At 51.3% G+C, this 56229-nt stretch carries 62 protein-coding genes, 1 tRNA gene and 2 pseudogenes; 36 read left to right on the top strand and 29 right to left on the bottom strand.

Annotation, left to right across the window (positions count from 1 at the left end):
* The coding region (locus tag O71_RS00640; protein WP_007652231.1) for a DUF5916 domain-containing protein at positions 1 to 2024 on the top strand (2024 nt) is incomplete at its 5' end.
* 78 nt (positions 2025 to 2102) lie between these two features.
* Here O71_RS00640 and O71_RS00645 read toward each other — a convergent pair.
* The 7 genes and pseudogenes from O71_RS00645 to O71_RS00670 form a co-directional block, all read right to left on the bottom strand.
* On the bottom strand, positions 2103 to 2726 hold the full coding sequence (locus O71_RS00645) for a hypothetical protein (RefSeq protein ID WP_007652234.1): 624 nt from the start codon (positions 2724 to 2726) through the stop codon (positions 2103 to 2105).
* A 167-nt stretch (positions 2727 to 2893) separates the two neighbouring features.
* Positions 2894 to 5008 carry a GEVED domain-containing protein gene (locus O71_RS21235; protein ID WP_051017659.1) on the bottom strand — a complete coding sequence of 705 codons (2115 nt, stop codon included), beginning with the start codon at positions 5006 to 5008 and terminating at the stop codon, positions 2894 to 2896.
* Positions 5002 to 6654, bottom strand: a complete 1653-nt coding sequence (locus tag O71_RS21240) for a S8 family serine peptidase (RefSeq protein WP_081490409.1) — start codon at positions 6652 to 6654, stop codon at positions 5002 to 5004. Before O71_RS21240 ends, O71_RS21235 begins: the two co-directional genes overlap by 7 nt.
* A gap of 201 nt (positions 6655 to 6855) precedes the next feature.
* Positions 6856 to 7829, bottom strand: a pseudogene (gene hemB / locus O71_RS00655) (porphobilinogen synthase).
* A 76-nt stretch (positions 7830 to 7905) separates the two neighbouring features.
* Positions 7906 to 8163 (bottom strand): DUF2007 domain-containing protein, encoded by a 258-nt coding sequence (locus O71_RS00660; RefSeq protein ID WP_007652236.1) that lies wholly within the window; start codon positions 8161 to 8163, stop codon positions 7906 to 7908.
* A gap of 123 nt (positions 8164 to 8286) precedes the next feature.
* A complete protein-coding gene (gene rocD / locus O71_RS00665) occupies positions 8287 to 9528 on the bottom strand; it encodes an ornithine--oxo-acid transaminase (RefSeq protein WP_007652238.1) in 1242 nt (413 codons plus the stop codon).
* 148 nt (positions 9529 to 9676) lie between these two features.
* A complete protein-coding gene (locus O71_RS00670) occupies positions 9677 to 9979 on the bottom strand; it encodes a hypothetical protein (RefSeq protein ID WP_007652241.1) in 303 nt (100 codons plus the stop codon).
* A 143-nt stretch (positions 9980 to 10122) separates the two neighbouring features.
* On the opposite strand from O71_RS00670, the gene O71_RS22965 reads away from it, so the two are divergent.
* The 9 genes and pseudogenes from O71_RS22965 to O71_RS00710 all read left to right on the top strand — a co-directional run bounded on the left by O71_RS22965 (position 10123) and on the right by O71_RS00710 (position 16478).
* Positions 10123 to 10296, top strand: coding sequence for a DUF5522 domain-containing protein (locus tag O71_RS22965; protein WP_155800406.1), 174 nt, complete (start codon positions 10123 to 10125; stop codon positions 10294 to 10296).
* Positions 10297 to 10429: 133 nt separating this feature from the next.
* Positions 10430 to 10669 (top strand): 50S ribosomal protein L28, encoded by a 240-nt coding sequence (gene rpmB, locus O71_RS00680; RefSeq protein ID WP_007652245.1) that lies wholly within the window; start codon positions 10430 to 10432, stop codon positions 10667 to 10669.
* Positions 10669 to 12284, top strand: a pseudogene (locus O71_RS00685) (aminopeptidase P N-terminal domain-containing protein). The gene rpmB and the pseudogene O71_RS00685 overlap by 1 nt, the downstream one beginning before the upstream one ends.
* Positions 12285 to 12417: 133 nt before the next feature.
* Positions 12418 to 12606, top strand: coding sequence for a 50S ribosomal protein L33 (gene rpmG, locus O71_RS00690; RefSeq protein WP_007652246.1), 189 nt, complete (start codon positions 12418 to 12420; stop codon positions 12604 to 12606).
* Positions 12607 to 12608: 2 nt separating this feature from the next.
* Positions 12609 to 12761, top strand: a complete 153-nt coding sequence (locus tag O71_RS22375; RefSeq protein WP_007652248.1) for a DUF4295 domain-containing protein — start codon at positions 12609 to 12611, stop codon at positions 12759 to 12761.
* 114 nt (positions 12762 to 12875) lie between these two features.
* Entirely contained in the window at positions 12876 to 13835 is a 960-nt protein-coding gene (gene ftsY, locus O71_RS00695) for a signal recognition particle-docking protein FtsY (RefSeq protein ID WP_007652251.1), read from the top strand.
* A gap of 18 nt (positions 13836 to 13853) precedes the next feature.
* On the top strand, positions 13854 to 14369 hold the full coding sequence (locus tag O71_RS00700; RefSeq protein ID WP_007652253.1) for a hypothetical protein: 516 nt from the start codon (positions 13854 to 13856) through the stop codon (positions 14367 to 14369).
* Between the two features lie 204 nt (positions 14370 to 14573).
* Complete coding sequence (gene rimO, locus O71_RS00705) at positions 14574 to 15896, top strand: 30S ribosomal protein S12 methylthiotransferase RimO (RefSeq protein WP_007652255.1); 1323 nt, start codon at positions 14574 to 14576, stop codon at positions 15894 to 15896.
* A gap of 186 nt (positions 15897 to 16082) precedes the next feature.
* Positions 16083 to 16478, top strand: a complete 396-nt coding sequence (locus O71_RS00710) for a hypothetical protein (RefSeq protein WP_007652257.1) — start codon at positions 16083 to 16085, stop codon at positions 16476 to 16478.
* A gap of 1 nt (position 16479) precedes the next feature.
* On the opposite strand, the gene O71_RS00715 is transcribed toward O71_RS00710, so the two are convergent.
* Positions 16480 to 16860 carry a PH domain-containing protein gene (locus O71_RS00715; protein ID WP_040573377.1) on the bottom strand — a complete coding sequence of 127 codons (381 nt, stop codon included), beginning with the start codon at positions 16858 to 16860 and terminating at the stop codon, positions 16480 to 16482.
* A gap of 252 nt (positions 16861 to 17112) precedes the next feature.
* Between O71_RS00715 and bshC (O71_RS26200) the strand changes: the two genes are divergently transcribed.
* Genes bshC (O71_RS26200) through O71_RS00725 form a run of 3 tightly spaced genes read left to right on the top strand, consistent with a single transcriptional unit; the run spans position 17113 to position 19279 of the window.
* Positions 17113 to 17460 carry a bacillithiol biosynthesis BshC gene (bshC, locus tag O71_RS26200; protein WP_255345322.1) on the top strand — a complete coding sequence of 116 codons (348 nt, stop codon included), beginning with the start codon at positions 17113 to 17115 and terminating at the stop codon, positions 17458 to 17460.
* Complete coding sequence (gene bshC / locus O71_RS00720) at positions 17364 to 18689, top strand: bacillithiol biosynthesis cysteine-adding enzyme BshC (RefSeq protein ID WP_255345323.1); 1326 nt, start codon at positions 17364 to 17366, stop codon at positions 18687 to 18689. Before bshC (O71_RS26200) ends, bshC (O71_RS00720) begins: the two co-directional genes overlap by 97 nt.
* Positions 18689 to 19279, top strand: coding sequence for a 5-formyltetrahydrofolate cyclo-ligase (locus O71_RS00725; RefSeq protein ID WP_007652268.1), 591 nt, complete (start codon positions 18689 to 18691; stop codon positions 19277 to 19279). Before bshC (O71_RS00720) ends, O71_RS00725 begins: the two co-directional genes overlap by 1 nt.
* Before the next feature lie 122 nt (positions 19280 to 19401).
* Here O71_RS00725 and O71_RS00730 read toward each other — a convergent pair whose 3' ends face one another.
* The 3 genes from O71_RS00730 to mnmD all read right to left on the bottom strand — a co-directional run bounded on the left by O71_RS00730 (position 19402) and on the right by mnmD (position 21251).
* Positions 19402 to 19707 (bottom strand): hypothetical protein, encoded by a 306-nt coding sequence (locus tag O71_RS00730; RefSeq protein WP_007652269.1) that lies wholly within the window; start codon positions 19705 to 19707, stop codon positions 19402 to 19404.
* 271 nt (positions 19708 to 19978) lie between these two features.
* Positions 19979 to 20518, bottom strand: coding sequence for a glutathione peroxidase (locus O71_RS00735; RefSeq protein WP_007652270.1), 540 nt, complete (start codon positions 20516 to 20518; stop codon positions 19979 to 19981).
* A 55-nt stretch (positions 20519 to 20573) separates the two neighbouring features.
* A complete protein-coding gene (gene mnmD, locus O71_RS00740) occupies positions 20574 to 21251 on the bottom strand; it encodes a tRNA (5-methylaminomethyl-2-thiouridine)(34)-methyltransferase MnmD (protein ID WP_007652271.1) in 678 nt (225 codons plus the stop codon).
* Between the two features lie 314 nt (positions 21252 to 21565).
* On the opposite strand from mnmD, the gene O71_RS00745 reads away from it, so the two are divergent.
* Entirely contained in the window at positions 21566 to 21946 is a 381-nt protein-coding gene (locus tag O71_RS00745; protein ID WP_007652272.1) for a thioesterase family protein, read from the top strand.
* Between the two features lie 68 nt (positions 21947 to 22014).
* Positions 22015 to 23091 carry a 23S rRNA (adenine(2503)-C(2))-methyltransferase RlmN gene (gene rlmN, locus O71_RS00750; RefSeq protein ID WP_007652273.1) on the top strand — a complete coding sequence of 359 codons (1077 nt, stop codon included), beginning with the start codon at positions 22015 to 22017 and terminating at the stop codon, positions 23089 to 23091.
* A gap of 74 nt (positions 23092 to 23165) precedes the next feature.
* On the opposite strand, the gene O71_RS00755 is transcribed toward rlmN, so the two are convergent.
* The 5 genes from O71_RS00755 to O71_RS00775 all read right to left on the bottom strand — a co-directional run bounded on the left by O71_RS00755 (position 23166) and on the right by O71_RS00775 (position 28188).
* On the bottom strand, positions 23166 to 24155 hold the full coding sequence (locus tag O71_RS00755; RefSeq protein WP_040573380.1) for a YihY/virulence factor BrkB family protein: 990 nt from the start codon (positions 24153 to 24155) through the stop codon (positions 23166 to 23168).
* A gap of 62 nt (positions 24156 to 24217) precedes the next feature.
* Complete coding sequence (locus O71_RS00760; RefSeq protein ID WP_237717645.1) at positions 24218 to 25582, bottom strand: DUF4403 family protein; 1365 nt, start codon at positions 25580 to 25582, stop codon at positions 24218 to 24220.
* A 163-nt stretch (positions 25583 to 25745) separates the two neighbouring features.
* Complete coding sequence (locus O71_RS00765; protein WP_007652276.1) at positions 25746 to 26087, bottom strand: thioredoxin domain-containing protein; 342 nt, start codon at positions 26085 to 26087, stop codon at positions 25746 to 25748.
* 164 nt (positions 26088 to 26251) lie between these two features.
* The gene (locus O71_RS00770) at positions 26252 to 26857 is read right to left on the bottom strand and encodes a BT1926 family outer membrane beta-barrel protein (protein ID WP_007652277.1); all 606 of its coding nucleotides are present in this window, start codon (positions 26855 to 26857) and stop codon (positions 26252 to 26254) included.
* A gap of 353 nt (positions 26858 to 27210) precedes the next feature.
* Complete coding sequence (locus O71_RS00775) at positions 27211 to 28188, bottom strand: NAD-dependent epimerase/dehydratase family protein (protein WP_007652278.1); 978 nt, start codon at positions 28186 to 28188, stop codon at positions 27211 to 27213.
* 418 nt (positions 28189 to 28606) lie between these two features.
* Between O71_RS00775 and O71_RS00780 the strand changes: the two genes are divergently transcribed.
* The 5 genes from O71_RS00780 (at position 28607) to O71_RS00800 (ending at position 31882) form a co-directional block, all read left to right on the top strand.
* Positions 28607 to 28987, top strand: coding sequence for a hypothetical protein (locus O71_RS00780; protein WP_007652279.1), 381 nt, complete (start codon positions 28607 to 28609; stop codon positions 28985 to 28987).
* A gap of 86 nt (positions 28988 to 29073) precedes the next feature.
* Positions 29074 to 29979: a hypothetical protein gene (locus O71_RS21245; RefSeq protein WP_007652286.1), complete on the top strand. Its 906-nt coding sequence runs from the start codon at positions 29074 to 29076 to the stop codon at positions 29977 to 29979.
* 64 nt (positions 29980 to 30043) lie between these two features.
* Positions 30044 to 31240, top strand: a complete 1197-nt coding sequence (kbl, locus tag O71_RS00790) for a glycine C-acetyltransferase (RefSeq protein WP_007652288.1) — start codon at positions 30044 to 30046, stop codon at positions 31238 to 31240.
* A gap of 101 nt (positions 31241 to 31341) precedes the next feature.
* Positions 31342 to 31632, top strand: coding sequence for a hypothetical protein (locus tag O71_RS00795; RefSeq protein WP_007652290.1), 291 nt, complete (start codon positions 31342 to 31344; stop codon positions 31630 to 31632).
* A 31-nt stretch (positions 31633 to 31663) separates the two neighbouring features.
* Positions 31664 to 31882, top strand: coding sequence for a PLDc N-terminal domain-containing protein (locus O71_RS00800; protein WP_007652292.1), 219 nt, complete (start codon positions 31664 to 31666; stop codon positions 31880 to 31882).
* Positions 31883 to 31955: 73 nt separating this feature from the next.
* Here O71_RS00800 and O71_RS00805 read toward each other — a convergent pair whose 3' ends face one another.
* From O71_RS00805 to folP, 3 genes are all read right to left on the bottom strand, one after another.
* Complete coding sequence (locus O71_RS00805) at positions 31956 to 32300, bottom strand: hypothetical protein (protein ID WP_007652294.1); 345 nt, start codon at positions 32298 to 32300, stop codon at positions 31956 to 31958.
* Positions 32301 to 32593: 293 nt separating this feature from the next.
* Entirely contained in the window at positions 32594 to 33442 is an 849-nt protein-coding gene (gene cdaA, locus O71_RS00810) for a diadenylate cyclase CdaA (protein WP_007652295.1), read from the bottom strand.
* Positions 33439 to 34296, bottom strand: coding sequence for a dihydropteroate synthase (gene folP, locus O71_RS00815; RefSeq protein ID WP_007652300.1), 858 nt, complete (start codon positions 34294 to 34296; stop codon positions 33439 to 33441). Before folP ends, cdaA begins: the two co-directional genes overlap by 4 nt.
* 42 nt (positions 34297 to 34338) lie before the next feature.
* Here folP and O71_RS00820 point away from each other — a divergent pair, with 42 nt between their 5' ends.
* From O71_RS00820 to O71_RS00835, 4 genes are all read left to right on the top strand, one after another.
* Positions 34339 to 34893: a DUF1599 domain-containing protein gene (locus O71_RS00820; RefSeq protein ID WP_007652301.1), complete on the top strand. Its 555-nt coding sequence runs from the start codon at positions 34339 to 34341 to the stop codon at positions 34891 to 34893.
* A gap of 227 nt (positions 34894 to 35120) precedes the next feature.
* Positions 35121 to 36212: a BT_3928 family protein gene (locus O71_RS00825; protein ID WP_007652302.1), complete on the top strand. Its 1092-nt coding sequence runs from the start codon at positions 35121 to 35123 to the stop codon at positions 36210 to 36212.
* Between the two features lie 18 nt (positions 36213 to 36230).
* The gene (locus O71_RS00830) at positions 36231 to 36746 is read left to right on the top strand and encodes a shikimate kinase (protein WP_007652303.1); all 516 of its coding nucleotides are present in this window, start codon (positions 36231 to 36233) and stop codon (positions 36744 to 36746) included.
* Between the two features lie 107 nt (positions 36747 to 36853).
* Positions 36854 to 37468 (top strand): sterol desaturase family protein, encoded by a 615-nt coding sequence (locus tag O71_RS00835; protein WP_007652304.1) that lies wholly within the window; start codon positions 36854 to 36856, stop codon positions 37466 to 37468.
* 63 nt (positions 37469 to 37531) lie between these two features.
* Here O71_RS00835 and O71_RS24190 read toward each other — a convergent pair whose 3' ends face one another.
* A complete protein-coding gene (locus tag O71_RS24190; protein ID WP_007652305.1) occupies positions 37532 to 37702 on the bottom strand; it encodes a hypothetical protein in 171 nt (56 codons plus the stop codon).
* A 277-nt stretch (positions 37703 to 37979) separates the two neighbouring features.
* On the opposite strand from O71_RS24190, the gene O71_RS26205 reads away from it, so the two are divergent.
* Together O71_RS26205 and O71_RS26210 are read left to right on the top strand one after the other, a co-directional pair.
* Positions 37980 to 38588, top strand: coding sequence for an AI-2E family transporter (locus tag O71_RS26205; RefSeq protein WP_255345325.1), 609 nt, complete (start codon positions 37980 to 37982; stop codon positions 38586 to 38588).
* Positions 38551 to 38964, top strand: coding sequence for an AI-2E family transporter (locus tag O71_RS26210; RefSeq protein WP_192811617.1), 414 nt, complete (start codon positions 38551 to 38553; stop codon positions 38962 to 38964). Before O71_RS26205 ends, O71_RS26210 begins: the two co-directional genes overlap by 38 nt.
* A 44-nt stretch (positions 38965 to 39008) precedes the next feature.
* Here the strand turns inward: O71_RS26210 and O71_RS00845 are convergent.
* From O71_RS00845 to pheS, 4 genes are all read right to left on the bottom strand, one after another.
* Positions 39009 to 39082, bottom strand: a tRNA-Asn gene (locus tag O71_RS00845).
* 136 nt (positions 39083 to 39218) lie between these two features.
* Positions 39219 to 39671 carry a hypothetical protein gene (locus O71_RS00850; protein ID WP_237717647.1) on the bottom strand — a complete coding sequence of 151 codons (453 nt, stop codon included), beginning with the start codon at positions 39669 to 39671 and terminating at the stop codon, positions 39219 to 39221.
* Positions 39631 to 40488 carry a 3-hydroxyacyl-CoA dehydrogenase NAD-binding domain-containing protein gene (locus O71_RS00855; protein WP_007652307.1) on the bottom strand — a complete coding sequence of 286 codons (858 nt, stop codon included), beginning with the start codon at positions 40486 to 40488 and terminating at the stop codon, positions 39631 to 39633. Before O71_RS00855 ends, O71_RS00850 begins: the two co-directional genes overlap by 41 nt.
* Positions 40489 to 40579: 91 nt before the next feature.
* Positions 40580 to 41608 (bottom strand): phenylalanine--tRNA ligase subunit alpha, encoded by a 1029-nt coding sequence (pheS, locus tag O71_RS00860; RefSeq protein WP_007652308.1) that lies wholly within the window; start codon positions 41606 to 41608, stop codon positions 40580 to 40582.
* A 210-nt stretch (positions 41609 to 41818) separates the two neighbouring features.
* Between pheS and O71_RS21260 the strand changes: the two genes are divergently transcribed.
* From O71_RS21260 to O71_RS00905, 9 genes are all read left to right on the top strand, one after another.
* Positions 41819 to 42364: a LiaI-LiaF-like domain-containing protein gene (locus O71_RS21260; protein ID WP_051017663.1), complete on the top strand. Its 546-nt coding sequence runs from the start codon at positions 41819 to 41821 to the stop codon at positions 42362 to 42364.
* Positions 42365 to 42407: 43 nt separating this feature from the next.
* On the top strand, positions 42408 to 42668 hold the full coding sequence (locus O71_RS00870) for a hypothetical protein (protein WP_155800410.1): 261 nt from the start codon (positions 42408 to 42410) through the stop codon (positions 42666 to 42668).
* Positions 42668 to 43726, top strand: a complete 1059-nt coding sequence (locus O71_RS00875; RefSeq protein ID WP_007652309.1) for a sensor histidine kinase — start codon at positions 42668 to 42670, stop codon at positions 43724 to 43726. Before O71_RS00870 ends, O71_RS00875 begins: the two co-directional genes overlap by 1 nt.
* Positions 43701 to 44444 carry a LytTR family DNA-binding domain-containing protein gene (locus tag O71_RS00880; RefSeq protein WP_007652310.1) on the top strand — a complete coding sequence of 248 codons (744 nt, stop codon included), beginning with the start codon at positions 43701 to 43703 and terminating at the stop codon, positions 44442 to 44444. The genes O71_RS00875 and O71_RS00880 overlap by 26 nt, the downstream gene beginning before the upstream one ends.
* Positions 44445 to 44707: 263 nt before the next feature.
* Entirely contained in the window at positions 44708 to 45346 is a 639-nt protein-coding gene (locus tag O71_RS00885; RefSeq protein ID WP_007652311.1) for a TetR/AcrR family transcriptional regulator, read from the top strand.
* A 20-nt stretch (positions 45347 to 45366) separates the two neighbouring features.
* Positions 45367 to 46737 (top strand): TolC family protein, encoded by a 1371-nt coding sequence (locus O71_RS00890; protein ID WP_007652312.1) that lies wholly within the window; start codon positions 45367 to 45369, stop codon positions 46735 to 46737.
* A 33-nt stretch (positions 46738 to 46770) separates the two neighbouring features.
* Positions 46771 to 47808, top strand: a complete 1038-nt coding sequence (locus O71_RS00895) for an efflux RND transporter periplasmic adaptor subunit (protein WP_007652313.1) — start codon at positions 46771 to 46773, stop codon at positions 47806 to 47808.
* 128 nt (positions 47809 to 47936) lie between these two features.
* Complete coding sequence (locus tag O71_RS00900; protein ID WP_007652314.1) at positions 47937 to 51371, top strand: efflux RND transporter permease subunit; 3435 nt, start codon at positions 47937 to 47939, stop codon at positions 51369 to 51371.
* A gap of 4 nt (positions 51372 to 51375) precedes the next feature.
* On the top strand, positions 51376 to 51633 hold the full coding sequence (locus tag O71_RS00905; protein WP_007652315.1) for an acyl carrier protein: 258 nt from the start codon (positions 51376 to 51378) through the stop codon (positions 51631 to 51633).
* A gap of 174 nt (positions 51634 to 51807) precedes the next feature.
* Here O71_RS00905 and O71_RS00910 read toward each other — a convergent pair whose 3' ends face one another.
* From O71_RS00910 to O71_RS00920, 3 genes are all read right to left on the bottom strand, one after another.
* A complete protein-coding gene (locus O71_RS00910) occupies positions 51808 to 52548 on the bottom strand; it encodes a M48 family metallopeptidase (RefSeq protein ID WP_007652316.1) in 741 nt (246 codons plus the stop codon).
* Positions 52549 to 52812: 264 nt separating this feature from the next.
* Entirely contained in the window at positions 52813 to 53505 is a 693-nt protein-coding gene (locus O71_RS00915) for a YkvA family protein (protein WP_007652317.1), read from the bottom strand.
* Positions 53506 to 53685: 180 nt separating this feature from the next.
* A complete protein-coding gene (locus O71_RS00920) occupies positions 53686 to 54306 on the bottom strand; it encodes a C40 family peptidase (RefSeq protein ID WP_051017666.1) in 621 nt (206 codons plus the stop codon).
* A 290-nt stretch (positions 54307 to 54596) separates the two neighbouring features.
* Here O71_RS00920 and O71_RS00925 point away from each other — a divergent pair, with 290 nt between their 5' ends.
* Positions 54597 to 54974: a hypothetical protein gene (locus O71_RS00925; RefSeq protein WP_007652319.1), complete on the top strand. Its 378-nt coding sequence runs from the start codon at positions 54597 to 54599 to the stop codon at positions 54972 to 54974.
* A 2-nt stretch (positions 54975 to 54976) separates the two neighbouring features.
* On the opposite strand, the gene O71_RS00930 is transcribed toward O71_RS00925, so the two are convergent.
* Both O71_RS00930 and O71_RS00935 read right to left on the bottom strand, forming a co-directional pair.
* Positions 54977 to 55612, bottom strand: coding sequence for a thioredoxin family protein (locus O71_RS00930; RefSeq protein ID WP_007652320.1), 636 nt, complete (start codon positions 55610 to 55612; stop codon positions 54977 to 54979).
* Positions 55613 to 55621: 9 nt separating this feature from the next.
* Positions 55622 to 56119, bottom strand: a complete 498-nt coding sequence (locus O71_RS00935) for a TlpA disulfide reductase family protein (RefSeq protein WP_234986285.1) — start codon at positions 56117 to 56119, stop codon at positions 55622 to 55624.
* Positions 56120 to 56229: the final 110 nt, after the last annotated feature.

The following is a 56229-nucleotide window of genomic DNA, read 5'->3' on the forward strand; positions in this document are numbered from 1 at the left end:
GCAATACTAAACTTGATGGCAACTCTTGGGTAGCAGAGATGCGCATACCTTACTCGGCCCTCCGATTCAGCAGCAAGCCGGAGCAGCTATGGGGACTTAACTTCATGCGTAACAGACGGTCCACGCGACAGGAGTTTTTCTGGAATCATGTGGACCCAGCCATCAACGGTTTCATGAACCAGTTTGGCAAGCTTAGGGGCATCAAAAATGTGGAAGCACCGCTGCGGCTCTCGCTCACGCCCTACGTATCGGCCTATGCAGAGAAGTACCCGGTGCGCAACGGCGACGGCAGCGTGCGATACGAAGACAATGTTAACTTTAGTGGAGGTATGGACGTGAAGTACGGCATCAACGACGCCTTCACACTCGATATGACGCTCATACCTGATTTCAGCCAGGTGCAATCCGATAACCAGGTGCTCAACCTGTCGCCTTTCGAGGTGCAGTTCAACGAATACCGGCCTTTCTTTATGGAGGGCACGGAGCTGTTCAACAAAGGCGGCTTCCTTTATTCCCGACGCATTGGTGGCACACCCATCAATTTTCTGAACGCAAGTGCCGAACGCGAACAAGGCAACACTGTCATCGAAAACCCGCGCGAAACCAAGATGCTGAACGGTACCAAGATATCGGGCCGCACGCAGTCGGGTTTGGGTATAGGCTTGTTCAACGCGGTGGTAGGACGGCAATTCGCTACACTCGAAGACAGTGAGGGCAACCGCTTCCAAAAAGAGACGCAGCCGCTCACTAACTATAACATCCTGGTACTTGACCAGTCGCTCAAGAACAACTCCTACGTGACGCTTGTGAATACCAACGTGCTGCGTGCAGGCAGCACCTACGACGCCAACCTGACCGGTATGCTCTTCAGGGTAGCTAACCAAGGCAACCGATATGCCGTGGAAGGCAGTGCCGCCCTGAGCCAAAAATACTATCCAGGCGATGCGCAGCTGGGGCACATGTACAGCATCGGCGGGGGCAAGGTAAGCGGCAATTTCCAGTACAGGTTCACCCACTCCATGAAGTCCGACACCTACGACCCGAATGACATGGGTATCAATTTCATCCGCAATACCGTGGACGAGGACCTGAACCTGCGCTACAACATCTACCAGCCTTTCTGGAAGCTTCTCAATATGAATACCCAATTGGGAGCCACCTACAGCCGCCGGTATAAGCCCGACGATTTTCAGAACTTTGTGATCTATGGCAGGGTGAGCGGCACTTTCCGCAATTTCCTGAGTGTGGGCACCAACTTTAATTTGGAACCAGTGAAGACCTATGACTTCTTCGAGCCACGGGTAGCAGGTCGCTACTATACCTTTCCGGTGAACCGCAGTATTGGCGGCTGGATCTCGTCGGACTACCGCAAGCGCCTGGCCCTGGATGTGGACTTCAGCTATCGTACGTTTGACGAGCACAAGCGCCAGAATTTAGGCTACTCCATTTCGCCACGCTTCCGGGTGAACGATAAGCTGATGTTCATCTACAGGTATAGCCGCAACAGCAATCGCGACGACATGGGCTATGCCAACCATCTTACCCGAAGCACGGAAGCAGGAAAGCAGCACGACATTATCTTCGGTCTGCGTGACGTGAATACGGTAGACAACACCCTCACCAGCTCTTATATCTTCAACAACCGCATGTCGCTGTCGCTGCGGGCGCGGCACTACTGGTCCAAGGCAGAGTATAACCGTTTCTTCGAGCTCGGAAACAAAGGGGAATTGTTAACCAGCAGCTATCCGAATGGCGGCTATTTCCCTGAAAACGAACTTCCAAACCACAACATCAATTATAACGCCTTCAACATCGATATGATCTACTCGTGGTGGTTTGCGCCGGGCAGCGAGATCAGCATAATGTGGAAGAACGCCATTTTGGAAAGCCAGGGCGACATCGTGCCCCGCTACCACGAAAACTTTACCCGCACCATCACCGGGCCGCAGACCAATAGTCTTTCGGTAAGGGTACTGTACTTTATCGACTACCAGGTGTTGAAGAAGCAGTTCTCTAAGTCCTAGGAATGAGATACTCCAAAAAGAAGGCCTGGAGCTGTAGTAGCTTCGGGCCTTCTTGCTTTAAGGTATGGCAGGTATAGATTAGTTGATCGGTTGGGTCAGGTCGAAGTCGGCCTGAAAGCGGAGTTGGTTATCGCGCTTGAGTATGTAGCTGAACGTGCGTCCGTCGGGACTCAGGACCACATTCCACTCGTTGGTGGAGGCCGCAGGTATAAGCTGGGCGGTGAAAGCGTCGGCCGGGAAACGCATGGTGGTTGCGTCGTCAGTATCCATGGCAATGCCGCCGTACATGGTCACTTCGTCTGGGGTGCCGTCTTCGTGTCGGTGGTCATGCTTGAGTTGTAAGCCTTCCTCCATTTTAGTGAATACCCACGTTCTGGATTTGTCTTCACCCACGTGGAACGGGACACGGATAACCTGGTCGGAGCACTCACGCACGTGCATGGTCAGTTCTTTGCCTGCAAACGGGTCTTTGCCATCGGCCGGGAACACAGCCTTGCCTCTGAAGCTCTTACCGCACAGCTTGCTTAACTGAGAAAAGAAAGCCTGCTGCGTAGCCGTTACGGGTGATTGTGGGGCCGTAACCGTTTCCTGTTGCGTAGTGGTAGTCTCGGCAGTAGTGTTCGTTATGCTGCTGGCCTGTGGTTGCTGGGCGCAGGAGGCGAACATGAATGCCACACCTATAGCGAGTAGTAATCTCTTCATAGTTTCTGTTTTGTTTGGCTGAAGATAGGGAATACCACCGGATAAGCAAAGTTGGTAGGTGTAGGTAAAGATACTACTTTGACTGCATCCGAATCAATCAGAAGTTTATAGTACCACAAAAAAGCCCCGGCTCAATAGCCAGGGCTCTTCTGATTACTGGTTGCTTATTAGCGCTGTAACACCAGTTTTTGGGTAAAGGCCTGATCGCCGAACTTCACTCGGAGCAGGTAAATGCCAGAAGCTCTTGCCGAGAGGTCGATGTCCGCTTCATAGAAACCATTGAAGCCGGTCACTTTGCGGGTGTAGATCAGGTTGCCCAGCATGTCAGTCACGTTCAGGTACAGTTCCTCTTGCTGCGCCGTCTCAAACTGCACCTTAAATACGCCTGCGCTTGGGTTAGGCGAGGCTACCAACTCTTTCTTCAATTCACGGCCATTAGCCTGATAGGCGAAGGTATAGATTTGCGATCGTGTGGAAACGCAGCCCTTCCACTGTGCCTGCACGCTATAGTCACCGCTTTCTGTTGGGGTAAAGGTCTGCTCAGTGGCACCAGGTATAGGCAGGCTATTCAGGTACCACTGGTTGCCCTCCGTAGCACTAGACTGCAGGCTCAGGCCCTGGCGCGAAATTACTGGTGTTGGGAGAGGAGTGCCGTTCTCAACCGGTACAGCTACCCTTGGGCTGGTACAGCCGAGAGCACGCACCTTCAGGTCGTAGAAGTAATAGTAATAGCTTAGCGCACCAGGGTTGGCCGTGGTGCCAGTTATAGTGAACACATTGCTTACACCAAATGGATAACCCGTCACACCTGCATTGTTTCTGTAGATGGTGGCCCCATTCGCATGGTCATACGTGATCGCGATGTTGTAAGTGCCAGCCTCAGGAAGCTCCAGCCCAAGGTAGTATACTTCGCCCTGATCATTTGGGTCATCTTCCTGCACGCCCGGGGCAGGGGTGGAGCGGGTGGCCTCTACTGTAAGTGTCCGGCTTGAAACAGGAGAACCATTGCTGTTGTAGGCTGTAAACGTGATTTTGCCGGGGTTGCCGATATACAGACGGGCGCTTTCCAGCAGCATAGGAGCCTTTGCGTCTACGATCACATCCGGCGTAAACTGGTTATACCCCCCGCCTGTTGCAAACTTCTTGGTCGCTGGTCCAACAGTGGCCGAGAAATCATTGAGGGAGGCATAGAGCGTGCCGTTAACACTGCTCGTTGCGATACTGGTTGAGTTGCCCGCAGCGATGGGGGTGCCTCCGCTTGCCGTGTTGTACCAGAAGATGGTGCCATCGCCAGTGCCGGTCAGGGTATAGCTTGGCTGGTCGCCGCAGCGAGTCGCCACTGCTTGTGCCACGGTAGTGTTGCCACCTACCCCGTAGGTTTTACTCAGGGTGTTATTCTCTGGTACGGCATCACTGGTGGTGCCTGCCGAAGCAATCAGTTCATAAGTAGCGCCAGCCTCTGTCTGAAAATCGGCTGTCAGCAAGACCTCATCTGTGGCAAAGGATTTTAGCGTTTTGGTGTAAACCGTTGTCATGGCAGCTACCTTGGAACCACTACGGTATACCTCTAGTGTCACCGGGATATTTTTCTGATCGCGGAGCCCATTATTGCGGATTGTGACCAGGAACTGCTGATTTGTGCCGGCGCAGAGCGATGAACCCACCGGCATTACCTGCTCCAGGGCAACATCTGTGGAAGGCTTTGTGATCTGAATGATATAGTCCTGCGTTTCGCCGCGGGTGTAAGTGCCACAAGAGCTTATGCCTGCCGGAGTGGAGGTTTCAACCAACACGACGCGCAGTCGGGTCATGTAGCCAGGTTGTAGAAAAGAGGGGGCTGAAATGTTGGCATTGAACATCCCGACACCGTTGGTAACACCAGAAGCAGCAGCTTCCTCGCCCTGATCTTCGAAGCTGCCATTGCCGTTCCAGTCCACGTACACCTTGGCAGCCTTGCTGGCATTGGCGCCGCAGGTGCCCAGTTCAAACGACACCGTTTTAGTTTGCCCCGGCTCAAAGGATAGCAGCATTTCCTCCTGCAAGCGGTAGGTGGCGCATCCTTCAAAAGAAGTTGTAATGCCGTCAAAGACAATTTTGCTGATGCGTGAACCTGCCTCCGAAGTCGGAGTGCTTGCACAATAGGCTGTGCCGCCCATTCCGCTCACCAGCAGGGAATATTCCTGAGGCCCTTTCTGAAGCGTGCGCTTGTGCGATACGGTAATGGTGTAGGTCTCGCCAGGTATAGCGTTAGGTATAAGTACCTGCTCTACATTGTCTACCAAGTTGTCGCCTTGGACTGCGGCAGTTCGGGAGCATTGGGGTTTAATACCCAGGGCATAATCGTATTGCCGCGGTTCGTGACGCGTATATCCAGGTCATTAATCAGGCGCGGACTGCGGTTATTCAGGGCGCTATACATGGAATGGGCAGCTCCTTCCGGGTCGGTCCAGGAAATGGTGGCCACCAGTGGTCCCGTGCCGGATGCCACTACCTCCAGCGTATAAGTTTTACCTTGCTCCAGATTGCGCTCCTGTATCAGGTGCGTGTTCTGGGTGTTGCTGATCATGGTAGCGGCGCGACTGGCGTTCAGAAGTCCCCAACCATGCATGTAGTCAGGTCCTGGAGCATCGCCGGCCTCGTCAGCCGTATGAATGGCCAAGCCTTTGAGTGTGGCGGCACGCATGAACTTCCCGTTGTTCAGATTGGCATGGTGCTCCTGCAGGAGCAGTAGGGAACCTGAAATGTTGGGGGCTGCCATGGAAGTGCCGCTCAGAGCTTTGTAAGAATTGTCGCTGGCACTGGTTGTAGAAAGAATTCTTTCTCCGCCACCTACCAGGTCAGGCTTAATACGACCATCATCAGTAGGGCCAAAGCTGCTGAAGCTGGTGATCTTGACATCGGAAGGCTGGTTGTAGCCGTTTGGGAGGCTGTTTACGGCACCCACAGTAAGTATATTCTTAGCAGTGCCGTAAGTGGCGATGCCATCATAGCCGTTGTTGCTGCTGATGTTGCCCGGGCGCTGTGACACCAGTGTAAAGTTGCCGTTGGAGTTGCGCTGCATGTAAGGCTTGCCCACAGCGGGGCCAGGCTCCTGCCGGTTGTTTCCGCCGGATTTCACAATCAGGAAATAAGGTGCGTTGTAGGCAATGCGGTCCCAGCTGACAGACGTGTCGTCATAGTAGCCAAACTTGTAGTCCTCTGTTTCGCTTACCTGAGGAGTGCCCCACCATTCCCAGTACGGATCCTCGTCGGTGCCTTTGCGTTCACTATTATAACGCCAGCCGGCTATGGTGCCATAGGAGTGGTTCGAAACCAGCATATTGGCTTGCGCAGCCTCGGCCATTTCGGAAGGACTGTTATTAAAATCGTAAGCGTGCAGCTTTTTTACCCCGTGCGCCATGCCTTTGGCCATCAGGCTCTGTCCGCTGGCAATGAGGGTGCCGGCCACGTGGGTGGCATGATCATTCAGTTTGGAGGGCTTGTCTTTCTGCTCTATCCTGCCGCGCAGCTCCACATGCGACTCCCGTACCAGGCCACCGTCCCAGACCCCCATTTTGTCCGTGACGCTGTTGCTCGCCCCACTGAGGTTAAGTCCCAGCTTGCCGCCTGTCCAAAGCTGGTTTGTGCGGGTTGTGATGGCGGCGTTGTTGTTGTAGGTGATGTAGTAAACCGGCATGCCCAGTTCATCAAGGCTCTGTAAGGATATGTGGGTACCGTCCTTGTAAGTCTTTTCAATTTCCCAGCCATTTCGCTTGGCAAGCGCAATGGCTTCGGCACGCTTTGTCCGGTAACTTTTGTCTTCAGCTGCCGCAATGCGGCCCAGTTCCTGCACATTAGCGCGCACAGGCACCGAGCCACTCTGCTGCGCAAAGCTAACAGAAGTCGTTGCAAGTGCCGCAGCCATCAGCCAAAGGCTCAATCCTCTCATAAAGTAGTAGTAGGTAGAAGTTTAGAACCACCAATATAACTAAAAGTGCGCGAACGCCAAACTGGTTCAGTGTGAATACTTTATTTGGTGAAACATTGGTTTAGAGAGGTGCCAGGACCTGTGTTAATGCCGGCTGCTTTCAAAACAAAGCGCCTGAGCTGTGAGCCCAGGGCGCTTTGTTTTGTCGTGAATATGACTTGGTTACTTTTGGAGGTACTTGGCAAAATCCTTAGCAAAGTATGACAGGATGATGTCAGCGCCTGCCCGCTTGATGCTCAGCAAACTCTCTAGCATGGCTTTCTCCCCGTCGATCCAGCCCTTCAGGCCGGCGGCTTTCACCATGGCATACTCCCCGCTCACGTTGTAGGCTGCTATCGGCAGGTGTGAGTTGTCGCGCAGCAGCTTGATGATGTCGAGGTAGGCTAGAGCGGGCTTTACCATCAGGTAATCGGCTCCTTCTTCGGTGTCCAGGGCGGCTTCAATCAGAGCTTCACGGCTGTTGGCCGGGTTCATCTGGTAGGTTTTCTTGTCGCCCATTTTCGGGGCAGAGTCCAGGGCGTCGCGGAATGGACCGTAGAAGGCACTCGCATACTTGGCAGTATAGCTCATGATGCCCACCTTGTGGAAACCGTTCTCGTCGAGCACGCGGCGGATGTGGCCTACACGACCGTCCATCATATCGGAAGGACCTACGATGTCGGCACCTGCCTGTGCCTGCGTGAGCGCCATTTTGCCGAGTACCTCCAGCGTCTCATCGTTTACGATCTCACCGTTTATCACAATGCCGTCGTGCCCGTCGGAGCTATAAGGTCCATGGCCACGTCGGTCAGCAGCACCACGTCCGGGAAGTTCCTCTTGATTTCACGGATAGCTCTAGGGAACAGGCCCTCCGGGTTCTCGCTTTCTTTGGCGTACTTGTCCTTCAAACTTTCAGGGATGCTCGGGAAAGGGGCGAAGGCTTTGATGCCCAGATCCACGCAGCTGGCCACTTCATCGAGCAAAGTGTCAACGGAGTAGCGGTTAATGCCCGGCATCGAGGCCACTTCTACTTTCTGGTTTTGCCCCTCGATGATGAAAAGCGGGAAGATGAAGTCGTTCAGTTCCAGGGCAGTTTCCTGCACCATGCTGCGGATGACTTCGTTATAGCGGTTTCGTCTTGGTCTTTTGGTGATCATAGTATAGCGATTGCTCTAAAATGCTTCAACATAGGTATACGGCAAAGGTACGGCTTATGCTTGGCAAAGTGAAATGCTACTCTATGCCCTCTGTTCCGTCCCGGTCAAAATTCTCCAGTAGCTTTTTAGCCTCCTCTTCATCATGACCAGAGATAATTAACTTAACCGGGTTAAAACCGCCGGAAGCTACTTGAAAAGGCGCAATACTGCCCATGTGCTCATTTTGCATGAACACATAAATGCCATGGTTCTCGAGCATGTTTTTGATGACAGCCGCCCGGTGGAAGTCGCCGGAGAAGATAACGATAGGTCTGGACTGTTCTTGTTGTGTCATGTTTTCAAAGCTGTTGCTATTCTAAAGCTACCAAATTTCGGGCAGACGAGCATGGTTGGCGCAGATAAAAAAAGGCGAAGCCACTACAGCCTCGCCTTTTATATGTTTTAGCTATACCTTCTCTTAGAAGTTCATGATTACCTTTTCAATGATATCACAGCACTCATGCAGTTGCTCTTCTGTCATCACCAGCGGTGGTGCGAAGCGGATGATATCGCCGTGGGTTGGCTTGGCAAGCAGGCCGTTCTCCTTCAGCTCCACGCATACGTCCCAAGCGGTGCGGCCATCGGCTGAAGGCTCGATCACGATGGCGTTGAGCAAACCGCGACCTCTTACCAGCGTTACCACTTCCGGACGCTTAGCTTTTAACTTGTTCATGCGGTCGCGGAACACTTCACCCAACTTGTAGGCATTCTCTATTAGGTTTTCTTCTTTGATCACCTCCAATGCTGCAATGGCCACTGCAGCCGCCAATGGGTTGCCGCCAAAGGTAGAGCCGTGCTCACCTGGCTGGATGCACAGCATGATATCGTCGTTGGCCAGTACACAGGATACCGGCAGCACACCACCTGAAAGTGCCTTGCCAAGAATCAGAATATCCGCTTTTACATCGTCGTAGTAAGTGGCAAGCAGTTTACCGGTGCGTGCTATACCTGTCTGGATCTCATCAGCCATGAGCAGCACATTGTACTCTTTGCAAAGCGCATGCGCCTTAGCCATATACCCGTCCTGCGGTACCACTACACCTGCTTCGCCCTGAATCGGCTCCACCAGGAAACCGCACACGTTCGGGTTTTCTTTCAGGGCTGTTTCCAGCGCATCGAGATCATTGTAAGGAATCACCTTGAAGCCTGGCATGTACGGCCCAAAGCCTTTCGTAGAATCCGGGTCAGTGGAGAAGGAGATGATGCCTGTCGTACGGCCATGGAAGTTGCGCTCTACCACGATGATCTCAGCGTTGTGAGAGGCGATGCCTTTCTTCAGATAAGCCCATTTGCGGGCAAGCTTGATGGCCGTTTCTACGGCTTCGGCACCAGAGTTCATGTAAAGCGATTTGTCGTAACCAAACAGCTCACAGATGTACTTCTCGGCTATACCTAGTTTGTCGTTGTAGAAGGCACGGGAAGTCAGCGTGAGTTGCTGGGCCTGCTCGATCAGGGCGTTGATGATGCGCGGATGGCAGTGGCCCTGGTTTACGGCACTGTAGGCCGACAGGAAGTCAAAATAGCGTTTGCCCTCCACGTCCCACAGGTATACGCCATCGCCTTTGTTCAACACCACCGGCAGCGGGTGGTAGTTGTGGGCGCCGTACTTTTCTTCGGTTTCGATAGCCTGCTGGCTGGAGGTGATGGATAGCGTGCTCATAGTTTATGTGTTAAAAAAGCTGTGTCCGTACTGTTGGGCAGCGCTACGCCATAAGCTGTAGTGCCGCACCTATATTTACGGGATTCTGTATATAGGTTGTAAATATAGCAAAAACAGCCTGAATTATACCTTTAGCCGGAAAAGGAGCTTATTCGGTCTGCCGGCACTGCCTGAAAACAGAATGGAATTCATCGGCGTCGTACTCGGCATAGATGTCTGTCATGATGCCGAGCAGGTTGTTATCCGTCCGGAATCCGTATACCTCTTGCTGTCCGCTTTGTGAGGTGGAAGAGGGCACGGTATGCCGCTCCAGCAAAGTAAGCTGATTGGGGGAGAGTTCACAGCTCTGCTCAGAGCAGTAAACCCGCTGATGCTGAATAGTAAACGTGTTGACAAAGCCCCTTGCACGCATGGTACTCACAGCTTCGGTCAGGTTTTGGAAATGGGTCATAGGCTTGCAGGGTAAGGATTACACATTGAGACACGGCCATCTTTGATAGAACGAAATACACTGCCGCTACAAGGTATAATGAAGGGGCTATTTGGTAAACGTACCCGAAATGCCGATATTTGTCGCTTTATAAGGAGTATAGCGTGAGCGATCTGAAAGAAGGCGAGGATTTTTATTTTGAGCATGGACTGATGGTACTAACGGCCAAGTACCTGCTCAAACGAGGCTATTGCTGCAAGAATGCCTGCCGGAACTGCCCTTACGGCTTCACCAAAAAGAAGAAAGAAACGGGCCTGAAAGGCGAAGACAAGGTATAAGGCATGCTGTTAAAAAGCCTTTGTAGTTGGCTTGCAGCGGGTTTTGTTAAAAATATCTGCTATGCTTTTGAATTTCTGTATCTTTTTGCAGATATTTGCACCCCTATTGAAATAATTTAGAAGAAAATACAAGATGGCACGAGTTTGCGATTTAACCGGAAAGAGAGTACAAGTAGGAAATAACGTTTCTCACGCTAACAATAAGACAAAGCGTAAGTTCTATCCGAACCTTCAGAAGAAGCGTTTCTACATCCCTGAGGAAGATGCTTGGGTAACCCTTAAAGTATCCACTTCAGCATTGAGAACAATCAACAAAAACGGTATTTCTGCCGTTCTGAAGAAAGCAGTAGAGCAAGGCTTCATTATGTACTAATGGCAGCCTTCCGGCTGTGTGCACTGTTATGCTGGCTGTCGATTACGGCAGTAGCGCAACCGCATGCAGGCTCGGGAAAGCCATCTGATACTTTAGATAAAGAGTTTCACCGGCAACGGAGAGAGGTACTGCGGCAACAGCTGCCCCCTCGCTCCGTTGCCGTTCTTTTTGCCAGTCCCGTGCGCAACCGTGCAAACGACGTGGACTATTATTACCATCCCGATCCGGATTTCTACTACCTGACAGGGTATAAGGAGCCGAACGCCGTGCTGTTGCTTTTCCAGAGTCCGCAGAGCGTGAATGGTAAGCAGGTACAGGAAGTACTGTTTGTGCAGCCCAATGATGAGATGCATGAACTATGGAATGGCAAACGGCAAGGCGTAGAGGGGGCGGCCAAAGAATTAGGTATAGCCACACTGGCAAATACCGATTTTGATTCCTTTAAGCTCGACACTGCCAATCTGCAGCAGATCCTGATCAAAAGCCTGCCGCATGATGTGCGCGACGACGCAGCGGATGAGGCTGATTTATACAGCTTACTTAACCAGTTCAAGTCCAAGGTAAAGTACCCGGCCAATTTCAGCGCGACACGCAGCATGCTGTATGGCATTGTGCGGGAGCATGGATTGGCGCAGTCCGAAGGAGTAGTAGCCTACATTCAGGAAGCCATGCAACAGGAGCCGGAACTGAAAAACGACCGGGCATTGCAAGGCTATCTGCAGGCGAAAGACATGCGCTCACGCACCAAAGCCGTGGCTGCTACCCCTAAGCAGAAGCTTGACGCTTTCACGCTCAATCAGGTGCTGGACGCCATGCGAGAAGTGAAAACCGAAGCCGAGATCAACTTGCTTCGTAAAGCAGCGAGCATGTCGGCTATCGGACAGATTGAGGTGATGAAGGCCATGAAGCCAGGTATGTCCGAAATGGAAATACAAGGTATACATGAGTTCGTGTTCAAGAAATACGGTGCACAGCATGTAGGCTACCCGAGCATAATTGGGGCCGGCAACAATGGTTGTGTGCTGCATTATACCTCCAGTTCCAAGCCGGCTATACCTGGCAGCGAACTGGTGCTGATGGATGTGGGGGCGGAGTACCTGGCTATACCGCCGACGTGACGCGCACGATACCTGCCAACGGGAAGTTCAGCAAAGAACAGCGTGCCATTTACGAGTTGGTACTCAAGGCGCAGGAGACAGGCTTTGAGCAGTGCAAGGTGGGCAACGCTTTCAATGCGCCGCACCAGGCTGCCGAAGCTGTGATAGCTGATGGCCTTCTAAAACTGGGCATCATTAAGAAAAGGGAAGAAGTACAGCGCTACTTCCCGCACGGTACATCTCATTACCTGGGCCTCGACGTGCACGACCGTGGCAGCTACGGACCTTTCCAGGCTAACACGGTTATTACGGTCGAGCCAGGCATTTACATTCCGGAAGGAAGTCCATGTGACAAGAAGTGGTGGGGGATCGGCGTGCGCATCGAAGATGATATCATGATCACTGATAAAGGCTGGGAAAATCTGTCGAAGCAGGCGCCCCGCACAATAGAGGAAATTGAAAAAACAATGGCCCAGCCGAGCGCATTGGACGGTTTCAAACTGCCAACGCTCGATTAGAAGCACTCTAGAAGAGGTATAGAAGCGGCAGAGCGCTTAGTTAAAAAGCTTCTGCAGAAAAATTTATACTTTGTTTGTAATTAGAGATTTAAGCTTGTATATTTGCAGTCCTAAATAAAAATTTACTGTTGAGATGGCTAAAAAAGCAAAAGGTAATAGAATCCAGGTAATTATGGAGTGCACAGAGCATAAAGCGACTGGCATGCCTGGAACTTCAAGGTACATCACTACCAAAAACAGAAAGAATACTGCTGAGCGTTTAGAGCTTAAGAAGTATAATCCTGTGTTGAAAAAAGTAACTGTACATAAAGAAATTAAATAACCATGGCTAAGAAGGTAGTTGCAACCCTAAAGACCGCTACAGGTAAAGATTGGGCAAAAGTGATCAAAGCCGTTAAGTCTCCAAAAACTGGTGCTTACAGCTTTAAAGAAGAGATGGTGCCTGTTGACAAAGTACAGGAGTTCCTTAAGAAGTAATTAAGCCTACTCTACTTATACATAGATAGAATACATGAAAAAGTCCCTTTACCGGGACTTTTTTAGTATATTACCGTATCACACCGAGATCGTCTCACCCTACAAAACACGCAAATGGGAATTTTTGACTTTTTCAGCAAAGAGCAGAAGAAAGAATCGCTCGACAAAGGTCTAGAGAAAACCAAAACCAGCTTTTTCGGGCAATTGAGCAAAGCAGTTGTGGGCAAATCCACGGTAGACGTGGAAGTGCTCGACGAGCTGGAGGAAATTCTGGTACATGCGGACGTAGGGGTAGAGACAACGGTGAAGATCATCGACCGCATCGAGAAGCGTGTGGCCCGCGACAAGTACGTGAGCACCAGCGAGCTCGACAAGATCCTGCGTGAGGAGATTGCCGCATTGCTTGAGGAGAACCGTGCCGGTGACGGCGCTAACTTCGACTTGCCGGCAGGCATCAAGCCTTACGTGATCATGGTGGTAGGTGTAAATGGTGTGGGTAAAACCACCACCATCGGCAAACTGGCCTCCCAGTTTCACAAAGCAGGCAAGAAAGTCGTACTCGGTGCCGCCGATACCTTCCGTGCCGCCGCCGTGGATCAGCTGATCATCTGGGGTGAGCGTGTGGGGGTGCCGGTTATTTCGCATGGCATGAACACCGACCCAGCCTCTGTGGCCTATGATGCCGTAAAGAAAGGGGTGGACATCGGTGCAGATGTCGTGATCATCGACACGGCCGGCCGACTGCACAACAAAGTGGGCCTGATGAACGAGCTGTCGAAGATCAAACGCGTGATGCAGAAGATCACAGCCGACACGCCGCATGAGGTACTGCTGGTACTCGACGGCAGCACGGGTCAGAACGCCCTGTTGCAGGCGCGTGAGTTCACCAAAGCCACTGACGTGACCGCACTGGCCATTACCAAGCTGGACGGAACGGCCAAAGGCGGTGTGGTGATCGGTATTTCTGATGAGTTCAAGATTCCGGTGAAATACATCGGGGTAGGAGAGAAGATAGAAGATCTGCAACTGTTCGACAAGAACCAGTTCGTGGAGTCGTTCTTCTCCCGCAAATAGAAATTAGCTGTTGCCTGTATGGGGAAATTGCTGCTGATAGGGCTGTCGCTGTTGCTGACCACGTGTAACGGTACCCAAGGTACATCGGGGCAGGAGGGAGAAGCGCAGGACACGCAGCAGGAGTTGAAAACGCAAACAGGCCAGCAGATGCAGATCAAGCAAGGTATACGGGGGCAGATTCTATGGGAGGCAGGCAACCAAATGCCCTCCCCGGATGCACCACCTTCCAGTGGAAGAAAAGGCGTGGAGCGCACCGTATACATTTACGAACTGACCAACAGTTCGCAAACCACTTCCAAAGACGGTGTTTTCCATACCGCAATTAAGACAAATTTAATTAAGCAGGTGAAGACAGACGCTAATGGCAACTTTGCCATTAGTCTGGAGCCTGGCAGGTATAGCCTCTTTACAAAAGAGCAAGATGGTTTATTTGCCAATCTTTTCGACGGGGAGATGAATATCTTCCCGGTAGAGGTAAAAGAAGGCGAAGTGACCACCGTGGAGTTTCTGGTGAACTACGATGCGTTTTATTAGGCTCCCGAGAGTAATTCGGCTGCTTTCATCATAATCCGAAAGCCTCTTGTTTCCTGAAAATAACAAATCAGCCCGCTGTACAGGTGGGCTGTTCTTTTATTACCCAAACATGTTGTACTTTTGCAGTTCATTTGCCCAATCGAACTAATGCGCAGCCGCAATGGTTTTGAGTAATTGGGAATTATCGCGCTAATACATAGATAAGTGAAAGTAAGAAGTTTAAAGAAAGACAAGGTAAACGTGATCACACTGGGTTGTTCTAAAAACCTGGTGGATTCGGAAGTGCTGATGGGGCAGCTGCGGGCAAACGAGTTTGACGTATCGCACGAGTCTGAGAAGGACGATTCAAATATCATCATCGTAAATACCTGCGGCTTTATCGACAATGCCAAGCAGGAGTCCATCGACACCATTCTGCGCTACGCCGAGGCCAAAGAGATGGGACAGATCGACAAGCTGTACGTAACAGGCTGTCTGTCGCAGCGCTACAAGGACTCGCTGGAAGCAGAGATTCCGCAGGTGGACGCTTACTTCGGTACGCTTGAAATGCCGCAGCTTCTCAAAAAACTGGAGGCTGACTACAAGCACGAGCTCATCGGCGAACGACTCATCACGACGCCTTCGCACTTTGCTTACTTTAAGATAGCCGAGGGCTGCAACCGCCCTTGCTCTTTCTGTGCGATCCCTTTGATGCGCGGCAAGCACGTAGACCGTCCGATCGAAGACCTTGTAAAAGAGGCGAAGCGACTGGCTAGCATGGGCACAAAAGAGTTGGTGCTGATTGCACAGGACCTGACTTACTATGGCTTGCAGCACTATGGCGAGCGCAAGCTGGCCGACCTGCTTCGCAACCTGTCGGATGTGGAAGGTATAGATTGGATCCGGATGCAGTACGCTTATCCGTCGCAGTTCCCGATGGAGGTGTTCGACGTGATGAACGAGCGCGAGAATATCTGCAAGTACCTGGACATGCCGCTGCAGCATATCTCCGACAACATGCTCAAGACCATGCGCCGCGGTATCAGCAAGCGTCGCACGATTGAGCTGGTTGACCAGATTCGTCAGCGTGTGCCAGACATTGCTTTGCGTACGACACTGATAGCAGGCCACCCGGGGGAAACCGACAAGGATTTCCAGGAGCTGTATGACTGGGTAGAGGAAACCCGCTTTGAGCGTCTGGGCATCTTTACCTACTCACACGAAGAAAACACCCATTCCCATACCTTAGAGGATAATGTGCCGGACGAGGTGAAACAGGAACGTGCTGATGCCATCATGGAACTGCAGCAAGGTATATCAGTAGAACTGAACGAAGAGAAAGTAGGCAAGACCTACAAAGTACTGTTCGACCGCAAAGAAAGCGGCTACTTCGTGGGCCGTACGCAGTATGACTCACCGGAGGTAGACAACGAAGTGCTTGTGCCAGCTGATAGCCAGTATGTGCGTCTGGGAGACTTCGCCAATGTGAAGATCACGGATGCCTCTGACTTCGATCTATACGGAGAGGTGGTCTGTAAATTAGTATAAAGTGAAAGGTCGGGCGTTAAAAACCCGAGGCTGCGAATAACCATCATCAAAGGAATTCTTTGTGAGCTACGGCCAACAGGGAATTTCCTTTTTTGTTTATAGCCCGGAATTATGTATTATGGTATTCAGAAACCTAAATATAGTTCAAGGAGCGGTTTTAGACGCTGCAAATCTTTTCCCACCTATATGCGGCACATCAAATTACTCACTACTGATTCCCTTACACTCGAGTATAATGCGGTGGAAGATTACATTGCAGCTACCTGGCATGGCGCCTTTACCAGCGAGGTCATCAAACAGGGATATGAGCAGATTCTGTTTTTCCTGCAAAAAGAGCGCTGCCACAAACTGCTCGACAACCACTACGACGTGCAAGGACTATGGGTGGATTTAACAGATTGGCTGGCGTATGACTGGCACCCACGTGCCGAGCAGGCTGGTTTGCAATACCATGCCGCTGTTTATTCGCAAGACTACTTCAGTCGGCTCTCCACTGACAGGGCCATCCAGATGGTGCGGGATGGAATTGCGAATGGATTTGAAACAGCCGAAAATGCTGAGGGCTGGCTCAATTCACTCTAGTTTATTTCAGCACATACCTGCTTAGCACTTTGTAAGCCTCATTCACATTATCGCCTTTGCGGAATTCCTGCTTGATAGTGGGCGACGCTTCACCTGTCAGCCAGATCTTCAATTCGGCATCGAAGTCAAGCATGCCGGCGCTCTCTTTTGAGAACATCTTGATGCTGGCATAAGGCACACTTTGGTATTCAATTTTAGAACCCGTTATACCCTGCTTATTCACTACGATCAGTCGCTTGTTCGTGAACACCAGCATGTCCCGAATCAGGCGGAAAGCCTTTTCAATCTGCTCATCATCGAGCAGGATGGGCTGAAATTCTTTTGTGAGTTTTTCGACAGGCACAGCTGATGCATGACCCATTAATCCGTTCAATAATCCCATATCGTTTGATTTTTAGCTAAGTATACGGACTTTATACCTTTAGTTTGTCCACTAAAGCCCTTGCTATGAAAGCTTTTAGAGCGAGGGCGGTGAGTGCCTAAATTCAGATTCCGCCCGCCTATACCTGTTTTCTATCGTATCAGCTATAGATCGAAAATAAAAAACACGTACTTTGTGGCGCAACATAGGTGAACGTGTTTTGTTATACCCTCTAGGTATAGCCACATAGCATAAAGCCACAAAATAGAGCAGATGGAAGTAACTGATATGAAAATCACCAAAGTAGACTATGCCGCTACTGGCGCTTTCTCCCAGACGATAGCCGATTACCTGTCACAAAGCGAAAAGCTAAAGACGTTCTATCACCGCTTCCCGACGCTGGAGGCTTTTAGCGAACAGATCAAGGAGAAGCAGTTCTCGGTAGCCCAACGCCACACCTTATATCAGGCGCTACAGGAGCAATATGGTTCTTTAGCAGATATCCACCAGTTGTGCAGCAAAACTTGGAGCTGTTACAGCAGCCCAACACCTATACCGTCACCACAGGGCACCAGCTCAACATCTTCACAGGGCCACTTTACTTTGTGTATAAGATCGTGACGGCCATCAACACCTGTCGCCAGTTACAGGCAGCTTACCCGGATTACAACTTTGTGCCGGTATACTGGATGGCCACTGAAGACCACGACTTCGCGGAGATCAACCACTTCAACCTGTTTGGTAAGCGCTATACCTGGGAGTCTGAGCAGACCGGTGCCGTGGGCCGATTCGCAACAAACGGACTTGACAAGGTACTGGAAGAGTTGCCGGAGGCTTTCCCGATATTTGAAGACGCTTACCGCAACAGCAAGACACTGGCCGACGCAACCCTTGCCATCACACATGCACTGTTTGGCGAGTATGGTCTGGTAAGCATCGACGGTGATCACAAAGAGCTGAAGAAGGCGCTTATACCTGTAGTGGAGAAGGAAGTGACCGAGCAGCTGTCTAATAAGCTGGTGGAAGCGACAAACTCGCAATTAGAGCAGCTAGGCTACAAACCGCAGGTGTTTTCACGTGAGATCAACCTGTTTTACCTGCAGGACGGCATGCGCGAACGCATTGTGCAGGAAGGCGACAGGTATAAGGTACTCAACACTGACTTGAGCTTTACAGAGCAAGAAATGTTGCAGGAGGCACAGCAGCACCCGGAACGTTTTAGCCCGAATGTGATCCTTCGTCCGCTCTTCGAAGAAATAGTGCTGCCCAACCTGGCATACATTGGCGGTGGAGCAGAGGTGGCGTATTGGTTTCAGCTTTGTAAAGTGTTTGAAGCACACCAGGTAACCTTCCCGATCATCATGCTGCGAAACTCGGCCCTGTACATCAGCAAGCCGAACGCCAACCGCATGCACAAACTGGGTCTTGAACCAATCGACCTGTTCCAGGATTATCAGGAACTGAAGAAGAAACTCTCGTCGCAGCTGCACGAAGAGGAGATTAACCTGGAAACGCAGCGTGAGGCTGTAGCCAAAGCGTTTAAACAAGTAGAAGCGCTGGCCGAAGGAATTGACCCGACCTTGGTAAGGGCAGTGGCGGCTGAACAGCAGAAAGCGCACAATTCATTGCAAATGCTCGAGAAAAAGCTTTCCAAAGCACGCGACAGCAAGCACGAGCAGACCTTCAAACAACTTGAAAACCTGAAAGACAAACTCTTCCCGAACGGCAGCCTGCAGGAGCGTCAGGACAACCTGCTCTCTTACCAGACCAATCACCCGAACTTTATACCTGCACTGGTAGAGGCTTTTGACCCACTGGAGTTTAAGTTCACAATATTGGAGGAGGAGTAATGCACAAAGCCGAGCTGCGAAAAACCATGCTGCAACGGCGCCGTGCCCTGTCCGTCGACGAGGTGGCTGTGCGGAGCCAGCGTATAGCCGACTTGTTTTTCCAGCACTTTCCTCTCCAGGCAGGTCAGACCGTGCACGTGTTTCTGCCGATTATCAAAAACAACGAGGTGAACACATGGCCCATCATTGAGCGGTTACGGCTGGAGTGCCCTGAGGTGCGCGTAGTAGTGCCCGTAACGGATGCCGGGCAGCATACGCTTTCACACCATCAGCTAACGGAAGAGTCAGTGCTCGTAGAAAATGCCTGGGGTATACCTGAGCCGCAGGATGCCGAGATCGTCCACGCCCGCGAAGTAGATCTGGTGCTGATCCCTTTGCTGGCTTTCGATAAGCAAGGGCATCGGGTAGGGTATGGCAAAGGCTTTTATGACCGTTTTCTGGCTGACTGCCGACCAGATGTTGTGAAGGTAGGGCTGTCGCTGGAGCCGCCTGTGGAGCGCATAGCCGACCCAAATGTCTATGATGTACCGCTTGACTTTGCCATAACGCCCGACGGGGTGTGGCCGGAAGCATCAGCGTTGCATAGTTAGTATGCGCAGTGCTGCCTGAGCTTGGTTGGTGTCAACTGAGATCAGGATGTTGCATAAGCCGCAAACAAAAAGCCCCGCTGCATCACTGCAGCGGGGCTTTTTGTTTGCGGCTCTCTGAAGCCTTATTTCTTCTTGCCATTTACCACCTGGCGAAGCTGAGCTACAGGACCGAATTCAGCCTGTTCAATTGTCTTGCCACCAAGGTAGATTTTGCGCAGCTGCACTTCAACAGGTGCCATGGTGCGGGTCATGTCTGAGCTCACCACTTTTGTGTAAAAATCACGGGCTTCTACTACTGCGCCGCGTTCAAACTGGTGTCTGGATTCGTTCTTGTTCACTGGCAGGCCAGGTATAACCTGGTAAGTCGTACAAACCACTTCGTACTTCGCCTGGAAAGGCTTCACCACTTTCTGTAATAATTTCTTCATTTTGCTTCCTGTTGATTTGCTTTCATTGCTCTAAGACAATGCAAAATAAGACTTAATTCCAGAAATAAAACAATTTTTGAAGTATAACAATTAAAAAAAATGCTGAATGGTTTATGCAAGTGCTTGAATTATACTTTATTAAGATAAAACTTTGCTGTAATTTCTTAATAAGGAGGCACTTGTGATAAATCAAAGTTCAAGTAAATGGGATTCTATACCTGTGGAGGTATTTAAATTTCACATTTGGGATGGTCTGTAACCCCTTGATATACTATTTGTTAGCTTGCGCTGGCTTGTCAGGTGTTACCTCTGTTTTATGAAGCAAGCGCTCTATATCCGGTGTTATCTTCTCGGGTTTGGTGATCGGAGCATAGCGTTTCACCGGATTTCCGTTGGCATCAATCAGGAATTTAGTGAAGTTCCATTTCACACGGCTGCCCAACAGTCCTCCAAGCTCTGACTTCAGGTATTGGAATACCGGATGGGCATTACGACCGTTCACATCCACTTTCTCCATCATGGGGAAACTCACGCCGTAGTTCACCAGGCAACCCTGTTCAATCTCTTCTTTTCCTCCCGGCTCCTGATTTCCGAACTGATTGCAGGGGAAGCCCAGCACCACCAGGCCATCGTCCTTGTACTTTCTATAGAGCTCCTCCAGACCTTCGTACTGTGGCGTAAAACCGCAGTTACTGGCAGTGTTCACCACCAGCACAACTTTGCCTTTGAAGTTCTCCATATTGACCTCTTTGCCCTGCAAAGAGGTCGCTGACAGGTTATAGAAGGGGCTATTTTGATTTGACATGCTCATTATTACTTCGTTTTAAGTATTTGCTATACCTCAACCGAAAATAAGCGAAAAGGTTTTACTCCACCGGTTTGAAGCCGCGTGTCATTTCACGCTTGCCCGGAGGGCCTGGGAGTGCCTCTACTTCGTAACCAGCTGCTTTCAGGCTTCGCTTAAAGGAGCCCTTTGCGCAGTAAGTAACCAACACACCACCAGGGCGGGTAGCCTGGAATAACTTATCAAACATCTTATCAGACCAGAGCTCAGGCTGCTTCTCGGGAGCGAAGGCGTCGAAATAGATCAGGTCGTAATAAGCACGCGGTGGCACAAACTCCTCCAGCGTTTCGTGGATCTTCTGCAGCGTAAAGTATGGAATTACGTCAACCGGCTCGTTCCAGGGAGCTTTGTGAAGTTCCAGAAATGCATCGTGCAGCTCAGGGTTCAGAATTACTTTATCAAACTGCAGTTGCTCTACCACCTTCATTTCCAGCGGAAACTTCTCCAGTGTATCGTATTGGATGAAAGCCTTCTGAGCCAGCGCGAAAGGGTAAGTGAGGATGGCGTTGAGGCCGGTGCCAAAACCTACCTCCAGAATCTTGATGTCTTTGCGGAGATTGAGCACATGCTCCAGGCCGTGCTTAATGAAGACATGCTGCGACTCCTGCAAAGCACCATGCACCGAGTGGTAGTGCTCGTTCAGTTCGGGCACGTACAAGGTGTTGGAGCCGTCTTTGGTCTGCCTGATTTCGAGATGCATGATTATTTATTTACTTTACAAATGTAAGCAATGGTTGGGGAATAATGATTAAGGAATAGTGAGGAATGACTAATTTGGAATCAATAGCTGTAATGGCTGATGAAGAATGATTGACGCACTAAACCATTTAACGGCCTAACTCTCAAACTGCGCAGTTGATCCGGGCATCCTTGCCCTCATGAAGCTTCGGGACATGGATACCCCGAAGAGCATATTCGTCGTTTTGGAATAGATGGCTTTGAATAGCGACCTCTCTCAATAGAGGGTATAAAACCATCAGCAATTTAACAATTCAACCATCAACAATTTAAAACATGCCCCGCATCAAAGTAGCTATACCTGAACATGTGTCCTTCGAGGCAACTATACCTGTGCGCATTACTGATCTCAACTATGGCGCCCATCTGGGCAACGATGCGCTGCTCTCTATTCTGCACGAGGCACGCCTGCAATTGCTCAGGCACTTCGGCTACACCGAGCTCGATATGGGCGGTGCCAGCCTGATCATGGCCGATGTTGCCATTGAGTACAAGGGCGAGGGCTTCTACGGTGATGTACTCACGCTGCGGCTGGCATTTGACGATGTGCACAAGTATGGCTTCGATATTACCTACATGTGCTCAACCAAAACGGCAAGGAAGTTGCCCGTGCCAAGACGGGTATGCTCTGCTTTAACTACCAGGAACGAAAATTAATGGCCCTGCCCAACGAAGTAAAAGCCCGGATTGAAACTAAAGCCTAAGTATTTTTGTAATTTTGTGGTATGAATTTGATTGCAGATATACCCGTTTTAAATAAAAAAGACATCCGAAAGCTGTCGCTCGACGACTTGAAGGCATGGCTTGTGGAGCAGGGCGAGAAAGCGTTCCGTGCCAAGCAGGTCTATGAGTGGATCTGGAAGCACTCGGCGCAGTCGTTTGAGGAGATGAATAACGTGAGCCTGGCCCTGCGCGAAAAGCTGGACCAGCACTTTGCCATTAACGCGGTGCAGGTAGCCACCAAGCAGCTCAGCAACGATGGCACCATCAAATCTGCTTTCAAACTGCACGATAATAACATCGTGGAGGGTGTACTGATACCCCACGAAGAGCGCAAAACTGCCTGCGTGAGTAGCCAGGTAGGGTGCTCACTTACCTGCAAGTTCTGCGCCACCGGCTACATGGACCGCGTGCGTAACCTCGATGCCGCCGAGATCTACGATCAGGTAGTGCGCATTAACGAGCAGAGCATGCAGCAGTATGGCCAGCCGCTTACCAACATCGTGTACATGGGTATGGGCGAGCCGATGCTAAACTACGCCAACGTGATGAAGAGCATCGAGCGCATCACGGCGCACGATGGCCTGGGTATGGCAGCACGCCGCATCACAGTGAGCACGGCAGGTATAGCCAAGATGATCAAGAAAATGGCTGATGATGGCGTGAAAGCCAACCTGGCGCTGTCGCTGCACGCCGCCAACGACGAGAAGCGCAACCAGATCATGCCGATCAACGAGACGAACTCACTGGAGGCACTGACCGATGCTCTGAAGCACTTCCATGAAGTGACAGGCCGCAAGGTGACGTATGAGTACATCGTGTTCCAGAACTTCAACGACACGCTGCAGGATGCGGAAGAGCTGTATCGGTTCTCCAAAGTGATACCTTGCAAGATCAACCTGATCGAGTATAACCCGATTGAGAACGCCGACTACAAAAATACTGACGAAGAACGCTGGCAGAACTTCATTTACTACCTCGCCGACCGTGGCGTGCAGGTAAACGTGCGCCGCAGCCGTGGCAAAGACATTGACGCTGCCTGCGGCCAGCTTGCCGTAAAAGAGAAACAGCCCGCTGTTTAAGTTTATGCTAACGATAAAGCAAAAGGCCCCTGCTATACCTGTAGCAAGGGCCGTTTGCTTTACTTGGGTTTATGTCAGCTGGCTTTGTTGAACCTGCCTTCCGGCCTTGGTCTGCCGCTGGATATGTCGTGCGGGTTATTGGTGATCTCCTGCTCTCTGAACAGCACCGCATGCTCCTTGGGTCGTATCTCCTGGCCAAACTCAGCGGCATACTGTTGGGTGAACTCCGCTCCGAACAGCACAATCAACGACGAGTAGTAAATCCATACTAAAATCACGATAATGGAGCCGGCAGCCCCATAGGCTGAGCCCGGGTCGCTGGTGCTGATGAACCAGCTGATGAGGAATTTGCCAATGGTGAACAGCAGTGCCGTAATCAAAGCGCCCACCCACACATCTTTCCATTTGATAAAGGCATCGGGCAGGTACTTGAAAATAAGTGAGAACAGGGCCGTTATAATGGCAACCGACAGGACAAAGTCCATGGCCTTGATGAGGAAATACAGTACATCAGGCGAGATAAACTGCAGGTAGCTGTCGAAAATCTCGCGGAGGTAGTCGCTCAGGATCGAAATGACGGCACTCAGCAGGAGCGACACCAGCATCAGCAGGGCGATGCTCAGCACGATGCCAAACGAGAACAGGCGCACCTTCAGCATCTTCACGATGCCGTTTGTCGGCTTCGGTTTCACGTTCCACACCCTGTTCAGCGACTCCTGCAACGTAGCAAAAAACGTAGTGGATGCGAAGATAAGCGTGCCTATACCTATCCAGAAGGCTATACCGCCTCCTTCGCTCAAAGCCGCATTCTGTACGATGGTCTCAATGGATTCGGCGGCATTGGGCCCGATAGCTTCTGAAATCTGGCTGGAAAGCTCACCTGAAACGGCCTTCTCGCCAAGGAAGTACCCGGCGGCCTGTATGATGATGACCAGCAGAGGAGGGATTGAGAAAATGGCATTGAAGGCCAGTGCCGCAGCCAACATAAGAGAACCGTTGTCCAGAAACCCGCTGAAGGTATTCTTTACAAGAGGGAATATAATGTCTGTTAAAGATTTTGTCATATCGCTTGTCTGCATCAGGATAGCTTTTTGATACGACAGCGGGAAATGTTAGGTTGGAAATGCTATAGCTTATCAATCGTGGCGGTAAGGCTACCTCTGGCATTGACAACAGCCTGTATACCTGTAGGACCCAGGTAAATATTCTCAAGCGCCAACTCACTGACAGCCCCACGCAGCAGTACCGACTCGTGCAAGCGAGCTGACTGGTTCAGCGTATGCTGCAGCATGTTGCGCACATCAGTCAGCTGGCTTTGCACCGGTATGTTCACCTGGCTTTGAATCATCTCCTTGAACTTGTTCTTGGCCAGCCAATTGGCCGTATTCAACAGCATGTCCCTGGTGTCGAGGTCATAGTCCACGTCACGCAGCCTGATAGAGGCAGTTTGGGCATCGTAGTAAGGTGTGCCGCGCAGGTATAGCTTGCCTACCAGTTTTTTAGTGAAGAGCCCGGCCTTTGTTTTGCCGTCCACGTCCAGCATCAGTACCAACTGCTCGCCACTTGGGGTGATGGCGGCGTCTTTTACGGTAAGCTGGCTTTTGCCCTCGTCGAAGGTATAGGTTTGGTTAGCTACTTGCTGCTGCATCAGACTGCTTGCATGGGCATAAGGGACGGTAGCGGTCAGACCAATCTGAATGTCGTCACTCATTCTGCTGTCGATGATCAGGCGGGGCAGGTTCTTGTTTACTTCTGTTTGTGGCTTGCCGTCAGTGCTCACCTGTATAAAAGAGCTGATGCCGATGCGGGTATGCAAACTGCCGTTCTGAGCGTATAGCGGAGCCATGCGCACCTCTTGCGGATTCACGGTGAGCCAGGCATTGAGGTTGTCGTCCAGCTTCACAGGCTGCTGCAGCTGCACCCAGGTGTTGGCTACGTACTGGCGCAGGTTCAGACGGCTTTGGATTTCTTTGTCCAGCTGGCGGGCGATGGTGTTCATCTGCTGCTTCATGGCGGGCTCTATAAAACGGGCCAAGCCGATCTTAAGCGGACCCAGGTTGATATAAGGCTTGGTATCGCCCCACTCAAAATTGCCGCTGGTAATGGTGTTTACTTTGTAGTCATCGGTCAGGCCAAAGCGGCTCTCAGTGCGCACGACCATGTCGAAAGAAGTAGCCTCGGTCTTGCTGAACGACGGGCAGGCCTTGCAGGGCTCCCACTGCCAGCGCCCCTTGGCGTATACCTGCAGCGGCACACTAAAGTAGAGTTTGTCCTTATCGGCCCGGATGGTCATGCGGCCCTTCTTGAGCACGGTCACCATCAGGTTGTCATCGTCCAGGTTGTCATCTTTGTAAAGGGCGCCCTGGATTTCCTGGTTCAGCTTGTCTTCGATAGTAGCCAATGGGATGGAAACAGGTATACTGACAGAGGAGAGCTTCGGCTTATAAACAGGCGCATTTGACACAGTAGCCGCTGGGGCAGTAGTGTTCATGCGAGCAGTACTGGAGCATGCCTGAAATGCAAGCAGGCTGTTGAGTACAAACAAAATAAAAACAAGCTGTAGGGTAGTGAGTCGGAACACGCGGTATAGCCTTCTAAATTATGGCGCAAGTTAAGGGCATTTGTCCATTGTCCGTGCTCGACCCGATGTGTTATTATCTGGTTTCCTGACTAGCTGGTTGTAAAAGCCGGGACAGCATAGCGCGAATGCCTTCTTCGGTGTCAACAATGCCGCACTCCTGAATTGTTCCTTTTAGGTAAGAAGCGAAAAATGGCGTGCCCGTGAGCTTGACCTCCTGACTGGATACTGGATTCTCGCTGGCGCTCATGCGCGCAAAGGTGATGCTGCTGTATTGTGGTTCCGTGGAGAACTTTCGAAAAGAAGGGGAAAGCTGTTTGCAGACCGGGCAAGCCGGGTCAGTGAATTTTACGATTACTCTTTCTTTTTCAAATATCAGCTGCCTTAGCTTATCGTCATTTATATCAGTTACAGTCATGATCTTGTGTTTTGGGTCGTCGCATGCTTGCCAGGCCCTGCGACTATGCTTCTGTAACTTATAGACGTTTTGTGCAAAATATAGGTTAACTGCTGAATAAGAAAACAGCCGCCAACAAGATGCTGGCGGCTGATTGTATAAGTGTAGCTAATCTTTAATTTTTATTAAAATACAAAACCAAGGCGTATGCCTCCGGTTGAGAAAGGGGAGAAGCTGATGCTGTGATAGCCTTCCAGTTCCTGCGAAGAGTTAGGTAAATCTCTTTTGAAGGTGGTTTCAATGTCGTTGTATTTGTTATAGCGCACGCCTGCACCAAGTTCGAATCCCACGTAAAAACGTGGCGCAACATAATAGTCGACACCTGCCAGACCGTTCAAGCCTATGTTGAAATTGGCTCGATCCGCTGAACTGTTATAAGCTGTCGATCCCTTTACAGTGTAGTGGTCCGTTTCATACTTCGATGTTCTGAAACCAATCGGCAACTCAACTCCGATATAAGGCGAAAGCCTGTTCGTGCCGCCAAAGTGCCTTTCTATACCTGGTACCAGGCTAATGCCGAAAGTAGAGCTATAGACCTCAGCATCCATTTTGCTATAGGTGTAGTCCAGACTGGTGCCTAGTCGCAGCGCCTTATTTTCGGCCGTAAACTTACGGACGCGCAGCTGGCCACCGTTCAGGAACGTGCCATATTCCAGATTGACACTGACTTCAGTAGTAATGTCGCCAGTAGTTGGCTTATAAGTTTTGCTTTCAGATGGGGTATCCACCACAATCTGCGCCTGCGCTGTGAAAGCCGCGGCCAGGCAGCAGGAAAGGCTAGTAGTTTTAGTTTCATATAGATGATTTGGTTAAGTATATATAGTCGAAACCAAATATTATGCCATGTTGAATAGTTTAAGGTATAAGTATGAATAAAAATTGTTCTGAATAGAGGTGCTCAAATGTAGCTGACTGGTATACAGGATGTTGATTTTGAAATAAAAAACGGGTGGTGCTTTTGCACCACCCGTTTTCGGTTATTCATATCGTATTATAAGACTTCAGGAAGATCTTACTTAAAGCTCAATGGCCGGATCAGTCCTCCGTTCGTAAGTCTCCTTTCCATTAAATCAGAAACTTATACCTAGGCAAGCGTTTGCTCTTCTTTCATCTTCTTGAGGTTCAGTAGCATGTCCTCAGTCATGGCATCGAGGTCGTAGGCAGGTTTCCAGCCCCAGTCCTGCTGGGCAGTGCTGTCGTCGATGCTCTGCGGCCACGAGTCAGCGATCTGCTGACGGTAGTCGGGCTTGTACGTAGTATCGAATTCAGGTATAAACTTGCGGATCGATTCGGTGATCTCTTTCGGAGAGAAGCTCATTGCGCTCAGGTTGTAAGAGTCACGGATCTTTACCTGCTCAGCCGGCGCATGCATCAGGTCCAGCGTTGCCTTCAAAGCATCCGGCATGTACATCATCGGCAAGTAGGTGTCTTCGCTCAGGAAGCACTCGTATGTCTCGCCTTCCAAGGCTTTGTGGTAAATGTCCACGGCGTAGTCGGTGGTGCCACCGCCTGGCAGTGCTTTGTAACCAATCAGGCCAGGGTAGCGGAGACTACGTACATCGAGGCCATACTTCTGGAAATAGTACTCACACCAGCGCTCGCCGGCCTGCTTGCTCACGCCATACACTGTATTCGGGTCCATGATGGTGTGCTGCGGTGTGTTCTGGCGCGGGGTGTTCGGGCCGAACACGGCAATAGAGCTTGGCCAGTATACCTTCTGCACCTTGTGCTCCAGCGACAGGTCCAGCACATTGAACAGTCCTTCCATGTTCAGTTTCCAGGCGAACTTAGGGTTGCGCTCACCTGTGGCGGATAGCACCGCTGCCAAGTGGTAGATCTGCTTGAATTTATATTTGGAGGCCAGTTCGGCCAGTACGTTTGTGTCCAGTACATCCACCTTCTCAAATGGGCCTGAGTCGCGGAGGTCAGCCTGCTTAGGAGCCGCGATATCGGCTGCCACTACATTAGAACCGCCATACATGTTGCGGAGCTCCAGGGTGAGTTCAGAGCCAAGTTGTCCGCAGGCGCCAATCACCAATACCGTGTCACTTGTGTTTGCCATAGTCAGAGTAAATTTTTGTACAAAGTAACCGATTTCAGGGCAATCCTGAAAGGATAAGAACAAGAATCCCAATGCTCCTGAGTATAAGCGCATTGAGGAAGGGGACAGGTTTAAATAGAAAACGCCTGCCAAAGGCAAGCGCTTCATGCTCACTAAATTAATCTTAACCTAATACTTTCACCACGAACCAAAGGTATAGCGGCTGATTGGGTACTGAAATAGCCGCTTGCAGATTTAATGATTAAGTAATGCAATGGTAAAATAGAAATAATGCCAGCCTGTTTCAGGAGTGCGATTTTCTTATATTTGTTGAGCAAAAGGCCGCTGCAGTGAGTATGGCAGGCCTATAAAGCGAATATTAAACACGATTCAGGCCTGTTTCCGTACCTTTGCAGGTATAGCACACGGTCAGCGCACTATGACGTTTGAAGAGTACCTCGTAAAAAAGCGGATAAATAAGGAAGCCTTTGCTGCAGAAGACCCGGCCCGGTACCAGGCCTGGGAGAGCATGTATGCGCAAATGCATCCCAACAGCTTCTATGTGGCCGTGAAAATGGTGCTCAACAATGTACGGCTGCGCTACCACCTGCGTGAAGAGGACGTGCCGAAGCCGGCCACTACGGCTGCTCCACGACCGGCAGCCCGACGAGCTGCCGCTCCAGTTCCAAAGCCTGAAGCCGAAAGCCCTGCCGCTATACCTGCCGCACCTGATGTTCCACAGGAAACAATTGAGGAAAAGCCAGTTATACCTGCTGCAGCTCCTAAGCCAAGGCCCGTGGTGCGGCGCCTGCTGCCTTAAAACCACCTGTAGAAGGAGAGGAAGCCACAACTGCAAATAAACCGGCAGAAGAGGCCGCTAAACCACCAGTACCACGTACCAGACCAGTGATCAAGCGCCCGGCCGCCCTTGCAAAACCAGAAGATCAGCCAACTAACCAGGAGCAGGATACCAAAGCTATACCTGAGCTTTCCGCTACTTCAGAAGCAGCAGCTGAATCTGTCAAGCCTGCTGCCCGTCCGAGGCCTGTGATTAAACGGCCTGCCGCGTTGCAAAAGCCGATACAAGGAGAAGCGCAACCTGCTCCGGAAAAGCCAGCCGAAGGTATAGCACCTGCAAACGAAGCAGCTGCAGAAGCTTCAAAGCCACCACGCCCAAGGCCAGTGATCAAAAGGCCAACTGCCTTGCAAAAGGCTGCGGAAGAACAGCTGGCTCCAGGTACAGAAGATAAGCCTGCCGCTGCAGAGACAGCACCAGCAGGCACGGATAACCCGCCACAGCCTGCTGCCGAAGATGCTCCGAAACCGCCAAGGCCACGGCCTGTCATCAAACGCCCGGCTGCCTTAACCAAACCGGCTGCTCCGGAAGCGAAGTCAGAGGAAGCAAGACCTGCAGCGGACGACACTGCTATACCTGACGCTACTGCAAACGTATCATCGGAAGAATCAGCAGCGAAATCACCAGCAGCAGGTGCAGTGCCAGAGGCACCAACAACAGGAGCAGAGCAAAATACACCGGAAGCCGAACCAAGTGCTGCGCCGCCAGCCAAACCGCCTCGTCCGCGCCCGATCATCAGGCGGCCGACACCGCCGGCTCCTGCAGCAGAATCAGAGCCAAAAGCAGAAGAGCAGCAGGAGGGAGGTAAGCCAGCAACGGACAAGCCTGAGGCAGCAACGGACAAGCCTGAGGCAGCAACTGGAGAGCCGCCTATACCTGAGCCACAACCGGAAAAACCAAAGCCACCGCGGCCGCGGCCTATTATCCGTCGTCCGCCACCCAAAACGGAAGAATAACAAAGAGCAGGTGCTATACCTGACTAACAAAATAAAACAAGTAACAGCTTAACGAAGATAACCCATGTACGAAACGTTAAAACCAGATTTGGAAAAACAGCTTGCCGAGATCAAGGAAGCTGGTTTGTATAAGCAGGAACGTATCATCACCACTCCGCAGGGAGCTGATATCGATACGACTCAGATGCAGCATGTGCTGAACTTCTGCGCCAACAACTACCTGGGCCTGTCGGCTCACCCAAAGGTGATCGAGGCAGCCAAGCATGCTATCGATACGCACGGTTATGGCATGAGCTCTGTACGCTTTATCTGCGGCACGCAGGATATCCACAAAGAGCTGGAGCAAAAGCTGTCTGAATTCCTGGGCACCGAAGACACCATTCTTTACGCAGCGGCTTTCGATGCGAACGGTGGTGTGTTCGAACCTTTGTTCGATGCCGAGTCGGCGATTATATCGGATGCGCTGAACCACGCTTCTATCATCGACGGTATTCGTCTGTGCAAAGCCCAGCGTTTCCGCTACGAGCACAACAACATGGAAGACCTGGAGGCAAAGCTGCAGGAGGCCGTGAATGCCGGCACCAAGCACCGCATCATCGTAACAGATGGGGCCTTCTCTATGGATGGTACCGTGGCGCAACTCGACCAGATCGTGGAGTTGGCTGATAAGTACCAGGCTGTGCTGATGGTAGACGATTCGCACTCTACAGGCTTTATGGGCAAAACGGGCCGTGGTACGCACGAGTACCACAACGTGATGGACAAAGTGGACATCATCACCGGTACGCTAGGCAAAGCACTGGGCGGTGCCATGGGCGGTTTCACGTCTGGCAAGAAAGAGATCATAGACATGCTACGTCAGCGCTCCCGTCCGTACCTGTTCTCTAACTCACTGGCTCCATCTATCGTGGGTGCTTCCATTGCGGTACTCGATATGCTTAGCTCTACTACTGAACTGCGCGACAAACTGGAGTGGAACACAAAGTACTTCCGTGAGCAAATCACAGCCGCTGGCTTCGACATCAAGCCGGGCGACCACCCGATTGTGCCTGTGATGCTATACGATGCACCGCTGGCGCAGGAGTTCGCGGCCCGCATGCTCGACAAAGGCATTTACGTGATCGGATTTTACTATCCGGTTGTTCCAAAAGGGCAAGCCCGTATCCGTGTGCAGCTTTCCGCGGTGCACGACCGCGTTCACATCGACAAGTGTATCGCCGCATTCACAGAGGTTGGTCGCGAGCTTGGCGTGATCAAGTAAGATTGCAACTATATCAAGGTATAGAAACAGCCGCTTCCGTTGGGGGAGTGGCTGTTTTTTATTACCTTGTCATTATCAGGATCCAAATACCTGCTCTACCTATGAATAATGTCAAAATAAAGGCTGGTCAGTTGCTGCTCGGCACCGTGCTGGCCTGGCTGGTTATTTCATTTCTGGCTTATGTCACGGCAGGTATACGGGGTGAGGTAAACCTGACGGGTACACTGCTCCAGATCACGTTTTACTTTTCTATTCTGCTTTCAGCGGAAGCCTACCTGAGTATGATGCTCAACCCGCAGTGGGTACGCGTGAACCTGGGTATGGTACTGCTGCTCTGCGCCCCGGCGCTGGCTTATCTGGCCTGGTTTGTCAGTCAGATCCTTTTCGGATAAGTCGAACCCTTCTCAACATTAAGCTAACTTTATGTTCTTCTGTTTTATCGGAAACGACCCTTTCTTTGGCTCTATCTTCCTGCTGGTAGCTGCCTACTATATACTGGTGGTGCTCTCGCTGCTGCACCTGATCTTTAAGACAAATTATAACCTAACGGAGCGCCTGCTCTGGATGGTCGTGCTCTGGGTAGTGCCCGTTTTTGGCCTGCTGGCCTACTGGGTATTCTGGAAAAGAAGAGAAAAAGCATAGACGCAAAAAAGCCTCCGCTTAGCGGAGGCCCTTTTCCATAGTTCTAAGTATAGTTTCTTTAAGTACGCTTTGGCTATTCTTGTTCTTTAGAAGCGTCCTGGCCTTGTTCATCAAGGGTGATCGTGCCAGTCTGGCCTTCTTTGTTTGTCAGGGCGATTTCGTAAACAACTTTTGCGTTCGCGTCACCTTCAGCTGGCTTCACTTTGTAGATATCGCCTACAGTCCACTCTTTGTAAGCTTCGTGATCCAATACCGCCTTTACAGGGGCTGGAAGCTGATCTTTGGTAACTTTTTCTCTATTGTCGTTCTGAGTTTGCGTCTGTGCTTGCTCAGCAGCCTGTGTAGCTTGTGCGTTCGCATCGATAGATGTAAAACCAAGTAAGGCAATGGCGGCTGCTAAAAAAGTTGCTTTTTTCATGTTATGTTAGTTTAGTTCGATTAACATTTGTTGCGCATAGCCCTATTGGCATAACCGTGCCAGAACCATTTAAATTGCATAATGCACTGTTTATTAACTGGTTGTGTGTTTTGTATGGGTTTCGCAAACTGTGGAAGAGCACAGGGTGATGGGGAAATATTTCCACACTTTGTGGTGCGTGCCCACCATGTAACCCTGGCTGCAGGTACGTAACAGGTATAGCTTCTGAGCCCATGGCAATAAAAAAAGCCAGTCCCCAAGGACTGGCTTTGCTATCGTTATAGGCTTATACCTTACGCTGCACTCACCGATTTCTCTGCAGGAGCTGGAACAGCGGCTGGCTTCTGGTCTGTGTCGAACAGGAACTGGTTGAGTTTCACGCGCAGGTCGGCAGAGGAAAGGTTGCGGAATACCTCGGCATTGCGTACCAGCGCGATCTGGCCTGTTTCTTCGGATACGACCAGCACCACACTGTCGGTTACTTCCGTAAGGCCGATGGCAGCACGGTGTCGAAGACCCATGGAGGCGGGTATCTCGTTGTTCTCCGTTACAGGCAAAATGCAACGGGCCGCTTTGATGCGATTGCCCGAAATGATCACAGCGCCATCGTGCAGCGGACTCGTCTTGTTAAAGATCGACATCAACAGTCGCTTAGAAATCACGGCATCGATCAGGTCACCCGATTCAGCGTAGTATTTCAATTCGGAGCTTTTGGCAAATACGATCAGTGCACCGGTATTTTTGGCGGCAAGTGATTTAGAGGCTTCAATAAAGGGGGTGAGGCTGAGCTTCTCCACCTGATCGCGGCGCCATGGGAAACCACGGAAAAGTCGGTCATTGTTGAAGGCGGTGGTTTTGCCGATCAGCAAAAGGAAGCGCCGGATCTCGGGCTGGAATACAATGATGGCTGCGAGTACACCCACTCCCATAAACTGGCCGAGGATGATGCTGAGGAGCTCCATGCCTGCGGCCCTTACCACCAGGTATAGCAGGTATACGGAGAGCAGGCCCAGGAAAATCTTAAGCGCCACACTACCAGTCAGAAGTTTATAGAGCTGGTAAAGCAATACCGTGACGAGCAGGATGTCAAGCACATCCAGCAGCTCAATTTCCAAAAAGCCTACTGTAAATAAAGGAATCAATGCGTTACTTTCGTGTATAGTTGGATAGTCTGTTTTGTTTCTTTTACGTCGTGCACCCGCAAAATGTCGGCACCTTTTCCTAACGCGATGGTATTGAGTGCTATTGTGCCGGCCAGTGCTTCAGATTGGTCAATGCCCAGGTATTTGTAGGTCATGGACTTGCGGGATACTCCCACTAATAACGGTAGCTCAAGTACACGTAGTTCCTCAAGTCGGTGCATTAGCTCAAAGTTCTGATCCACAGTCTTGGCAAAACCAAAGCCAGGGTCTAAGATGATGTCGTTCACACCTAAGCTTTTTAACTGCGCCACCTTGACCTGCAGCTCGTCCAGCACATCCAGCACAAGGTCCTGGTAGTCCGTGAGGCTGTTCATGGTCTGCGGCGTGCCGCGCATGTGCATCAGGATGTAAGGCACCTGCATTTGCGCCACCGTTTCGAACATGGCCTCGTCGAGGTTGCCGCCCGAAATATCGTTGATGATGGAAGCACCCGCCTTTATACTGGCCTCAGCTACTTCGGCCCGGAAGGTATCCACGGAAATCACAGCTCCCGGAAAAGCCTGCATGATGGCCTCAATGGCAGGTATAACTCTATCCAGTTCTTCGGCTGTTGAAACATCCGCAGCGCCCGGCCGGGAAGAGTAACCTCCCAGGTCAAGAATGTCAGCTCCGTCTTCCAGCATGCTTTTGGCTCGTTGAACAACTTCGTCGGGAGAGCTCAGGCGGCTGCCTGCATAGAAAGAGTCAGGTGTAACATTGAGGATGCCCATGACCAGCGGCTTATCCAGCGAAAGGATTTTTCCGCGGCAGTTAAGTGTACTTTTCTTTCGAAAAAACTTATCTTTCGATTCCAATGTTGGCGTATCTGTCAATCGTTTAAAATTAAAGCTAAAAAGTTGATTAGTCAAACACTCCAGGAATATAATCAGGTAGTAAACCGCTGCAAAGATACCTTCGTCAAGAAGACCAAAGACTACGGCACCGCCTGGCGCGTGCTGCGACTGCCGTCCATCACCGACCAGATCTTTATCAAGGCGCAGCGCATCCGCTCCATACAGGAGAAGGGCAGGCAAATGGTGGAGGACGATATCCGGGACGAGTTTGTGGGCATCATCAACTACTGCGTGATCGCCTTGATGCAACTGGGCCTGCAGGAGAGTGACGAGCTAACGCTTTCGGCAGAGGAAGTGGAGCGCATGTATACGGAGCACATTGAGGAAAACATAAAGCTGCTCAACGCCAAGAACCACGACTACGGCGAGGCCTGGCGCGACATGCGCGTGAGCTCCATCACCGATATCATCCTGATGAAGCTCTACCGCACCAAGCAGATCGAAGACAACGAAGGCCAGACCCTGATCTCGGAAGGCGTGGAAGCCAACTACCGCGACATGATCAACTACGCCGTGTTCGCGCTGATCAAGTCGGGGTTTGCGGAAACGGTGAAGTAAGGTATAAATTAGATGCACACAAGTATGTCATCTTGACGATAGGAGAGATCTGAAGCTCTGTTATGTGAGACAGTTTCAGATTTCTCTGAGCTACGCTCGCCCCCTTCGACTCACGTCTCGGGCGTGTTCGGAATGACAAAACGCTGAAATGGAAGATAGCGGGGTGTGCGGGTGATCCGGTTATTGTGATTCCCTAAACTCCCAAACTCTTAAACTCTCAAACTCAAATGCGATACATCACCAAATTTTTCTGGCTTTTTGTAGGAGTCCTGTTTATTTTCTCGGGCCTGATCAAGATCAACGATCCGGTAGGTACAGCCATTAAACTGGAGGAGTACTTTGAAGTATTCGCCCACGATATTTCACCCGTATTTCTATCACTGGTGCCGGCGGCGCTGTTTCTTTCCATCTTCCTGAGTGCGGCTGAGATCGTGCTGGGTGTGGCGCTGCTTATCCGCTGGAAGCTCAAAGAGGTACTATGGCTGCTGCTGGCCATGATCGTTTTCTTCACCTTCCTCACCTTCTACTCGGCCTACTTCAACAAAGTAACCGACTGCGGCTGCTTCGGCGATGCCATCAAGCTCACGCCCTGGGAGTCGTTCACCAAAGACATCGTGCTGCTGGTGATGATTGTGTGGCTGCTCTTTTACCGCAGACACCTGCAGCCACTGGTGCAGCCTAAAGTAGGAGCGGCCGTAACAGCCCTTACCGCTTTAATTTCGGTTGGCATCGGCTGGTACGCTTATGAGCATCTGCCTTATGTCGATTTCCGCGCTTATAAAATAGGCAATAACATTCCGGCCCTGATGAAACCTTCAGCACCGCTACGCTACAAGTATGTGATGGTGAAAGATGGAGAAGAGGAGGAGTTTGAGGAGTACCCGATGGATGAAGCCTATACCTTCAAGGAGATGGTAGCGGTGAATCCGGAGGATGGTCCGAAGATCACCGACTTCAACGTATGGAACGATCAGGGTGACTTTACGCAGGAAATCCTCAGCGGCAACAAGCTGCTGGTGATCGTGCACAATGTAGAGAAAGCCAATCGCAGCAACATCGAGGAAATAAGCAAGCTGGTGCAGGAAGCCGAGCAACAGGGTATAACGCCTGTAGTCATCACTTCCTCCGGCCGTCAGGAGTTTGAGGCCTTCCGCCACGAGGTGGGTCTGGCTGCTCCGTACTTCTTCGGCGACGGCACTGTACTCAAAACCATGATGCGTGCCAACCCCGGCACCATGCTGCTGCAGGACGGCACCGTAAAAGGCATGTGGCACCACAACGACACACCAGATGTGTCGGAGCTGGTGAGCTTGCTGTAAAAGCACTATACCTTAGCTTTGAGCACGCAACGCATTTTCCTGATCGGTATGATGGGGGCTGGCAAGACCACTTTGGGTCGACAGCTGGCTGAGCGGCTGGGCTATACCTTCGTGGACCTCGACGAGTACCTTGAGCAAAGGGAAGGCTGCAGCATTGCGCAGCTGTTTGCCGCAGGGGGGCATGAGGGCTTTCGACAGAAGGAACGGCAGGCGATGGAGTCGGTGGTGCAGGAATTTGAGCAAGCTGTGGTGGCTACTGGCGGCGGCACACCCTGCTTCTTCGACAACATGGCATTTATCAACCAGCACGGCACGAGCATTTTTCTGGACGTGCCGTCTGAAGAACTCACGCAACGACTGCTTTTGACAAACCTGAGCCAGCGTCCCTTGCTGGCTCAGAAAAGCGAAGAAGAGCTAAAGGATTTCATAGTCAAAACATTAGCTGAACGTCTGGTATTCTACAAGCAGGCTAAGTATACGGTATCGGGAAAAAGGTATAACATTGGACGGTTAGAATCGTTAGTTAAACCATAACAAAAACTCCTCGTTTCCGCTTATGTGTTGCAGCGGATAAATACATACGGGATACCTAATATTTAACTAATTTTGCGGTAAAAATCCGTTTTTAGCAAAATCTGACTATGAAACCCAATCACAAAGGACAAGCCCAGATATTCCAGAATCCTGTGCTGGAAAGACTGACACGTACACACATTGCACTGCCTATTTCTATTTTTATCGTCATTGCCATCGGGCTGATTTACTATGGCATCACGTATAGCTTTATTAATGTGCTGGAGGCGATCGGCTTCTTTCTGCTGGGCTGGCTTATCTTCTCACTGATCGAATACTGCGCGCACCGCTTCGTGTTCCATATGGATACCGATACGCCGATGAAGGAGCGCATTCAGTATACCTTTCACGGCAATCACCACGAGTACCCGAAAGACAAAGAGCGCCTGGCTATGCCGCCGATTGTCAGCTTGTTCATCGCCTCGTTCTTTTTCTTTGTGTTCAAGCTGATCTTCGGGCAGTTTGTATTCGGTGTAGTGGCCGGGCTGCTGTTTGGTTATGCGCTATACCTGTTCGTGCATTATGCCGTGCACGCATACGCACCGCCTAAGAACTTCCTGAAGCAGCTTTGGATTCACCATAGTATTCACCACTACAAAGACCCGAACGTGGCTTACGGTGTATCTTCTCCGCTCTGGGACTACATACTGGGAACGATGCCGAAACGCACTAATTCAAAATAGAGCAGTCCATCGAAATCAAAAAGGGAGCCGATTGGCTCCCTTTTCTTTTGTTAGGTATTGCGTTTATCGTCTGAATCTGCTGAACAGCCAGCCTACCAGGGCCACAATCAGAACGATGATGATGAGCGCGGTCCACATACCGGCTTTGAAGATGTCTCCTATCAATTCGCAACTACTCATGGTAACTGCCATCAGGACGAAAAGGACGGGGAGGTATAGTCTTATATTTTTCATAGTCTTATTTTGTTTAGGTTATAGCGCAGCGCCTAACACTCTTATAGAGAGTGCGGTTGCGGTAATATGACGAAATTGTCATATATATCAGATACTTGCTTTTTAAGTAAAAGGTTGGCTTATAAGGGGGGAGGTGCTGTGGAAGCTGCTGACTGCTTCTTAACCTAAGGCCCCCTGTATGAGTAAACACATGAAAGTGTTTTCATGTTTATAAAGAGTCAATTCCTTAATGCTAGATTTCTATAATTTCATTAAGCGGTTTGCGGCAGGGGTCTTAATGGTTCTTATCGCTTACCTTTTAATAAGCCAAGGTTACTTTTTTCTGCTGGTCTTTTCAGGCATTCTGCTTGCCGTGCTCTTCAGTGGTATGGCAGAGTGGATTGTCCAAAAAACGGGAATGAAGCGGTGGGTGGCACTACTGCTGTCCGTGCTGCTTTTCTTCGGTCTGATCATAGGGGCCTTTTGGTTGTTGGCACCCACTATAGCAGAGCAGGTAGGCGAGATGCGGGAAACCTTGCCTAAGTCCATTGAGCAACTGAGAAACTGGCTGGGTGAGCGAGGCTGGGGAGAGCGGGTCGCGGAGAAGCTACCTGAAAACTTTGAAGGTGCTCTCTCGAAACAAGAGAATCTTTTCTCGCAGGTTACCGGCGCTTTTTATACGACACTCGGGTTCCTGGCCGATCTTGTAATAGTCGTCATCACAGCCTTGTTCCTGGCCGCCAGTCCGACCCTCTACACACATGGGCTGGTGAAGCTGTTCCCTGTCCATAAGCGGACACGAATACTGGAGGTGCTGGATAAGTGCTACAGTACCCTACGGGGATGGCGTGGTGGCTATGCTGCTGGCTATGTCTATGATTGGTATCAGTACCGCCATTGGCTATAGTCTGATCGGGTTACCCCTGGCATTCGCTTTGGCCTTCATCGCTTTTCTTTTCGCGTTTGTGCCCAACATTGGCCCATGGCTGGCAGGGGTGCCTGCTGTGCTCGTCGGTCTGATGGAAGGAGGGCAGATGGCGCTGTATGTGATTCTGATCTATGGCGGCATTCAGATGGTGGAGAGTTATGTGCTGACTCCCATCATTTTCAAGAAGACAGTAGACCTGCCACCGGCCCTGCTGCTGTTCTTTCAGGTGTTGCTTGGTTTGCTGCTAGGGGCGCTAGGACTGCTATTGGCTGCCCCGATATTAGCCGTGCTGATGGTGATCGTGCAGGAGTTGTATGTAAAAGACGTGCTAGAAGCTGAAGTTAAAGAGAAATAAAAAAAGCCACTTAACGATTTTATTCGTAAGTGGCTTTTTTTAAGCTCCCCCTCCTGGGCTCGAACCAGGGACCCCCTGATTAACAGTCAGGTGCTCTAACCAACTGAGCTAAGGAGGAATCTTATTTATGTTCAGTGACGGCCTCTACCGTCGAATGATGGTGCAATATTACGGCGCCTAAGCTTACTACGCAAGTGCTGGGCTAAAAAATATTTCGAGTAAGTTGTAAATGGTTGTGAATCAATCCGAAAAATTTAATTAAAAATGGAGAGCAGAGAGCCATTCAGTGCGGTGCGGTATTGTCGGAGGCCATACACAGCAGGACCTGCATTCACACCTCCCTGAAAATTGAACTGGGATCCGCAGCAAGTGTCCACAATAAACAGGTTGGACTGGTCTGCCTCCACCTGGCCGCAAGGTGCAGTCGCAGTAGGGTCATAGGGGCAGGCTCGTTCAAAAGCCAGGTATAGGTTCGCATGCTGCCGGATCACAATGATGCCCTTGTAACCGGAGTTCAGGTATACATAGCCCCCATCCTGGCGCAGGCGCGTATACAGCTGGCTGTTTACATTGATCTGCTCGCTTACAGGTACATTGGGTATACCTGGGCCTGGGTTATCGCTGCCACAGGAAGTAAGCAGCAGCAACGCCAGCAGGCAAAGGAGCTTACTGATAGTCGTAGAAGCCTTTGCCAGACTTGCGGCCATGGTGGCCGGCGTCCACTTTCTGCTGCTGTATGCGGCTCGGTCTGAATTTCGGATCATAATGGAAAGCCTCAAACATGGAGGAGGTAACAGAGTAATTGGTGTCTACGCCGATCAGGTCCATCAGTTCAAAGGGGCCCATCTTAAAGCCGCTGGCCTGCATGAGCCGATCTATACCTTTAGCATCAGTCACACCTTCTTCGAGCAGCTTGAGCCCCTCTACATAAAAGTGGCGAGCCACCCGGTTCACAATAAAACCAGGAGCGTCTTTAGCCATTACAGGCTTCTTCTCCAGCTTCAGGGCCAATTGACGGATAGTATCAGCTACTTCCAGAGAAGTGGCCGCTCCTGAGATCACTTCCACCAGCTTCATGATATGGGCCGGGTTGAAGAAGTGCATGCCCACTACCCGCTCCGGGTGCGGTATACCTGCCGCGATGCGGGTAATAGGTATAGACGAGGTATTGGAGGCAAAGATCGTATCAGGCGTATTCACGGCATCCAGATCTTTGAAAATGCTCTGCTTCACCTCCAGGCGCTCTACCACAGCCTCAATGATAACGTCGCAGCTCAGCTGCAGCGTATCACCGGTATAAGATAAGTTCTCCAGGGCCGCCTGTTTGTCAGCTTCCGTCAGCTTGCCGCGCTCTATCCCTTTATCGAGGTTTTTAACGGTGGTAGCTTCGGCTTTCCTGAGCACCTGCGCATTGATGTCGAACAGAATGGTTTTGTACCCTGCCTGCGCACAGATCTGCGCAATACCCTGCCCCATGGTACCGGCACCTACTATACCTATCGTTTTGATGTTCTCAAATTTCATAGCCTTGGTTGTCTGTTAAAAAGAATGAGTGAATGTTCTGCTATATTTTAAAACAAAACATTCACTCATTCGCTCAATCACTCATTCAGAATTAAATAACCCCCTTGAACTGGCGCAGGAAGCGTACGTCGTTTTCGGTGAACAGGCGCAGGTCACGGATCTGGTAGCGGAGCATGGTGATGCGCTCGATGCCCATACCGAAGGCAAAGCCTGAGTATACCTCCGGATCGATGCCGCAGTTGCTAAGCACGTTCGGGTCTACCATGCCGGCACCGCCGATCTCTACCCAACCTGATTGCTTACAGATGTTACAGCCCTCGCCTTTGCAGATCAGGCAGGAGATATCAATCTCTGCGCTCGGCTCCGTGAACGGGAAGAACGAGGGGCGGAAACGGATCTTGGTGTCCTGTCCGAACATCTCCTTGGCGAAGTAATACAAAGTCTCTTTCAGGTCTTTGAAGCTCACGCCTTTGTTTACGTACAGGCCCTCCACTTGCTGGAATACCATGTGCGCACGGGCTGAAATGGCCTCGTTGCGGTATACGCGACCCGGCATGATGCTGCGCAGCGGTGGCTGGTTGTTCTCCATCAGGCGCACCTGCACGTTGGAGGTATGGGTACGCAACAGCTTGTCACGATCTTCGCTCAAGAAGAAAGTGTCCTGCATTTCGCGGGCAGGGTGGTTCTCCGGGAAGTTCAGCGCCGTAAAGTTGTGCCAGTCGTCCTCGATCTCCGGTCCGTCAGCCACATTGAAGCCAATGCGCTCGAAAATGCGCACGATCTCGGCACGTACCAGCGAAAGCGGATGGCGGGTGCCCAAAGTGTTAGGTATAGGAGGTAGCGTAAAGTCAAAAGCGTTTTCAGCCTCAGAACCAGTGTTCGCGTTGGCCAGCTGTTCCTGTGCTTCGTCAAAACGGGTTTGGGCGCGGTTCTTGAGCTGGTTTAGCTCCTGACCTACCTGGCGGCGCTGCTCGGGCGCCACTGATTTGAGGTCGTCAAAAAGGGCGGCTATAGCGCCTTTGCGGCCAATGTAAGCGATTCTGAATTGCTCCAACTCGGCTGCGCTTGTCAGTTGCGCGGCCTCTATCTCTTGTGCTACTCTCTGTATATTCTCAACCATAGTATGCAAAGATAATAATTTGCGAAATGTGAAAGGCAAAATAAGGCGCTTTGCTATACCTTGCCATTCGGTGAATAAAACCTAACTTGGTTTACCGACGCCAACCGGCCGTTTACCGACTTCTGTCCGGGGGTAACCTAATAGCCATTGAATTGAGCAAGGGCATCTTATACCTTTGGTACAGATCTTAAAACTAAACGAAATAAAACCATGAAAAATCAAGAATATAATAGAGGTGGTTCCGGCAAAATGGCCGGCGTTTTTCTCCTGATGGTAGGGGTGCTGTTGCTAACAGCCAAGATGGGCGTCTTCTTTTTGCCAAGCTGGGTGTTTTCCTGGCCTATGTTCCTGATCGCGCTGGGCCTGTTTCTGGGCTTTAAGCATTCCTTCCAGAAACCAAGCTGGCTGGTGCTGATTGTGATCGGTGGCGTGTTTCTGCTTGACAGGCACTTCTTTCTCGATATTAACCTGAAGCTGTACTTCTGGCCCATCCTGATCATCGGTCTGGGGCTGTGGCTGATCATGAAACCAAAGAAGCGCAACCCTTGGGAAAACCAGGTGGGCCCTGGCCCCAACCCCAGACCAGAAGACACTCCCGGATACTATACCGACCCTGTGAACGGCGCTATCCTGGTGGCTACACCGACTACACCGGCAACGAAGCTTATACCTCCAGCGGATATGACGGTAACCAGGGTTATACGGCAGGAGGGCCTGAAGATCAACTGGACAGTGTGGCGATACTCGGAGGCATAAAAAAAAAAACATCGTCTCTAAGAACTTCAAGGGCGGCGAAGTGGTGAGCGTGTTCGGAGGCACGGAGCTGAACCTGATGCAGGCCGACATACAACACCCGATCGTGCTGGAGGCAACCCAGATCTTTGGGGGAACCACCCTCATCGTGCCCCCACACTGGCAAATCAAGTCCGACGAAATGGTGGCCATCCTGGGCGGCATCGACGACAAGCGACCTGCCATGCCACAGGGCTATGACCCCAATAAGGTGCTCATCCTGAAAGGCACCACCCTCTTTGGCGGACTCAACATCAAGAGTTACTAATGGAGGGGGTTGCATCGCAGGTACGGCTGATGCTGCTCTATCTGGGCTGGGCCTTGCTTTGGTCGGTGGTGCTGGTATTGGTGCTTTGGCAAACCGGCTTTGCCCTGAACCTGATACTGACAGATGCCCTGCTGATGAACGTGCTACTGGCTGTGGGTGGATTTGCTGTAGGTACAGGCCTGCGATTCTATCAGCCGAGCATCCGTCAGGGAGCATTTCTGCTGGGCTGGAGTCTGGGTTTGGCAGGTATATGCACCTTGCTGTTTGACTTTATAATGGGTCAGATGCAGCCAGAAGCCACCGCATACCTGGCTTTTGTCGATAAAACCTTGCCGATGCGCATCGCATTTGGCTGGCTGATGCTCTTGCTTATGCTACTCCTGACCTGGCTGTGGTTCTATACCCGTCAACTGCAGGAGGCTGAGAAGCGCAAAGCCGCCACCGAGAAGCTGGCCCGCGAAGCCGAGCTCTATAACCTGCGCCAGCAGTTGCAGCCGCATTTTTTGTTCAATAGCCTCAACTCCATCAGTGCCCTGGTAGTGAGTCGGCCGGAGCAAGCCCGCACCATGGTGCAGCAGCTGTCAGACTTCTTGCGCGGCACCTTGCGCAAGGACAACAGCCAGCTGGTGCCCCTGGCAGAGGAGCTAAAGCAATTGCAGCTATACCTGGACATTGAAAAAGTGCGCTTCGGGCATCGACTACAGGTAGCGGTAGAGGCCACCGATGAAAGTCAAAGCATGAAGCTGCCCGCCCTGCTGCTGCAGCCCGTCGTGGAAAACGCCATCAAGTTCGGACTCTACGACACGGTGGGGGAGACGACTATCAAGGTAAAGGCTACTACCGCGGACGGCTACCTGACCATCACCACCCAGAACCCCTATGACCCAGCCACAAGCCAGCCCCGCAAAGGCACCGGCTTCGGACTCGACTCCATTCAGCGCAGGCTATACCTGCTCTACGCCCGGCAGGACTTGCTGCGCACCTCTCAACAAGACCATCAGTTTACAACCACCATCAAGATACCCCAACACTATGAAAAAATGCCTGATAATAGATGATGAACCGTTGGCCCGCAGCATGGTGGCCGAGTACCTGCAAGCCTACCCTGAGCTGGAGGTGGTGCAGGAGTGCGGGGACGGCTTCGAGGGTGTGAAAGCCATCATGCAGCATCAGCCCGATCTGATCTTTCTTGACATCCAGATGCCTAAGATCAACGGCTTTGAGATGCTGGAGCTGGTGGAGCAAGCCCCCGGTGTCATCTTTACCACCGCCTTTGACGAGTACGCCATCAAGGCCTTTGAGACTAATGCCGTAGACTACCTGCTCAAGCCTTTCAGCAAAGAACGCTTCGATGCCGCCATACGCAAATGGCTGCAGAGCCAGGCAGCAGCACAGGCTATACCCGCCTCAAGTGCGCTGGAGGAGGCTACTGGCAAGCAACCTGAAGAACAGCATCGCATTGTAGTAAGAGCCGGCAACAACATCCGCATCATACCAGTGGCCGATGTGCTATACCTGGAGGCCTACGACGATTATGTGAAAATCCATGCCCGCGACGGCGTTTTCCTTAAGAAAAAGACGATGGGCTATTACGAAAAAGCGCTTGATCTGAAGCAGTTTGTGCGGGTGCATCGCTCCTATATCATGGCTCTGTCGCAGCTCACCCGCATCGAGCCCTTCGAGAAGGACAGCCACGTGGCACTGCTGCGCAACGGTGAGCGTATTCCCCTGAGCAAGAGTGGCTATGCCCGACTGCGGACAGTACTGGGTATATAGTCGCCTTTGTACATGCCTGTATTTGGATTTATCTGATCAGGAATGTGCTTCTGGCTGTTTGAAGTCAAAATAGCAGCGTCTGAATCAGCATTTGCCCTATTCGTCTAAATAGTTTTTCTCAAACCGAAAAAGCTCTCACATTTGTCTCGCTCAAAACTGTTTTGAGCTTGCCCGGAAAGTCTGAACACTTACTAAATAATTCTGTTAAACACTTGTGGAAACTTTTGGGATAAAAAACGTTTCCGTAGTTTTGCCTCGGAATTATGAAAATGGAAACGACAGTACAGCTATCGGTTAAAGATAAGATTGCAACAGAGGCATTTAAGCTTTTCTGTCGCCGCGGCATCAAGGGGTCCTCTATGGATGACATTGCGCAGCACCTTTCTATGTCCAAAAAAACCATTTACAAGTGGTTCAGCAACAAAGACGAGATTGTGTACTGGGCTATCAACTCATACCTGAGTTCGGTGGATGCGGACTGTGAGCGATGCAGGCAGGAGGCGCCCAATGCCATCGAAGAACTTTTTTCGATCATGAAGACCACCCGTCAAGTCTTCGCCAGCATTCACCCCGGCATCTTCTTCGACCTGCAGAAGTACCACGCCAACGCCTGGCAAAAGTGGCAGGAGTATAAGAACCATGACTTCCTTCACCGGATTAAAGATAACCTCAGGCGCGGCATTTCTGAAGGCTTGTTCCGTCAGGACCTGGACGTGGAGGTAATCGCCCGCCTGCGACTCGCCCAGATCGAGGTGCCTTTTGACGAAACCCTTTTCCCCCGCTTCCAATTTGAGCTGCTGCATGTGCAAACGGCCAGCCTCGAGTACTTCATGCTCGGTATCGCCACGCTCAAGGGGCACAAGATGATCAATGACTACAAGCAAATCACAGAAGAAGAATAACTGACTACAACTCTCCGATTATGAAAAAAAACATTAGCCTGTTACTGGCACTATTCGTCTTGCTAAGCCCGGTCAAGGTGCTGGCGCAGGCATCGCCGCAGGCTTTCAGTCTGCAACAGAGTATCGATTATGCCCTGCAGAACCGCGCGAGCCTGAAAATGGCCCGCAACCAGCAGGACATCGACAAAGCCAAAGTAGGAGAGATCCGGGCCATGGGGCTACCGCAGATCAATGCCGCCGCTGACTTGGGCAAAAACGTGATACAGCAAAAGAGCTTCCTGCCGGCAGAGTTTTTTCAGGATCCGGATAACCCTAATTCGCCGGAGCCAGGCACCTTCGTGCCAGTGGTGTTCACGCCCCAGTATACTGGCAATGCTACCGTCACGGCCAGCCAGTTGCTCTTCGATGGCTCATACCTGATCGGTTTGAAAGCCGCCAAGACTTATACCGAACTGTCGCGCAAAACCACGGAGCAGAACGAGATTGATGTAGTGGAACAGGTGACCAAGGCCTATTACAGTGTGCTGGTGAGCCGGGAGCGCATGGAGCTTCTCAACCAGAACCTCTACCGCCTGGACACGCTCCTGAAGCAGACGCAAGTGATGTTTGAGCAGGGCGTAGCTGAAAAGCTGGACGTGGACCGCCTTCGTGTGACCTACAACAACCTGAACGTAGAAAAACAGAAGACAGAGCGCTTGCTTACTTTAGGAGAGGACCTGCTCAAGTTCCAGATGGGAATGCCCCAGAAAGAGCAGCTGATTTTGACAGACAGTCTGAGCGAAGTGCAGGTTGATATGGCCAAGACCAATCGAAACGGTTTCAATTATAGCAATCGCATCGAGTACTCTGTCCTGGAGACGCAGCGGGACCTCGCCATGCTAAACCTGCGCAACATTCGTTCTGGCTATCTGCCCAAGCTATACCTGAACGGCCGCTACGGTTACGTGGCCGCCAACAATGACTTCAGCGAGATCACCCGCAGCCGTAACTGGTTCGATTTCGCCTACGTGGGCCTGGGCCTGCAGGTGCCGATCTTTGACGGCCTGCGCAAGCACTACCAGGTGCAGCAGTCCCGTCTGACGCTTGAGAACGCCAAACTAGGGTTTGAGAGTCTGGAGCAAGGCATAGACCTGGAGCTGGAACAAGCCTCTACCGACCTGACCAATTCATTGGACGTGCTGGCATCGCAGCGCGAGAACCTGGAACTGGCTGAGGAGATTGCCCGCGTGGCCAAGATCAAGTTTCAGGAGGGCGTTGGCTCTAACTTAGAGGTAGTCACCGCCGAAACAGACTTGCGCCAGGCACAGACCAATTACTACGCCGCCATGTACGATGCCCTGATCGCTAAAGTGAACCTGGACAAAGCCACTGGCACCCTGCTTATAAAATAAAACACTTGAAAAAAGACTAACACACGACTTATCATGAAAAAGATATTTGGAGTTTCATCGCTTGCCCTGTTCCTTAGCCTGGCCGCCTGTAACCAGGGCAGCGACAAAGAAGCGCAACTGGCAGAACTGAAGAAACAGCAAACGGAGCTGCAGGAGCAGATCGCACAGCTGGAAGCAGAGCTAAAGACAGAAGGCAAGGGCGGACCAGTTGAGAGAAAGACTGTGCCGGTAACCGTAGCGCAGGTGCAGCAGGACACGTTCCGTCACTACCTGGAGGTGCAGGGCCGTGTAGACTTCGATCAGAACGTGCTGGTTAGTGCCAAAGTACCGGGCGTGCTGACAAGCGTTCGGGTGAAGCGCGGTGACAAGGTGACGAAGGGGCAGACCATGGCCACCATCGATGCGCAGGTGCTCGAGCAGAACATAGCCGAGGTGCGTACCCGTCTGGAACTGGCCAACGTAGCCTACGAACGCCAGAAAAACCTTTGGGACCAGAAGATTGGCACTGAGATGCAGTTTCTGACTGCCAAGAATAACAAAGAGGCCCTGGAGCGCAGTCTGGCTACGCTGCAGCAGCAGCGTGACCAATATAACGTGAAAGCTCCGGTGAGCGGTGTGGTAGACAACGTAATTCCGAATGCCGGGGAGGCCGTGTCGCCGGGGGTGGGCATCATCCGGGTGGTCAACACCAATGGCTCTAAGATTGTGGCAGAGGTATCAGAGGCTTACCTGACCAAGATCAGCAAAGGCGACGAAGCTTTGATACGCTTCCCGGACCTGAACCAGGAGATCAGCGCCACGGTGGATGTGGTGAGCAGCTTCATCAACCCGAGCAGCCGCACCTTCATGATCGAGCTACGGCCGAAAAACGTGGACGTAGAGCTGCGTCCGAACCTGGTGGCCGTGGTGCGCATACAGGACTACCGCAAAGAAGACGCCATCATTATACCTGTCAACCTGGTACAGCGCGACGAGAAATCACAGTACGTGTACGTAGCCCAGAAACAAGGCGAGCGCTATGTGGCCACCCGTAAAGAGGTGGAGACGGGCGTGAACTACCAGGGCAGGTAGAAGTGCTGAATGGACTGACAGCGCAAGACTACATCATTACAGCAGGATACCAGAGTGTGAACGAAGGGCAGCCGGTTGTTTTCAACCAGGAGCGTCTTGCGCAGCAATAATCTTTTAAGCAGCAAACTATGAAATATTTCAAGCCGACCAATTGGTCCATTGATAATAGGACGAGTATATACATCATTACCCTCATCATCTCGGTGTGGGGTATCTTCTCGTACATCACGCTCCAGAAAGAGAATTTCCCTGACATCGTGATTCCGACCGTGTTTGTGGGCACGGTATACCCGGGCACGTCGCCGGCCGATATCGAGAACCTGGTTACCCGCCCCATCGAAAAGCAGCTGAAGGCTATTTCGGGAGTGAAGAAGGTGACGTCCAATTCTATTCAGGACTTCTCGATGATCACGGTGGAATTCAACACCGACGTGGATGTGGTGGAGGCAAAGCAGCTGGTAAAGGATGCTGTAGATAAGTCCCGCACTGACCTGCCGACCGACCTCGACCAGGACCCGAATGTGCAGGAGGTGAACTTTTCTGAGTTCCCGATCATGTACCTCAATGTATCAGGCAACTACAGCCTCGACCGCCTGAAAAAGTATGCTGAGGATATACAGGACCGCATCGAAGCGCAGCCCGAGATCACCCGCGTGGACATGGTGGGTGCTCTTGACAAGGAGGTGCAGGTAAACGTGGACCTCTACAAAATGCAGGTGGCACAGGTAACCTTCGCTGACATTGCCCGGGCCATTTCTTCTGAAAACGTTACCGTGTCGGGTGGCAATATATCGGTAGGCGAGATGAAGCGCTCTGTGCGTGTGGTGGGCCAGTACACCGACCCGAATAAGATTGGGGATATCGTGGTAAAGTCACTGTCCGGCGCTAATATCCAGCTGAAAGAAATCGCGGAGGTAAAAGAAGGGTTTGAAGAGCAGGAGAGTTTTGCGCGTCTGGACAATGCGCCCGTAATTACGCTCAACGTAATCAAGCGAAGCGGCGAGAACCTTATACAGGCATCTGACAACATCCACGAAATGGTGGAGGAGATGCAGGCTACCGTGCTCCCGGCTGACCTGAAGGTGACCATCACAGGTGATCAGTCTACGATGACGCGCCACACCCTGAACGACCTGATCAACACGATCATCATCGGCTTCGTGCTGGTGACCCTGATCCTGATGTTCTTCATGGGCACGACCAACGCCATTTTCGTCGGGCTGTCGGTGCCAATCTCCATGTTCATCGCCTTTATGCTGATGCCGGTGCTGGGCTTCTCGCTCAACATGATCGTGCTCTTCTCGTTCCTGCTGGCACTGGGTATTGTGGTGGACGATGCCATTGTGGTGATTGAGAACACGCACCGCATTTTGCACCAGTCCAATCTGGGTATTATCAAGTCAGCGAAACTGGCGGCCGGTGAGGTTTTTGTGCCCGTGCTGGCGGGTACACTGACTACGGTGGCGCCCTTCCTGCCACTGGCTTTCTGGCCGGGCATTGTAGGTAAGTTCATGTTCTACCTGCCGATCACGCTTATCGTCACACTGATGGCGTCATTGCTGGTAGCCTTTATCATCAACCCGGTGTTTGCGGCTTCTTTCATGAAGAGGGAGCACGAGCAGGAGGCTGATATCGCACCGCGTGCACGTCGCAACTTCTGGTTACTGATAGGTGGTGCCACACTGGTGGCCATCGTGGGGTACATGGCCGGCTGGTATGGCACGGCCAACCTGATCATGCTGGTGGTGGTATTGGTGCTGCTTAACCGCTTCGTCTTCCGTCGCATGATCCACGGTTTCCAAAACACAACGCTGCCACGCTTCATGCGCGGCTACGAGCGCCTGCTGCGCTGGATGCTGATGGGCAGACGGCCAGTGTGGATGTTCCTGAGCATGTTTGTACTACTTATTTTCTCTTTTTTTCTGACGGCAGTAAGAGCTCCTAAAGTAGTATTCTTCCCGGATTCAGATCCGAACTTTGTCTATACCTATATTAGCATGCCGGTCGGTACGGATCAGCTTGTGACTGACTCGGTTACACGTGAGGTGGAGAAGCGCATCTATCGGGTGATTGGTGCCGAAAACAGCGACGTTGAATCGGTTATTTCCAATGTGGCCATCGGTGCCGGCGACCAGAACGACCGCAGCGTGACCGCACAATCTCACTTAGGAAAGGTTACCGTAGCCTTTGTTGAGTATCAATACCGAACCGGCGAGCGCAGTACGCAAGAGTATATGAACGAAATACGCGAAGCGGTGCGTGGTATACCGGGTACCAACATCACGGTCGACAAAGAGCAGAACGGCCCGCCGGTAGGTAAGCCGATCAGCATTGAAATAGCTGGTGAGGACTTTGAAGGCCTGGTGGCGCTGTCAAAGCAAGTGCAGGCTTACATTGATCAGCAGCAGATTGGTGGTATAGAAGAACTCCGCAGCGATCTGGAAGACAGTAAACCGGAGATCATCATCAACATCGACCGGGAGCGTGCCAACCGCGAAGGCATCAGCACCGGGCAAATCGGTATGGAACTGCGCACGGCCATTTTCGGCGACGAGGCCTCTAAGTTCAAACTGGACGAAGAAGAGTACCCGATACAAGTACGCTATGCAGAGCCTTATCGCGAGAACATTGATGCCTTGCTGGACATGCGCATCACGTACCGCGACATGAACAGCGGGCAGGTACGCCAGATCCCGCTTTCGTCGCTGGCGAGCATTGAGTACGGTACTTCATACGGAGGTATCAAGCGCAAAAACCTCAAACGAGTGGTAACGCTGGAGTCGAACGTGCTGGACGGGTACAATGCCAACGAGGTGGTGCAGAGCATCGGAAGTTCGCTGCAGAATTTCGAAACGCCGGAAGGATTTGAGATCAGCATGGGCGGACAACAGGAGGAGCAGGAGGAAACAGCCAACTTCCTGATGATTGCCCTGGTGGCGGCCTTCCTGATCATCTTCCTGGTGCTGGTGACACAGTTCAACTCCGTCTCGAAGCCGTTCATCATCCTGTCTGAAGTGCTCTTTAGCATCATCGGCGTGTTGCTGGGCTTCTCCATCTTTGGGATGGACGTGTCAGTGGTGATGACCGGTGTAGGCATCGTGGCTCTGGCGGGTATTGTGGTGAAAAACGGTATCCTGATCGTGGAGTTCACCGACATGCTGATAGAAGAGGGGCGCGACCTGAAAGAAGCAATCGTGGAAGCAGGCAAGACCCGTCTGAACCCGGTGCTCCTGACCGCGACTGCGACTATACTAGGCTTGATACCCTTGGCGTTAGGTATAAACCTGAACTTCTATACCCTGTTCACGGAGTTCAAAGCGAACTTCTTTATGGGGGGCGATAGTGCCGCCTTCTGGGGACCGCTGGCCTGGACGATCATCTTTGGCCTGGGATTTGCGACTATCATCACACTCCTGATCGTGCCGGTGATGTACTTGCTCAATGAAAAGCTGAGAGCCAAGATAAAAGGAGATAGAAAGCCGGCAGGAGGCGTGAAAATCATACCTCAGGAGGAAACGGAGGTACCTGTAAATGGAAAAGTAGTTAGAGAATACACCTTATAAATATATGATTGCAACAACAGACAAGACTATTGAGCGGGAGGTAATCCGCATCATTAGCAAAACCAAGGAGATTAGACCTGCCCGTTTGCAGGCAAATGCCCGTCTGGAAAAAGATTTCGGCTTTGATACGGTGGATGTAGTGGATATCATCCTGGAGTTGGAAAAAAATTTCCAGATCACCATTCCGGATGAAGTTCCGATCAACACGGTGGGCGACTTTGTGGACTTTGTAGCATCACATGCGATGCAGAAAGCCAGCTGATCGAATTTATAAATAGTATAAACAGAAGCGGCCGGGGTGCAAACCCCGGCCGCTTTTTATTTGGTAAAACTACAGCCCTGAAGGTGGAATCAGGTTCCTGTGTGGCCGTCGTTGTGCGTATGTTTTCAGAAAATAATGCGTGTAGTAAGCGTTCTGTCGATAGGCAATAATTGGTTAATAGATAGAGATGCGGTAAGCTTTCAGTTTCTGGTCGAGTGCCTTGGAGTTAGGACATATCTTGTCGAGCAATGCCCAGAAACCCGGACCATGATTTTTCTCGATGGTATGCGCCAGCTCGTGCAGGATCACGTAATCGCAAAGTGAGTCAGGCAGACGCATCAGGTGCAGGTTGAGGTTGATGTTGTTAGTATGTGAGCAGCTTCCCCAGCGTGATTTGGCGTTTTTGATGAACACATTCTGGTAATCGAAGCCAAACTTGTCGGCAAAGAACCTGACACGCTCCGGCAGATACGCTTTAGCCTCTTTGCGGTAGGCCTCCTCGATCGACTTGCGGATAAACTTCTGCACTTCGTTGTCGCGCACGTCTTTGTAAGCCGGGTAGAACACGTTGATGTAACCGTTCTCGATCACGCAGCGCATGGTATACTGGGCATGCGTGAGCAGGCGCAGGGTATGGCAGCGGGTCTTGAAATCAGTGTTGCCATCGTACATGGTCACGCGGGCCTCCTGCTGCTTCATGCGGGCCTGGTGCTCCTTTATCCAATCGCTCTTGGTATAAATAAGCTGCTCGGCTTTTTCGAAGCTAATGTGCGGAGGAACGGCTACACGCACCCCTTTGATAGGGCGCACACTGATGCTAAGACGCTTGGCTTTGTCGCTGCGTTCGATCAGAACCTTCCCGATGCCGTCGATGTGAAGATTAACGGAAGTAAGTCGTAGAAATGATGAAGACACCTTGGCTAAAAGTTAAAAATACACAATCATCAGTCCAAATATAGAGAATTAATTCCTGAAGAAACTAATAGATAAGCGGGTTTTTTCTAATTTTTTTCAGATTTCTGTATTTGAATAGTACTATATTGTGCGGCTGTTATGTATTTTTTTAAGCTGTGTTATGCAGGAATTTAATCCGCTGTTACATCCTCAAAGGAGGCACTGAAGGCATAAAAAAAGCCGCCCTGAAAGGCAGCTTTTCATGTATTCGTTTTGTGGGGCAGGCTAGCGTATGTTGCCGCCTTCCGGAATGTCGTCGTGCGGGTTTTTAGCTACGCGGCTGCTGTCGGTGGTAGAGGCACGCACAATGGGCTCGTGGTGGCCTGGTTCCTCAGAGCCGTGTCCCTGCGAAGGATGGGCTGGGCCTTCGTGCTGCACTTCTGTTGAGTCAGCAGCCCGGTCGCTGTACTTTGGCGTGCCGAAAGAATTGTCAGCATGGTGCGGCTCCATGGTATGCACCGACTTCTGCCGGGCCTGGCGCTCCTCGTCCCACTCCTTGAATTTGTCGAGCTCCGATTTGATGCTGGTCATAAACCAGGCCAGCAGGGTAGCATCGTCCAAAAGACCGATCACAGGTATAAAGTCAGGTATCAGGTCGATCGGCATCAGGAAGTACAGAATTACGGCCACACCACCTACCAATGTTGTATTCGGGATGCCTTTGTACTCCCCGTTCACCGCCGATCTGATCATGTGCGAGAGAACCTGGAAGCTTTCCCATACCTCGCCCGCAATCGTTCCCAGGCTTTTCTTGGCCGTGGCTTTCTTGAAGGCGTCGTTCAAAAGTCTGATAACCTGCGAAGGATGCTCCAGATACTTCTCTGCCTTTTTGAGTATGTTCTTAAAGAGCTGGCTCTGGGAAATGGTTTTCCCGTCCGGGCTCTGCTGTTGCTGATTCTGAGTGTTCTGATCTGTCATAAGGTATGTGTGATTTTGTATAGCACCTGCTTCGGCTGTTTGTCAAATCGGGCGCAAGTTGCTCAACTCCGAACAACCTTCCTATACCCTGCTACAAGTAATTTTGTTATACACCGCAAATGAAAAAACGGGCGCTGGTATAGCTGCCCGTCCTCAAAATCTATGATACAAGGTATAGCTCTAGTCAACCCGGCCGGCAGCGTAGTAGTAGTTGCGGTAATAAGGCTCCTTGAGTGAGCTGATCATTACGCCACCGCTTGTGGCGGAGTGCACAAACTTGTTGTCTTTGAGGTAGATGCCCACATGAAAGATCGGCTGCCTGGGACTGCGACGGAAAAAGACAAGATCACCGGTGCGTACACTGTCTTTGCAGATACGGGTCACGTCGTCGAACATGGAGCGGGAGCTGCGGCTCAGATCGATACCGTACACGTCGCTGTAGATGCGGGTCACAAAGCCGGAGCAGTCGGTTCCTCGTTTTGAGTTGCTGCCATAGCTGTAAGGAGTGCCCAGCCACTTGGATACGGTCTCGAGCAGGTCTTTGTCTTCGCTGTAGTCGAGCTTGAGACCGAGTTTGCGGGAGTAGCGGTGGTAGAAGGCCGAATCCACGGGTTCGCTCAGGTGGGACGGCACCTGTAGTTGTAGTGCCCTCGCGATGTCCTCTCCTGTCTGGATCGGGTATAGCATGAGGCTGGCCGTTTCTGTTTCAGCCGGTGTCGACTCAGGCTTTTTTACTTCGTAGAAGAAAGAAAGAGCGATCGATACCAGGGCCAGTACGCTCAGTATGATTGTTTTTGTCATAGGGTTTAGCATGTTTAGCTCTGCCGTAGCAGCAAACTTTGTCACCTTATGGTTGTAGAGTGGTATAGGTCTTGTATTGCATTTTATACCCTGCAACCTGTTCGTCAAACCTAAAATGGCGAACCAGGGAGCAAAAGTAAGTACAATTTTCTAGACTGGCAATATGGTAAATAGCTGATGTTCACTGGAGAAAGGCATACTATTCACTTTTTATTCAGAGCTGTTTACCCGTATAATAGCCTGGGCACGTAACCTAAATGACCTGTTGTGTCAGGTATAAGCTTACAAAAATGAAGTACAAAATTGTTGAGAATTCCCCTTTTGCCCGCATCGCCCGCCTGGTGCTCAAGAGCAGTAATGTGGCCATGGTGCTGGGCCGAACGATCCACCTGAGCGGCGTAAAGCGGGATTCTTTTCTGCGTGACAAAGGCTGGGTGGCGCACGAACTCTGCCATATCCGGCAGTTTCAGGAGCATGGCTATCTGCGGTTCCTGTGGCTATACCTGCGCGAGTCAATGCGGGTGGGCTATTACAACAACAAGTATGAAGTGGAGGCCCGCATTGCCGGCCTGAAAGGGGAAATTGATCTGCCTGTGGCTCAAAAAGCAGACAGCTCGATCAAACCGACCGAGCTGCCATTGCCTGTTGATATCAGAAAGGAAAGCTGAAACTATGCCTGGCGCCACTTAATGGTGCAGCCGATCGCTTTGGTGTTCGGCTGGCTCACGGCTTTGCCGGCAACCAGTTCGTCAAGAGCGGCTTCCGCGTACTTCTTCTGCACCTTGTTTGGCTCGCGAGAGTTGTCATCTATGGTGCCAATGTAGGCTACCTTGAAAGTGCCGTCTTTCTGCTTCTGTACCACATATAAGTGTGGCGTGCGGGTCGCTCCGTAGGCTTTGGTAATTTCCTGCGTTTCGTCATACACGTATGGGAACGGGAAGCTCTTCTCTTTTGCGCGCACCTGCATGTGCTTGTAAGAGTCCTTCGGCGATACCTGTACATCGTTCGGGTTGATGGCAATCACCGGATAGCCTTTTGGCGCATACTTGTTGTGCAAGTCAATGATGCGATCTTCGTACGCCACAGAGTAAGGGCAGGTGTTGCAGGTGAACGTCACAATGAAGCCCTTGGCGTCTTTGTAGTCGCTCATCGAAACCATTTTGCCGTCCACGTTCTTCAGTTTGAAGTCGCGGGCCGTATCGCCTACCTGGTAGCCGGAGTTGTTGGAGGCAGGTATAGCTGCCATCAGCACGCCCACCAACAGCAGGCATGCCATGTAAAGAAGCGGGATTCGGTTATTCTTCATAGTGATAGATTATGGTTTATACTTGTTGATCAGTTCCTGTAGCTCCTGCTCCGAGATTTCACGCTCTATAAACTCGTACTGTCCACGCTTGTTGTTGAAGAACATGGTGGCAGGTATGGCGCCCGACCACTTCGGCTCAATGCGGTCGATCCAGGTGTTGCCGTCTGGCTCGTCAAGCAGGTATAGCCGCGACTGCAGCTTGCGCTTCTGCACAAAAGGCATCACCCGCTTCTCTTTGTCCTGCACGGCATCCATGCTTACCAGGATCACACGCACCGGCTGGTCTTTGTACTTGGCGTGGGCAGCTTCGAAATAAGGCATCTCTTTGATGCAGGGCTTGCACCACGTGGCCCAGAAGTTCACCACATACAGGGTGTCGTGCGGCGACTGGCGCAACTCCTGCAACTGGTCAAACTTAATGGTCGTGACTTCCTGTGCCAGTGCTGCCGTACTTGTCAGCAGGCCAAAGGCCATTGCCAGCATAAATTGCTTCAGATGTTTCATCATGGAATGATAACGAAATACACAGCAGGGCTATTGCTGCATGCTGCCTTCTAACAATTTGCCCTCTAAATCGTTTTGAATAAACTATACGAATGTTAAACTAAAAAAACGAA

Source organism: Pontibacter sp. BAB1700 (assembly GCF_000277005.1).
Lineage (GTDB): Bacteria > Bacteroidota > Bacteroidia > Cytophagales > Hymenobacteraceae > Pontibacter > Pontibacter lucknowensis.

Excerpts from the sequence above, each read along its gene's own strand:
- O71_RS00920 (WP_051017666.1), bottom strand. The coding sequence starts at position 54,306 with ATGACAAAAACAATCATACTGAGCGTACTGGCCCTGGTATCGATCGCT.
- O71_RS00930 (WP_007652320.1), bottom strand. The coding sequence starts at position 55,612 with ATGAAGAATAACCGAATCCCGCTTCTTTACATGGCATGCCTGCTGTTG.
- O71_RS00925 (WP_007652319.1), top strand. The coding sequence starts at position 54,597 with ATGAAGTACAAAATTGTTGAGAATTCCCCTTTTGCCCGCATCGCCCGC.
- O71_RS00730 (WP_007652269.1), bottom strand. The coding sequence starts at position 19,707 with ATGAAGAAATTATTACAGAAAGTGGTGAAGCCTTTCCAGGCGAAGTAC.
- ftsY (WP_007652251.1), top strand. The coding sequence starts at position 12,876 with ATGGGAATTTTTGACTTTTTCAGCAAAGAGCAGAAGAAAGAATCGCTC.
- O71_RS00700 (WP_007652253.1), top strand. The coding sequence starts at position 13,854 with ATGGGGAAATTGCTGCTGATAGGGCTGTCGCTGTTGCTGACCACGTGT.
- O71_RS00855 (WP_007652307.1), bottom strand. The coding sequence starts at position 40,488 with ATGAAATTTGAGAACATCAAAACGATAGGTATAGTAGGTGCCGGTACC.
- O71_RS00745 (WP_007652272.1), top strand. The coding sequence starts at position 21,566 with ATGCCCCGCATCAAAGTAGCTATACCTGAACATGTGTCCTTCGAGGCA.
- O71_RS00875 (WP_007652309.1), top strand. The coding sequence starts at position 42,668 with ATGGAGGGGGTTGCATCGCAGGTACGGCTGATGCTGCTCTATCTGGGC.
- O71_RS00725 (WP_007652268.1), top strand. The coding sequence starts at position 18,689 with ATGCACAAAGCCGAGCTGCGAAAAACCATGCTGCAACGGCGCCGTGCC.
- O71_RS26205 (WP_255345325.1), top strand. The coding sequence starts at position 37,980 with ATGGTTCTTATCGCTTACCTTTTAATAAGCCAAGGTTACTTTTTTCTG.
- O71_RS21260 (WP_051017663.1), top strand. The coding sequence starts at position 41,819 with ATGAAAAATCAAGAATATAATAGAGGTGGTTCCGGCAAAATGGCCGGC.
- O71_RS00735 (WP_007652270.1), bottom strand. The coding sequence starts at position 20,518 with ATGAGCATGTCAAATCAAAATAGCCCCTTCTATAACCTGTCAGCGACC.
- O71_RS00800 (WP_007652292.1), top strand. The coding sequence starts at position 31,664 with ATGTTCTTCTGTTTTATCGGAAACGACCCTTTCTTTGGCTCTATCTTC.
- O71_RS00905 (WP_007652315.1), top strand. The coding sequence starts at position 51,376 with ATGATTGCAACAACAGACAAGACTATTGAGCGGGAGGTAATCCGCATC.
- O71_RS24190 (WP_007652305.1), bottom strand. The coding sequence starts at position 37,702 with ATGAAAAATATAAGACTATACCTCCCCGTCCTTTTCGTCCTGATGGCA.
- O71_RS00895 (WP_007652313.1), top strand. The coding sequence starts at position 46,771 with ATGAAAAAGATATTTGGAGTTTCATCGCTTGCCCTGTTCCTTAGCCTG.
- O71_RS00885 (WP_007652311.1), top strand. The coding sequence starts at position 44,708 with ATGAAAATGGAAACGACAGTACAGCTATCGGTTAAAGATAAGATTGCA.
- O71_RS00765 (WP_007652276.1), bottom strand. The coding sequence starts at position 26,087 with ATGACTGTAACTGATATAAATGACGATAAGCTAAGGCAGCTGATATTT.
- bshC (WP_255345322.1), top strand. The coding sequence starts at position 17,113 with ATGGAAGTAACTGATATGAAAATCACCAAAGTAGACTATGCCGCTACT.
- mnmD (WP_007652271.1), bottom strand. The coding sequence starts at position 21,251 with ATGCATCTCGAAATCAGGCAGACCAAAGACGGCTCCAACACCTTGTAC.
- rpmB (WP_007652245.1), top strand. The coding sequence starts at position 10,430 with ATGGCACGAGTTTGCGATTTAACCGGAAAGAGAGTACAAGTAGGAAAT.
- O71_RS00760 (WP_237717645.1), bottom strand. The coding sequence starts at position 25,582 with ATGAACACTACTGCCCCAGCGGCTACTGTGTCAAATGCGCCTGTTTAT.
- O71_RS00670 (WP_007652241.1), bottom strand. The coding sequence starts at position 9,979 with ATGACCCATTTCCAAAACCTGACCGAAGCTGTGAGTACCATGCGTGCA.
- rpmG (WP_007652246.1), top strand. The coding sequence starts at position 12,418 with ATGGCTAAAAAAGCAAAAGGTAATAGAATCCAGGTAATTATGGAGTGC.
- O71_RS00825 (WP_007652302.1), top strand. The coding sequence starts at position 35,121 with ATGCGATACATCACCAAATTTTTCTGGCTTTTTGTAGGAGTCCTGTTT.
- O71_RS22375 (WP_007652248.1), top strand. The coding sequence starts at position 12,609 with ATGGCTAAGAAGGTAGTTGCAACCCTAAAGACCGCTACAGGTAAAGAT.
- pheS (WP_007652308.1), bottom strand. The coding sequence starts at position 41,608 with ATGGTTGAGAATATACAGAGAGTAGCACAAGAGATAGAGGCCGCGCAA.
- O71_RS00780 (WP_007652279.1), top strand. The coding sequence starts at position 28,607 with ATGACGTTTGAAGAGTACCTCGTAAAAAAGCGGATAAATAAGGAAGCC.
- kbl (WP_007652288.1), top strand. The coding sequence starts at position 30,044 with ATGTACGAAACGTTAAAACCAGATTTGGAAAAACAGCTTGCCGAGATC.
- O71_RS00795 (WP_007652290.1), top strand. The coding sequence starts at position 31,342 with ATGAATAATGTCAAAATAAAGGCTGGTCAGTTGCTGCTCGGCACCGTG.
- O71_RS00900 (WP_007652314.1), top strand. The coding sequence starts at position 47,937 with ATGAAATATTTCAAGCCGACCAATTGGTCCATTGATAATAGGACGAGT.
- rocD (WP_007652238.1), bottom strand. The coding sequence starts at position 9,528 with ATGAGCACGCTATCCATCACCTCCAGCCAGCAGGCTATCGAAACCGAA.
- O71_RS00880 (WP_007652310.1), top strand. The coding sequence starts at position 43,701 with ATGAAAAAATGCCTGATAATAGATGATGAACCGTTGGCCCGCAGCATG.
- O71_RS00850 (WP_237717647.1), bottom strand. The coding sequence starts at position 39,671 with ATGGCCGCAAGTCTGGCAAAGGCTTCTACGACTATCAGTAAGCTCCTT.
- O71_RS00645 (WP_007652234.1), bottom strand. The coding sequence starts at position 2,726 with ATGAAGAGATTACTACTCGCTATAGGTGTGGCATTCATGTTCGCCTCC.
- O71_RS00660 (WP_007652236.1), bottom strand. The coding sequence starts at position 8,163 with ATGACACAACAAGAACAGTCCAGACCTATCGTTATCTTCTCCGGCGAC.
- O71_RS26210 (WP_192811617.1), top strand. The coding sequence starts at position 38,551 with ATGTCTATGATTGGTATCAGTACCGCCATTGGCTATAGTCTGATCGGG.
- O71_RS00915 (WP_007652317.1), bottom strand. The coding sequence starts at position 53,505 with ATGACAGATCAGAACACTCAGAATCAGCAACAGCAGAGCCCGGACGGG.
- O71_RS00775 (WP_007652278.1), bottom strand. The coding sequence starts at position 28,188 with ATGGCAAACACAAGTGACACGGTATTGGTGATTGGCGCCTGCGGACAA.
- O71_RS00755 (WP_040573380.1), bottom strand. The coding sequence starts at position 24,155 with ATGACAAAATCTTTAACAGACATTATATTCCCTCTTGTAAAGAATACC.
- O71_RS00935 (WP_234986285.1), bottom strand. The coding sequence starts at position 56,119 with ATGATGAAACATCTGAAGCAATTTATGCTGGCAATGGCCTTTGGCCTG.
- O71_RS00890 (WP_007652312.1), top strand. The coding sequence starts at position 45,367 with ATGAAAAAAAACATTAGCCTGTTACTGGCACTATTCGTCTTGCTAAGC.
- O71_RS21240 (WP_081490409.1), bottom strand. The coding sequence starts at position 6,654 with ATGAGAGGATTGAGCCTTTGGCTGATGGCTGCGGCACTTGCAACGACT.
- O71_RS00805 (WP_007652294.1), bottom strand. The coding sequence starts at position 32,300 with ATGAAAAAAGCAACTTTTTTAGCAGCCGCCATTGCCTTACTTGGTTTT.
- rlmN (WP_007652273.1), top strand. The coding sequence starts at position 22,015 with ATGAATTTGATTGCAGATATACCCGTTTTAAATAAAAAAGACATCCGA.
- O71_RS00715 (WP_040573377.1), bottom strand. The coding sequence starts at position 16,860 with ATGGGATTATTGAACGGATTAATGGGTCATGCATCAGCTGTGCCTGTC.
- O71_RS00710 (WP_007652257.1), top strand. The coding sequence starts at position 16,083 with ATGCGGCACATCAAATTACTCACTACTGATTCCCTTACACTCGAGTAT.
- O71_RS00835 (WP_007652304.1), top strand. The coding sequence starts at position 36,854 with ATGAAACCCAATCACAAAGGACAAGCCCAGATATTCCAGAATCCTGTG.